A 52,420-nucleotide genomic window follows, 5' to 3' on the forward strand; every position below is an offset into this window, starting at 1 on the left:
AAAGTTTTGGTCTCAATGAATTTCTGCTGTCATGCTCTGCATGAAAACTCTTTCATTGATAAAATCGTTTTGTCGACTTCATCAACCTGCGAGTATCCACACAGATTGCTTGATAAATTTTTAAAGAGCGTGACCGACTTTCATCTGGTCAGGGCTGCGTATTCTACAGAAGCCCTTTTCGGCGTCAAGCCCTTTTTTGAAGAACATTTTCAACTGTCGTTTTAATGTTCGGTGCTCTTGCCCTGACCTGGTGTGCTTGTTACAGCCAGGCTGCTTTCGCTGCCGTTTCACCCTGTCAGTGGAGGCGCATTATAGGGAGTCAGAAATTTCCCGCAAGGGCTTTTTTCATCTTTTTTCGATCTTTTTTGGCTTTATTTATCTGCCCACAAGTCACCCAAAGATTACCCCCAGAGTTATCCACAATCGCGCCATAATCGCTGTTTTTTCGAGCATGGATTAGCCTTGTTGCCGAACGCCTCAGGAAGCTCATGTCGGTTTCAGCCCGATTTGGATTGGCTGACAGATTACATCTATATAGTAAGGAAAAAGAGAACAACCACTGAGAAAGCAAAAAGGCAGCCAATGGCTGCCTTTCTTTGAGCTAATAAGCTTGTGACGCTTATCGACTATATCAGGTCAACTTGCCGTGACACTGTTTGTACTTTTTACCTGAGCCGCATGGACACAGATCGTTGCGACCGACCTTTTCGCCGTCGCGTACGATTGGGGTATGCGCCACCATCTCGGCAAGTTCGCTGTTATCGGTCGCCATGCTTTCAGCTTCAGCATGTTGATACTCTCGCTGGATGCGGGCTTCTTCTTCGCGGCGACGCTCTTCCATCTCTTCAACGTCAGACTGTGCCTGCACCTGAACCTTGGACAGAATTGCAATCACGTCATGCTTGAGGGTTTCGAGCATCTGCTGGAACAGCTCAAACGACTCGCGCTTGTATTCCTGCTTGGGGTTCTTCTGGGCGTAACCGCGCAGATGGATACCCTGACGCAGATGATCCATAGCCGCCAGGTGCTCTTTCCACAGACCGTCGAGGGTTTGCAGCATCACAGCTTTTTCGAACTGACGCAGCACAGGCTCACCCACCATTTGCTCTTTGGCGGTGTAAGCGGTACGCCAGGCGTCCACTACGCGCTCGCGCAGGGTTTCTTCGTGCAGGTCATCTTCTTTATCGAGCCACTGCTGCAGCGGCAGCTGCAGACCAAACTCTTTGGCAAGACGTTGCTCAAGACCCGGTACGTCCCACAGCTCTTCCACCGACTGAGGCGGAATGTACTGGCTGATAAGGCCATCAATCACGTCGGCCTGAATGTTCTGGATGGTGTCGGCAATGCTTTCGGCATCCATCAGCTCGTTACGCTGGGCGTAAACGACCTGGCGCTGGTCGTTGGCGACATCGTCAAACTCGAGCAGCTGTTTACGGATATCGAAGTTGCGGGCTTCTACCTTACGCTGGGCATTTTCGATGGCGCGGGTCACCCATGGGTGCTCAATCGCTTCGCCTTCTTCCATACCAAGCTTTTTCATCATGTTGGTGACACGGTCTGAAGCGAAGATACGCATCAGGTTGTCTTCCATCGACAGATAGAAGCGTGATGAACCCGGGTCGCCCTGACGACCGGCGCGGCCACGCAGCTGGTTGTCGATACGGCGTGACTCGTGACGCTCGGTGCCGAGGATATGCAAACCACCGGCTTCAACCACTGTGTCGTGACGCTGCTGCCAATCGGCGCGGACGGCGGCGATTTGCTCTGGCGTTGGATTCTCGAGTGCAGCGACTTCTGATTTCCAGTTACCACCGAGCACGATGTCGGTACCACGACCGGCCATGTTGGTGGCAACAGTCACAGCACCCGGACGACCGGCCTGGGCCACGATGTCGGCTTCTTTTTCATGGAACTTGGCGTTCAGTACCTGGTGAGGAATTTTTTCCTGATTCAGCAGGCGTGACAGCAGCTCAGACTGTTCGATGGACACGGTACCCACGAGCACTGGCTGACCGCGCTCACGGCAATCTTTGATGTCGGCAATAATGGCCTGATACTTCTCACGGGCAGTGAGATACACCAGATCCGCCATGTCTTTACGCACCATGGGGCGGTTGGTTGGCACAACCACAGTATCCAGACCATAAATGTGCTGGAATTCGAACGCTTCGGTATCGGCAGTACCTGTCATACCGGCCAGCTTTTGATACTGACGGAAGTAATTCTGGAACGTAATAGAAGCAAGCGTCTGGTTTTCGTTCTGAATCCGCACACCTTCTTTGGCTTCAACAGCCTGGTGCAAGCCTTCAGACCAGCGGCGACCCGGCATGGTACGGCCGGTGTGCTCGTCCACAATCACCACTTCACCATTTTGCACTACGTAGTCCACATCCTTTTCGAACAGGGTGTGGGCACGCAGCGCGGCGTTAACGTGATGCAGGCGGGAAATGTTGGCCGCAGAATAGAGAGAGTCGCCTTCGGCGAGCAGGCCGGCTTCAACCAGCAACTGCTCGACTTTTTCCTGACCGCGTTCGGTCATGTGTACCTGACGTGACTTCTCGTCGATGGAGTAGTCACCCTCACCCACGAATTCCTCACTGTCTTCTTTGTCCTGACGAATGAGATGCGGGATAAGCTTGTTAACTCGTATATACATCTCGGAGCTGTCTTCAGCAGCGCCTGAAATAATCAGCGGGGTACGGGCTTCATCGATAAGGATGGAGTCCACTTCGTCGATGAGCGCGTAGTGCAATGGACGCTGCACGCGATCATTTGGCGAAAACGCCATGTTGTCGCGCAGGTAGTCAAAGCCGAATTCGTTGTTGGTACCGTAGGTGATGTCGGCGTTGTAGGCCGCCTTTTTAACGGCATGGCTTAAACCCGCCACGTTAACACCCACAGACAGACCGAGGAACTCAAACAGTGGACGGTTGTTTTCGGCGTCGCGGCGTGCCAGATAGTCGTTCACGGTGATCACGTGTACGCCTTTGCCTGTCAGCGCATTGAGATATGCCGGCAAGGTTGCCGTCAGGGTTTTACCTTCACCGGTGCGCATTTCAGCGATGCGGTTACTGTCGAGCACCATACCGCCCATCAGCTGCACATCGAAGTGACGCATCTCGAACACGCGCTTGGACGCTTCACGCACAGTGGCAAAGGCTTCGGCCATGATGTCATTGAGTGATTCGCCGCCTTCGAGGCGACGCTGGAACTCGGCGGTCTTCGCTTTGAGCTCTTCATCGGACAGCTTTTCGTATTCAGCTTCCAATGCATTGATTTTTTGAACGACCTTGCCCAGTTGCTTTAAGGTGCGGTCGTTACGGCTACCAAAAATTTTTGTCAGTAATTTACCAAACATCTGAATACTTATCTCAATGAAGGCCAAGTCCCTGGTCGAGTACAACAGCCAAAGTTGTTAACCTGCCCTGCGGTAGACATATTTCTGTGGGTCAACATGCTGACCCGCCCGCAACACTTCATAGTGAACATGAACACCGGTCGAGCGACCGGAATTGCCCATGGTGGCAATTTTTTCACCCTTGGCAACCACATCACCTACAGCTACTGACACCGTTTTATTGTGGCCATAGCGGGTGCGCAAACCATTTCCATGGTCTATCTCCACCAACTGGCCATAACCGAACATGTCTCCGGCCCATGTCACCACCCCTGCGGCAGTGGCGACAACACCGGTACCCTCTTTGCCGGCGAAGTCGATGCCTTTATGCATGGTTCTTCTACCGGTGAAAGGGTCATTGCGTATACCGTAGGGCGACGAGAGATAGCCTTTGCTGACAGGGCGCCCTGATACAAAACGTTCTTGATCCATATGGAGGTTGGCTGCCACAGTTTCAAGTAGCGCCAGCTGAACGTCGTTGTTATCAATTCTGGAAGCCAGCTTATTCATGTCGTCGATAAGCTGGTTTAATTCGATGGCAGAACCAAGATCGCTCGGACCACCCACACCGGCTTCGGCGGAGAAATCAAACTGATCTTCGAGCTGATAATTCTGGGCAACCTGCTGACCGAGCGCCTCAAGGCGGGTCACTTTGGCCTGCATACGGGCAACGTATGTCGTCAGGGTTGCGAGTTGGGTTTCAGTGGTTTCCTTGAGTTTCATGACCTCAAGTTTTTGGTTTTCCCGCGCCTGGCGTTCGTTATCGACGCTGGCCTGCTGGTTTTCAAACCTTGCACTGTTGTATTGATAGAGTCCGGTGCCCGATACGAGCAACAAAACCGGCAGCAGCAACCATTGTTTACCGAGTTGCCAGCGGGTCACACCGCTGCGACCTTGAATAAAAACTGTTACACTCATAGCTTCTGTCAGCCATCTTCTTATTGAATGAAAAAGTTACCTCAGGACCTTGCTGCCCTCGTACACAATGCCGGAACGCTGCCGGACATCGCCGAAAAGGCAGAGCTGCTGAACAATCTGGATCAGATGTTGAAACAGATGGTTTCAGGTCCAGTCGCGGAGCAACTCAAGGTAGCCAACCTCCGCCACGGTACTCTCGTTATAGAAACGACAACGGCCTCGTGGGCCGCGCGGATCAATTTTCAAAAGCCAATGCTTCTAAAGCAACTTCAGGCCGAAACGCTCCCAATGCTCACCGCTATTGAGGTTAAAGTCAACCCAGCGCTGGCACAGTATCGACCAAAAACCCAGGTAAACACCAATCAACTGAGTGAAACCGCCGCCGCGCACATCGAGGCGCTGGCCGAGCACACCCCGGGTTCCCTGGGCCAGAAACTGAAACGGCTGGCAGCATTGGCCAGCCGTCACAGGCAATCTTAAAACTGAATTTAACGTCCGGCTTTACACTGCCGAACGTTAACAATCAGGCAAATACAACGTTGCCCGGCATGGCGAAGCTGACCGGGGCATCGGCTTCTTTATCAAAGCTCACCAATTCCCAGGCATCTTCGGCGGCCAGAACAGCCCTGACCAATTGATTGTTCAGGGCATGGCCGGTCTTGTAGGCACAGAACTCACCGATAATGGCGTGACCGGCAACGTACAGGTCGCCGAACGCATCCAGGATCTTGTGCTTAACAAATTCGTCCTCATAACGCAGGCCATCGGGGTTGAGGACGCGGTATTCATCAAGCACAACGGCATTTTCCATGCTACCGCCCAGTGCCAGGTTGTTGGCACGCAGATACTCGATATCGCGCATAAACCCGAAGGTACGGGCACGGCTGATATCTTTCACAAAGGCAGAAGAGGAAAAGTCCATCACCATATGCTGTTGGCTGCGGGCAATTTCAGGGTGGTTAAAGTCAATGGCAAAGTTGACTCTGAATCCCTGGAACGGACGGAGTTCCGCCCACTTGTCGCCGTCTTCCACACGTACGGTGCGCTTGATACGCAGATATTTTTTCGCGGCGCCTTGCTCTTGAATACCGGCACTTTGCAACAGGAAAACGAAGGGGCTGGCGCTGCCGTCCATAATCGGGATTTCAGGCGCGTCCACTTCGATAATGGCATTGTCGATGCCAAGACCTGCAAGTGCAGCAAACAAGTGCTCGATAGTTGAAATGCGAACTGCCGCATCGTTTACCAGAGCAGTACACATGGTCGTTTCCCGAACCATATCGGCCTTGGCTGGAATGGCCACGGCTGGGTTCAGGTCGGTACGCATCAGTACTATCCCTGTATTGATGGGCGCGGGTTTAATGGTCAAAGTCACCTTGTTACCGGAGTGAAGTCCGACACCGGTGGTCTTTACCATCTGTTTAACTGTTCTTTGAAATATCATGCAGTTACCCGTTTTACATTCAACAATTCACTGTTATTCAGGCAGTCGTAATCGACAGCCTAAACACCGGCTGGTCAGACATGCTACCACAGTTCTGGCATTTCACCAAAAGTCGGCTACTTTGCCAGCGCTCTGTCTGTACCGCTTAATTTACTCAGTCTGCCTGCTTACGCAGGAAGGCTGGGATATCCAGGTAATCAAGCTCGTTCTTTGGCGCCGGCGCAGGTTGTGGGGCTACCGCTGATGGAACAGCGTTACCCTTGTGCACTGGCTGGGCATGGTAGGCCACTTCTTCGGCGTACACATCATGCTTTGGCTCAACCACGACAGGCTCTGGGCGCGGCTGCGCTTTTGGCACCAGCTGGATATCTGGCTTCTTGTCAGCGCCGATACCGGTAGCAACCACGGTTACGCGCAGTTCATCGCTCATTTCAGGGTCGATAACGGCACCTACCACCACAGTGGCGTTGTCAGAGGCATAGGCCTTAACGTGGTTACCTACAGTCTCGAACTCTTCGATGGTCATGTCCATACCGGCGGTGATGTTCACCAGTACGCCGCGGGCGCCGGCAAGATCAATGTCTTCAAGCAGCGGGCTGGCAACAGCAGCTTCAGCAGCTTCTTCAGCACGGTCTTCACCACGGGCCACACCGGTGCCCATCATGGCATTACCCATTTCGGACATAACGGTTTTCACGTCGGCGAAGTCGACGTTAATCAGACCGGGACGGGTAATCAGCTCGGCAATACCCTGCACTGCGCCAAGCAGTACGTTGTTGGCGGCAGCGAAGGCATCCAGCAAGGATGTGCCACGGCCCAGCACCTTGAGCAGCTTTTCGTTAGGGATGGTGATGAGCGAGTCCACATTCTTGGCAAGCTCGGCAATACCCTGCTCGGCATAAGCCATACGCTTTTTGCCTTCGAACGGGAATGGTTTGGTCACCACGGCTACGGTCAGAATGCCTTCTTCTTTGGCAACCTGAGCCACAACCGGTGCGGCACCCGTACCCGTACCACCGCCCATACCGGCAGCGATGAAAATCATATCCGAGCCTTTGATAGCGGCGCGGATGGCTTCTTTGTCTTCTTCAGCAGAAGCGCGGCCCACCTCAGGGTTGGCGCCAGCGCCCAGGCCCTTGGTCACGTCGCGGCCAATCTGGATGGTCTGGCCGGCGGCTGACTTGCGCAGCGCCTGTGCGTCGGTGTTGGTTGCGATAAACTCAACACCTTCGATATTGTGCTTAACCATATGTTCGACGGCATTGCCACCGCCGCCACCGACGCCGATGACTTTGATCACCGCCTCGTCAGAATGAGTATCCATGATCTCAAACATGGTCTAAATCTCCGTTTGCCTGCGTTAGTTAAAATTCACCTTTAAACCAGCTCTGGACCCGATTCCAGACACTGGTAACCCCCTGACGCTGCGGACGCTCGAACTGACGTTCAATCACCCGGCGCGCGCCATAATGAAGCAGCCCCACCCCAGTGGAGTAGATGGGCTGATCCACATATTCGTATAACCCTTTGACCGGCAGTGGCGACGCCACCCGTACCGGCATGCCAAACACGGCTTCGGCCACATCGACCGCGCCTTCAATCGAGGCGGTGCCGCCGGTCAGTACAATCCCTGCCGCCACCTGATCTTCCAGGCGGTTGGCACGAAGCTCTTTAAGCACCAGCTCAAACAGCTCCTGATATCTTGGCTCCACCACTTCGGCCAGAGTGTGGCGCGACATGGTGCGCGATGGGCGACCGCCCACAGATGGCACTTCAATACTGTCTTCACGGCTGACCATGGCACTTCTGGCGCTGGCGTACTGCACCTTGATTTGCTCGGCATGGGACAGCGGTGTTCTGAAAATCTTGGCGATATCGCTGGTCACCTGATTGCCCGCCACCGGCACCACGGCGCAGTGACGCAGGGCGCCGTTGGAATACACAGCGATATCTGTCGTGCCGCCGCCCACATCGACCAGGCACACGCCCAGGTCTTTTTCATCGTTGGTCAGCACGGCTTCGGCGGAGGCAATGCCGGAAAACACCAGGTCGTCGACCTTAAGGCCGCAGCGCTCCACACTCTTGGTAATGTTTTTCGCCATGTCGTTGGCGCAGGTGACTATGTGCGCCTTGGCTTCCATGCGCATACCCGACATGCCGATTGGGCTTCTGATCCCTTCCTGCACATCAATGGCGTATTCCTGTGGCAGCACGTGCAGAATGCGACGCTCTGTCGGGATCTTCACCGAGCGGGCAGTGTGGATGACGTTGTCCACGTCTTCCTGGGTCACTTCTTCATCGTTGATAGACACCATGCCGCGCTCGTTCTGGCAGGCGATGTGCTTGCCCGAAATCGACAGATACACAGACGATACCTGACAGTCGGCCATCAGTTCGGCCTGATCCAGCGCGCGCTGCACACTGCGCACGATAGAGTCAAGGTCGTTCACACCGCCCTTGTCCATGCCACGGGAAGGGTGATTACCAAGACCCACAATGCTGATCTCTCCGTCAGGCATGACTTCACCGATGATCGCAGCGACCTTGGCGGTTCCTATGTCCAATCCGACTATCAGATTTCTATCCTGGTTCTTGGTCATCAGTTAACGACTCTCTTGTGTTGTCTCATTCCAGCCTACGGCCAATCCTGTGTCGTAACGCAAATCGACCCGAGCCACTGCCTTGGCCTGTTGGGTCAGGGTCGGGTATACATTGATAAATCGCTGTATACGCGCCATTTTGTCTTCTCGGCCCAGCTCGAGCGTGATGCCATTTTCAAGCACGGCAATCCACGCGTGTCGTGGGCTCAGGCTCAGGCTTTCAAGCCCGAAACCGTTAATTCTCAGTAACTCTTCTATCTGCCGGTATGCCTTAAGCACCTCGGCCGACATATTTTCCGGCCCCGACAGCTTGGGCAACCCTTCAAGCTCCGGCCTTGATGGCGCGCTGAAGGCTTCACCGCTCTCATTGAGCCAGTCCATGCCGTTCCAGCGGGCCGCGACTTTCTGCTCCTGCAGATGCACCTTAATCCGCGCCGGCCACACCCGTCGCACCGAGACCTCATGCACCCAGGGCAAAGCCTTGATGGTCTTTTGGATCTCACCCACATCGGCACTGAAAAAGCTGCGCAGCATCAGGCTTTCCATCGCCTTACGGATATCATCATCCGTGGTGTAGTGCCGGTCGCCGTTGATCATCACCGCCTCAATCGGCACCGCCTCGGCATCATTGAGCAGTTCGTACAAACGCGCACCGCTGTAGGCAAACATCCCCACCACCAACAGAAAGAAACTGAAGCCGGTGATGAAATACCAGTTAAGCGCCTTTACCTTGGGCCAAATCGGCTCACGGGGCGGTTTCTTCTGGCGCTGCCTGTCACGGCTGCGGACATCCCGACTGCGCATGTCGCGGCTTGGCTCTGCCCGGCCGGCTCTGCGTCTGGTGTCCTGTCTGTCTGTCACTCTTGCCAAGGCCAAATCCCTCAGAGGCCCGCCAACGGGAAACCGACCATTATATAGACCCGCGATCTCAGGTCAAAGGCCAAGGGGAACAACAAGTTAACTGGTGAAAATTTCAGCAGCATTCAATTGTTGTCCGCCTGGTCAAATCCAAGCTGGGTCTTGGCCAACTGCTTGGAGAGCGCACCGATATTGCCCGCGCCCTGACACAGCAGCAAATCACCATCACCCAGTACATCCGGCAACACCCCGGCAAGCAATTCAGGGCTTGCCACAAAAATCGGCTCCAGCTGACCGCGCTGACGGATAGAGCGGCACAGCGCCCGGCCATCGGCACCCGGAATAGGCGTTTCACCGGCGGCATACACCTCGAGCAGAATCAGCTTGTCGACCTGCGACAATACATCCACGAAATCTTCATACAGATCGCGGGTGCGGGTATATCTGTGGGGCTGATACGCCATCACCAAACGCTTGTCCGGCCAACCGGCGCGGGCGGCCTTGATGGTGGCCAGAACCTCACTTGGGTGGTGGCCGTAATCGTCAACCAGCATCACCTCGCCCTTTGGCGTGGCAAACTTACCCAGATGCTGGAAGCGGCGGCCTATGCCCTGGAACTCGGCCAGCGCCTTGACGATGGCGTCATCTTCAATGTCATCCTCGGTGGCCACGGCAATGGCGGCAAGGGAGTTAAGCACGTTGTGCTGGCCGGGCAGATTCACGGTCAGCGCCAAATCGGCTTTGCCCTTGCGACGCACGGTAAAGCTGCAGCTGTGGCCCTGCTGAACAAAGTCCAGTGCGCGCACGTCGGCATCTTCGCTGAAGCCATAGGTCACCACATGGCGGCCGATACGTGGGATAAGCTCGCGCACCACTGGGTCATCCACGCACACCACGGCCACACCATAGAACGGCAGGTTGTGCATAAAATCCACAAAGGTGGACTTGAGCTTTTCGAAGTCACCGCCATAGGTATCCATATGATCGGCTTCGATATTGGTCACCACAGTCACCATGGGCTGCAGGTGCAGGAAGCTCGCATCACTCTCATCGGCTTCGGCAATCAGATAACGGCTGGAGCCCAAACGCGCGTTGGTACCGGCACTGTTAAGCAAACCACCAATCACGAAGGTCGGATCACGGTCGGCCTGGCCGTACACGCTGGCAATCAGACTGGTGGTGGTGGTTTTGCCGTGGGTACCGGCAACCGCTACGCCATGGCGATAGCGCATCAGCTCCGCCAGCATCTCGGCGCGGCGCACCACAGGGATGCGCTGCTCTTTGGCGGCAACCAGCTCTGGGTTGTCCTGTTTGATGGCAGTGGAGACCACTACCACATCCACGTTTTCAATGTTTTCGGCGCCATGACCAATAAAGATCCGCGCGCCCAGACCACCCAGACGCTCAGTAACGGCATTCTCGGCAATATCCGAGCCGCTTACCTGATACCCTTCGTTCACCAGCACTTCGGCGATGCCGCCCATGCCGGCGCCGCCAATCCCCACAAAGTGAATGCGGCGCACCCGGCGCATTTCCGGGATCATGGTACGAAGCTGTCTGTACTTCTCTGTCTGTGTCATAACCAACCTTTATTCAGCAAGCTCGCGGCACACGCCGGCCACTTGCTCGGTAGCATCCAGCACGGCCGCAGCCCGTGCCCGCTTGCCCATCCGGGCCAATTCTTCTCTGTCGTTGCCAAGCAGGCGCAGTTTATCGGCCACAAGCTCGGCGGTCGCTATGGGTTGCGGCACCAAAAAGGCGGCGCCTGCATCAACCAGCACTTTGGCATTCATGGTCTGATGGTCGTCCACCGCCAGTGGATACGGCACCAGAATACTGGGAAGCCCTACCGCTGCCAGCTCAGAGACAGTCAGCGCACCTGAGCGGCACAGCACCACGTCGGCCCAGCGATAGGCCGCTTCCATATCGTCGATAAATTCAGCCACCTGCACGGCGCCGTCCTGACCAAGTTCCTGATAGGCCTGTTGCACCGCGTCAAGGTTGCCGCGACCGGTCTGATGCCACACCACCACAGGCTGCTCTTTGGCAAGCTGGCTGGTGACTTTGGGCATCAAATCGTTAAACACCTTGGCACCCAGACTGCCGCCAACCACCAATACTTTTAATGCTTCGGTGCGGGTTTCGCGCTCGGCGCCGCCAAGGGCAACCAGCTCTTCGCGAATGGGATTACCCACAGTCTCGCCAGCCGTGCCAAACGCCCCTTCAAAGGCGCACAGCACCCGCGAGGCAATGCGCGAAAGGATTTTATTGGTCATGCCGGCGATGGCGTTTTGCTCGTGCAGCACCAGTGGAATGCCGCACAGTCTGGCGGCAACCCCGCCCGGACCGCTGGCAAAACCGCCCATGCCGAGCACCACATCCGGTTTAAAGCTCTGAATAACACCACGGGCCTGCAGCACTGAGCGCAGAATTTTTACCGGCGCGGCCAGTTTTCTAAGCAAGCCATTACCGCGCACGCCCTGAATATCGATAAAGTCGATATCAAACCCATGCTGGGGAACCAGACGGGCTTCCATCCGGTCGGCGGTGCCGAGCCAGCGCACTTGCCAGCCTTCGGCGGCGAGCTTGCGAGCCACCGCCAGCGCAGGAAAGACGTGACCGCCGGTACCACCGGCCATCACCAACAACTTTTTCCCGTTCCGTGGACCCATTTAGAGTCTCCCCTGTACTGCCTGAACCTGGCTCAGGCGTTTTTCATAATCGATTCGAAGCAGTAAGCACGCGGCATTGGTCATAACCCACAGGCTCGAGCCGCCATAACTGATAAAGGGCAAGGTCAAACCTTTGGTGGGCAACATACCGATACTGGCGCCCACGTTTACCACGGTCTGGAAACAGATCCAGATGCCGATGGCGTAAGCAAGATAGCCTTCGAAGGCGCGGTCAAGACCGAGGCACTCGTTACCGAGGCGAATGGCCCGCAGCGCCACAAACAACAGCACCGTCAGTACCACCACGATGCCGATAAAGCCAAGCTCTTCACCAATCACCGCAAAAATAAAGTCGGTGTGGGCTTCGGGCAGGTATTCGAGCTTCTGAATGCTGTTACCGAGGCCTCGTCCAACCCAATCGCCGGCACCATACGCCATCAGCGACTGGGTAAGCTGATAACCCGTGCCGAACGGATCTTCCCAAGGGTCCATAAAGGAGGTCACCCGTCGCATCCGGTAAGGCTCGAGCACTACCAGCGCCACAAACGCCATCACCCCGGCAAAAATCAGCATAAAGAAGTCGAGCAGACGGGCACCGGCCAAAAACAGCAGCCCCACTGTGCCCACAAACAGCACCACCACGGTACCCAGGTCAGGCTGGGCCAGGATAAGCAGCGCATACAGCGCAAACACCGCAATCGGTTTATAAAAGCCCTTGGCGTTTTCGCGCACTTCCTGCAGCCGGCGCACCAGATACCCCGAGAGGTAAATGGCAAACACCAGCTTGGCCATCTCGGCCACCTGAATACGGATAGGGCCGACACTGAGCCAACGTTTGGCGCCGTTTACCGTGGTACCGACCACCAGCACCGCCAGCAGCAGCACAAACACCCCAAGCAACAACAAGGGGCTGTATTTCTGCCAGGTGGCCATCGGGGTGCGCAGCACCACGGCAGCAATCACCACGCAGCCCGCCAGATAAAAGGTGTGGCGGTAAACAAAATGGAACGGGTCGTCCTTGAGGCTCTGGGCTTCCGGCATCGAGGCCGACATCACCATCACAAAGCCAAAGGCAATCAATGACAGCACAGCCGCCAGCAGCGGCTGATCGTACAGCTGATTGGCAGACGACTGACTGCCCCCCAGCCATTTTGACCAGAGACCACTACCGCGCTCAAAGAGCTTCAGCTGTGAGCTGTCAGATGCCATAGACCCGTTCCACGTTGGCGCGGAAATCCGCTCCGCGCGCCATAAAGTTGCTGTACATATCAAGGCTTGCGCAGGCCGGAGACAAGAGCACTATGTCCCCCGGATTGGCAAGCGCCTTGGCCTTGTCCACCGCCTCGGCCATGGTTGAGACTTTGATGGCACCGTCCTTGAGCGCGGCAATCTTGTCACCGTCGCGGCCAAGGGTAATCAAATGGGTAACGGCATTCAGCGCCTCGCGCAGCGGCTCAAAATCGGCGCCTTTGCCATCGCCACCGGCGATAAGGATGATGTCACCGAGATGATCACGCAGGCCATTGAGCGCAGCCACGGTCGCGCCAACGTTGGTGGCCTTGGAGTCGTTGACCCAGGCGATATTGTCGTGATTGGCAACCAGCTCGCAGCGATGGCTAAGCCCGGTAAACTCACGGGCAACCCTGACCATGGCCTCGCGGGAAACACCCGCCGCTTCGCACAGCGCCATGGCCGCCAGCAGGTTGGCGTGGTTATGGGCCCCAATCAGCGCCACATCCAGCAAGGTCATGATTTCGCTGCTGCCGTGGTACACCTTGCCATCCATCAAGCCCCAGTCGTCGCCCTCGGGAATGCCGAGGCCAAAGGTGGTGCAATGGCACGGATCGTTTGGCTTGGTCGCGTCATCGTCGCGGTTGTAAACGCTGATTTTGCTCTGGGGATACAGGCGCATCTTGGCCTGACGATAGGCCTCGAGGTCGGCGTATCTGTCCATGTGATCTTCGCTGATGTTAAGACAGGTCGCGGCGATGCAATTCAGGCTGTGGGTGGTCTCAAGCTGGAAGGATGACAGCTCAAGCACATAAAGCTCTGCCGGCTCCAGCAACAAGTCCAGCGCCGGTACCCCAATGTTGCCGCCAACGGCTACGGCCTTGCCGTCAGCCTTGGCCATTTCGCCCACCAGGGTGGTCACGGTCGATTTACCGTTGGAGCCGGTGATGGCAAGCACGCAGGCCGGGCGGTCGGCAATCTCGCGGGCAAAAAGCTCCACATCGCCAATCACTTCGATACCCATGTCGAGCGCGGCGCGCACTTCCGGGGTATCCACGGCGATACCGGGGCTGATGATAATTTGCTGCGCCTGCACCAGACAGCGGCAATCAAAGCCGCCGGTCACCAGCGGCACATCGGGAAACTCTTTGGCCAGCACGTCCATGCCGGGCGGCTGGCGACGGCTGTCCATCACCAGCGGCACTATGCCTTTGCGGCTTAAAAAGCGCACCACAGAGAGCCCGGTTGCACCCAGGCCCAATACAACGTGTGAATGTGGCTTATTCAGCGCCAGTCCCATAATTACCTCAGCTTCAGCGTGGCAAGGCCAAGCAGCACCAGAAACAGTGAAATAATCCAAAAGCGCACGATAACCCGTGGCTCAGGCCAGCCTTTCAATTCGTAGTGGTGATGAATAGGCGCCATGCGGAAAATGCGCTGGCCGCGCAGCTTGTACGAGCCCACCTGCAGGATCACCGACAGGGTTTCCATCACAAACACGCCGCCCATGATCACCAGCAGGATTTCCTGACGCACCAGCACCGCAATGGTGCCAAGGGCTGCGCCCAGCGACAGTGAACCCACATCGCCCATAAATACCTGAGCGGGATAGGTGTTGAACCACAAAAAGCCCAGACCGGCACCGACAATGGCGGTACAGACAATCACCAGCTCCCCGGCACCCGGCAGATACGGGATATGCAGGTAGTTGGAAAACTGCACGTGGCCAGACAGGTAAGCGATAATCGCAAAAGCGGCCGCCACCATCACAGTGGGCATAATCGCCAGACCATCCAGACCGTCGGTGAGGTTTACCGCATTACTTGAACCCACAATGGTGAAGTAGCACAGCACGATAAACATCAGCCCAAGCTGCGGCAGTATGTCTTTAAAGAAAGGTACCACCAGCTGGGTTTCGCCCGGGTGTTTGGCAGAGTAAAACAAAAACACGGCAACCATCATGGCCGCCAGTGATTGGAAGATGTATTTCCAGCGCGCAATCAATCCCTTAGGGTCTTTACGCACCACCTTGCGGTAGTCGTCGATAAAACCAATCAGACCGAAAGACGCCAGCACAAACAGCATCACCCACACATAGCGACTGCTGAGATCTCCCCACAGCAGCACGCCCATAAAGATGCCGGCCAGGATCAGCAGGCCACCCATGGTCGGTGTGCCACGCTTGCTGAAATGCGACTCGGGGCCGTCGTTACGCACCACCTGACCAATCTGCAGCAGCTGCAGACGCTCAATCAGTTTTGGGCCCCACCAGAGGCTGAACATGAGCGCCGTGAGCAGCGCCAGAATCGCCCTGAAGGTCACATAAGAAAACACGTTAAACCCGGAATAAAACTGGGTCAGATATTCGGCCAGATAAACCAGCATTTACTTTAACTCCCCGCGCCCATGGGCGGCTGTTAGGGCCTCGACAACCCGCTCCATGGCGGCGCTGCGTGACCCTTTTACCAACAGGACGACATCCCCGTTAATCCCGTTGATATGACTGATTAATGTCTGAACCAGAGCGTCCAGTTGCTCAAAGTGTTCGCTGCCGAAAGCCTGGCTGGTGTGGCGACTCAATTGCCCAAGACAGAACAGACCATCCAAACCGGCCTGTTTTGCCCGCTCACCCAGGCCCGCGTGCAAAAGGGCAGCATTGTCGCCCAATTCGCCTAAATCGCCCAGTACCAAAATGCGATTTGCGTTAATTTCTTTCAGCCAGTCGATAGCCACCCCAACCGAGTTGGGATTGGCGTTGTAGGTGTCGTCCACCACAGTGATGCGACCAAGCGATACCGGCACCATTCTGCCTTTCACCGGCACCAGGGTTTTAAGGCCTGAGGCCACTTCATCAAGGCTTATTCCCAGCGCAATACAGATAGACGCGGTAGCCAGGGCGTTGTGCACCTGATGGCGACCGGCGAGCGGCAATTCCACCTGCACATGGCTGCCGTTGTGACACAGCAAAAAGCGGTGGCGACCAAAGGCATCGCTGCTGACTTCACGGGCGGTGACATCGGCGTTGTTGCCAAGGCCGAACTTGAGCACTTTTTTGCCCTTGAGCTTGGCGAGCATCACGTCGACGTACTTGTCATCGGCGTTAACAACGCCGGTACCTTCGGCGGCAAGGTGTAAGTAAATTTCAGATTTGGCCTCGGCCACACCGGCCTCGGAGCCAAAGCCTTCGAGGTGCGCGCTGCCGACGTTATTCACCAGCGACACCAGCGGCCGCACCAGCGACGAGGTGTAATCAATCTCGCCCTTGTGGTTGGCGCCGAGCTCAAACACGCCGTATTCGTGCTGTGCTTCGAGGCGCAGCAGCGTCAGCGGCACGCCGATTTCATTGTTGAAGTTACCGGCGGTATAGAGCACCTGATGGCGCTGAGTAAGCACAGCCGCCACCATTTCTTTCACGCTGGTTTTACCATTGGAGCCGGTCAGCGCAACGCTGATGGGGTTGACCCGGTCGCGTACCAGGGCACCAATGCGCCCCATCGCTTTCTGGGTGTTTTCCACTACGAGCTGCGGAATGGCAAATGGCAGCTCACGCTCAACCAGCAGCGCAGAAGCACCACCTTCAATGGCTTTTTCAGCAAAATCATGGCCGTCAAAACGCTCACCCCGCAGTGCCACAAACAGACTGCCGGGCGCCATTTTACGGCTGTCACTGTCCAGACGGGTCACGGTGACATCGGCACCGCACAGACGACCTGCGGTGGCAACAGCCAATTCGGACAGATTCAAAGGGATCACAGGCGTTCCTCACTCAGCGCTTTTGCCAGCGCGCGTTCATTGTAATCATGTTTAATTCCGGCCACTTCCTGATAGGTTTCATGGCCTTTACCGGCAAGCAGGATTAGGTCGCCAGGCTTGGCACTGGCCACCGCGAGCCTGATGGCCGCAATGCGGTCGGCTTCCACCAGCGCCTTATCAAGGTCGCGAATGCCGGCTTTCATATCGTCCAGAATGGCGTGGGGGTCTTCGCTGCGGGCATTATCTGAGGTCAGCACCAGGCGGTCGGCAAAGGCTTCTGCCGCAGCCGCCATCAGCGGGCGCTTGCCCTTGTCGCGATCGCCGCCGCAACCAAACACTATCCAAAGCTCGCCCTGACAGTGGTTGCGGGCTGCCTGCAATGCTTTTTCGATCGCATCCGGCGTGTGCGCATAGTCCACCACCAGCGACAAACCATCGGCGCTGGGGAAACACTCCATTCGGCCGGGCACAGGCTTAAGCTTGCCGGCTGCTGCAACCAACGCTGCCACATCAACACCAAGCTGCGCCAGCGCGCACAGGGCGGCCAGCAGGTTTGACAGGTTAAAGGCGCCGAGCAGGCCGCACTCAAGGTCAAATTCACCGGCAGGACAAATCAGCCGCGCTGAAAAGCCGGCATGGTGAAAACGCGCATCGTCAAAGCGCCACATGGCGCTCGAATGTTGCTGGCAGCTGAAACCAATGGCCTGCCCCATACCGGCAAACCACTGCTCGCCCACGGCGTCATCAAGATTAATCACTTTCGCCTTGAGGCTGCCAAAGGAAAACAGTCGACGCTTGGCGGCGGCATAGTTGTCCATGTCGCCGTGGTAGTCGAGATGATCGCGGCTTAAATTGGTAAACACCGCCACTTCAAAAGGTACGGCTTCAACGCGGCCCTGCACCAGGCCATGGCTCGATACTTCCATGGCGCAAACACCGGCGCCGGCGCGCTCAAAGTGCTGCAGATCGGCCATGATCCGCACCGGATCGGCGGTGGTATTGCCCACATCTTCAAGCTCGCCCCACAGGCCGTTGCCAAGGGTGCCCATGACGGCTGCGCGCTGACCGAGGATTTCAACCAACTGAGCAATCAGTTGGCTGACCGAGGTTTTGCCATTGGTACCGGTAATGCCCACAGTGTGCAGCTTGCCGGGGGTGAGCGGATAATACTGGCGCGCCAGTGCCGACACCTGACGGCTTAACTGAAAAAAGGCGATGACCAGCCCCTGCTCGCGGCTGACCTTGCCGTGCTCATTCGGATCGTCCGTGTGCACCAGCGCCGCCGCAGCGCCCTTGGCGAATGCTGCAGCGAGATAGTCGCGGCCATCGGACTTGTGGCCGGGCACGGCCACAAACAAACCACCGGCTTTGACCTGACGGCTGTCCAGCGTTGGCTCAAGCACAGATTCTGTGCCGGAGTAATGAAACCAGGGGGCGAGTAAATCTTTGAGTAACATTGTTATTCTGCTCCCAGTCGATTTGCGGCCATTTGCGTTTGCTCGTCTTTGCTGATGGGTTCAACGTTCAGCATCTGCAGGGCACCGGCCATGACTTTGCTGAATACCGGCGCCGACACATCGCCGCCGTAATATTTGTCGCCCTTGGGCTCGTTAATCACCACGGCAATCGCAAGCTTGGGGTTATTGATGGGCGCAACACCGGCAAAGCTCGCCATGTAGTCGTCGCCATAACCACCTGCAACCGCTTTACGGCTGGTACCGGTTTTGCCGGCCACCGGATAGCCCTCGATATGGGCTTTACGGGCAGTGCCGCCCACTTCGGTAACACCGGCCAGCATATTGAGCACATCGTTGGCAACGCGCTCGGAAATCACCCGCTGCCCTTCCGGCTTTTGCTTTAACTTAAGGATTGATGAGGGATAGAGCATGCCGCCGTTGCCGAGGGTCGCGTACATGCGCGCCAGCTGCAGCGTGGTGGAGGTCAGGCCGTAGCCGAAGGCCAGGGTCGAGCGCTCAAAGTCAGACCAGCGATGCTTTTCCTGGATAACGCCCGCGCTTTCACCCGGCAGGCCGATGCCTGAGTAGTTACCCAAACCCACCGAGTAATACATGCCAAGCAGCTGTTCAACCGGCATACCCAGCGACAACTTGGCCACGCCCATGTTGCTGGATTTCACCAGAATTTTGGCAAGCGACATATCGCCGTAGTTGCTGTGGTCACGCACTTGACGGCCGCCAATCCGCATCCAGCCGGGAGACGTGGGGATAATGGCATCGGGCTTCACGGTACCGGCTTCGAGCGCCGCCGCCACCACAAAGGGCTTCACAGTCGAGCCAGGCTCAAAGGTGTCGGTCACGGCGCGATTGCGCATCTTGAAGCTTTGCCAGTCATCACGGCTGTTGGGGTTAAACGATGGGGTGTTGGCCATCGCCAGCACTTCGCCGGAAGTAACGTCTATTACCACCACAGAGCCCGAGGTGGCCTGATGCATCTCGGTAGCGCGCTTAAGCTCGCGGTAGGCAAGCTGCTGAATGCGGTGATCGATACTGAGCACCACGTCGTTGGGGCTTTCACCCTCCTGAACTATATCAAGTTTTTCAACTACATGGCCGTCACGGGATTTACGCACTTTCTGTTTGGACGGAGTACCGGTCAGCCAGTTGTTGTAGGTGCTTTCAATACCTTCGATACCGAAGTCATCGATATTGGTCACGCCAACGAGCTGCGCTGTGATTTCACCGGCAGGGTAATAACGGCGCGACTCAGGCTTTAAATGCACGCCGGGGAGTTTGAGCTGGCGGATATATTCGGCAACCGCCGGAGTCACCTGGCGTTTAAGGTAGGTAAAGCGTTTGGATGGGCTGTCTTTCACCCGGGAAATCAGCTCGGACGGCTTTTCGTGCAGCACGTCGGCCAGCGCTTCCCAGCGACGCATGTCGTTGAAACCGCCCTTTTCACTCACTTCTTTCGGGTCGGCATACACGGCTTGAACCGGCACACTCACCGCCAGCATTTCGCCGTTTCGGTCGGTAATCAGGCCGCGCTGCACCGCATTGCTGCTGGTACGCAGGGTGCGCATGTCACTCTCGCGCTTAAGCTTGTCCGGCTCAATCAGCTGGATATAGGCTGCGCGCCCCACAAGGCTGGTAAACAGCAGACAGACGAACGCCACCACCACGTACAAACGCCATGGAATGGGCTGAGCCTTCAGGTTGCGTTTTGCCTGCTTACTCATGGCACTCTCACAACCACTTCTTCATTGGGAAGGGGTCTGACCATATTCAGTTCCTTTGTCGCTATCCTTGTTATCCGGCTGTGCTCGGCTAACGATTGCTCTTCGAGCAGCAAGTTACGCCACTCGATGTCCAGTCTGTCTCGCTCCTGCTGCAGCTGCGCCTCTTCAGAGGTGAGCTGGCGACAGGAATGACTTGTATATACAACTGCCATTCCGTTGAACATCACCACTACAGCCAATGAAAACAGCCATTTGTGATGCCAAAGGTCCATCAGGACAATGCGCGGCAGATCCAGCGGCTTGCTCATCCTTTAACCTCAGTCGCTCAGACGTTCTGCTACCCTGAGCACCGAGCTGCGGGCTCTGGCATTACGTTCAATTTCTTCATCCGACGGCATCATCGCCTTGCCGATGGGCATCAGCGTGCGCGATTTGTTCAGCTGTGCCTCGGTCACAGGCAAACCGTGGGGCACTTCCTCACCCTGGCTGTGACGGCGGATAAAGCGCTTCACAATCCTGTCTTCCAGTGAATGGAAGCTGATAACCGACAGGCGCCCGGCGGGAGCCAGTACCTTTACCGCGCCCTCAAGAGCCTGATCGATTTGCTCAAGTTCGCTGTTGATATAAATGCGAATGGCCTGAAACACCCGGGTGGCCGGATGCTTATTGCGCTCTTTGCTTTTGGCAACGCGGGCGATGAGGTCAGCCAGTTCTTTGGTGCGGGTAAACGGAGTTTGCTCGCGGTCGGCGGCAATACAGCGGGCGATATGGCGGGCATTACGCTCTTCACCATAGGTTTTGAACACCCAGGCCATGTCTTCCACTTCGGCGCGGGCCAGCCACTGGGCAGCAGTTTCGCCCTGGGAGTTATCCATCCGCATATCGAGCGGACCGTCGCGCAAAAAGCTGAAGCCACGGTCGGCATCGTCGAGCTGTGGCGATGACACACCAAGATCCAGCAGCACGCCGTCTATCTTACCCACCAACCCCAGCTCGGTGACGTAATCGGCCAGCTGACCAAAACCACCGTGGACGATTTGAAACCGGCTATCGGCCGCAAACTGCTCGGCAGCCTTAATGGCCTGAGGATCGCGATCGATGGCAATAAGGCGTCCATTGGGGCCAAGGCGGGACAAGACCTCGCGCGAGTGGCCGCCACGGCCGAAGGTGCCGTCGATATAAATGCCGTCCGCACGAATGTTGAGACCATCGACAGTCTCTTTCAGCAGCACGGACAAATGGGCGAATTCCTGGCTCATTGCTCTCTTCTTATTTCCCTGGGTTCACTCATCAGAGTGAAAAATCTGCAAGACGCTCGTTTGCCGCCAAATCCTCTGCGCGGATAATGTCCTGCGCATCCTGAATTTGAGCCTGCCAACGTTCTTCGTCCCACAGTTCAAATTTATTAAGTTGTCCCACCAGCATGGCCTTCTTATCCAAGTGGGCGTACTGGCGCAGTGGCGGCGGCAACAGCAATCGGCCGTTGGCATCCATATCCACTTCATGGGCATAACCGAGCAACATCCGCTTAAGCGCGCGCTCAGTGGGTTGGGTATCTGACAGTTTCAGCAGCTTAGCCTCAATCAGGCTCCACTCGGCCGCCGGGTAGATCAGCAAACAGCAGGATTGAATATCGACCGTGATAACAAGACGACCGGCGTGCTCAGACAACAAAGCATCACGGTATCGCGTCGGAACAGCGATCCGTCCTTTGGTATCCAAATTGATTGCACTCGCGCCTCGAAACACTGTTTGATGGCCCCCATCGAAGTTGTTTGATCCACAAAGATCCACAATTTCCCACGATTGCTAAGTGTAGGGACAGTGCGCAACCTCTGTCAAGGGTGCAAAACAGCGATAAATCCAGACAGGAAGCGGCCTCGCGCCATGTTCCAAGAATGTTGTTCAAGTGGGAAAAAGTGGCTGCTTTTTGCTAAACGGTGGAAAAAACACACATTAAATAGCAGTCAAAAAACCAGTATCCGGCTGCGCCGGTGGGGCTTGGGCCCAATTTCCAGCCAAAAGGTGGATTTTGACCCTTGAATTGGTCGTTACAAATCTGTGAAGATGCGTGACACCTTCGACTGATCCAAGCAGAAATATGACTTCGATCACCCAAGTACGACGCCTGCACCGGCTACTCGCCCCCATTATCGGGTTGCAACTCCTGCTCTGGAGTCTGAGCGGCGCCTATATGGTACTGACAAATATCAGCGATATTCATGGGGATTTTCTTATCAGCGAGCCACAGCTTGCGATTGAGATAGAGAAGGTAAGCTACTCATTTGCCGCCGTCGGCGCACAATTTCCGGACGCCACGCAAATCCGCCTCAAACAGACATCATCCGGCCCCGTGTATCTTTTGCGAAGCCAGGGTCGCCCCCTTGCCATATCGGCACGTACAGGTGAACCCTTACCCATACCGGACGAAGCTCAAATCCGTAGTTACGCAAAACTTGTATATACAAGTGACGATTCCATTATCTCGGTGACAAAGTTCGAGGACACAGCCCCCGCTGAAATCAATCCAAGGCTGCTGCCGCTGTGGCGGGTCGATTTTGATGCGCCGCTCGTGCCGAGCCTGTATTTTTCAGCCACCACGGGAGAGCTTGTCGGTAAGCGCCATCATGGCTGGCGCCTCTTTGACATCATGTGGATGTTGCACATCATGGATTACGATACGCGGGAAAACATTCACAACAACCTGCTGCGCATAGCCTCAGCGCTGGCCTTACTGCTCGCTCTCAGCGGCTCAGTGCTTGCCTGGCGCAGTATCAGGGCACCGCAGCCGCCAGGAAACGAGCGAGAGGAAGACGAACAGCAGGGAGTCAAGCAACAAAGAGCCGAGCAACAGGGAGACAGGAAACCGAGAGACAGGAAACCGAGAGACAGGCAACAGGGAGCCGAGCAATGAGCGCGCTGAAACTGCACCGCATTGTTGCCGCCGTGTGTGCGCTGCAGATGTTGCTCTGGTTAGGCTCTGGGCTCGCATTAAGCCTTATCAGCGAAGATTATCTGGATTCTGGCGCTTTTCGAACCGAGCGCACAGCCCCGAACTCTGATGCGGCAAAGCCAATTCCGCCCGGCGCGCTGCCGGGTGATGTGCTTGAAATCAAAATGGATTACCTGCTCGAGCGCCCCGTATATCGCCTTAAGCTGGCATCAGGTAACAGCAGCCTATGGGCCGACACCTTATCGCCACTGGTGCTAAGCGACGATGCGCTTAAGCAAATTGCCGCCGCCAGCATCAGCGCGCCGCTTACTGACACTATAGACTATGTTGCCGGTGACAGCATCGGCTTTCCTGACATAGCGCGGGTCGCCCTGTTCAAGGCGCAAACCGCGCGGGACACCCGGGTGCTGCTCGATGCGGACAGTGGCGCAGTGCTTGCCCACAAAGACCAAGGCTCAGATCTGAAAGAGCTGCTGCTGATGCTGCACTTTATGGATTACGCCCCCGGCAACGGTATCGGGTTCAATGCCTGGCCAATCCGACTCTTTGCACTACTGACCTTGATGATGGTGCTGTCGGGCCTTGTCTCCCTCTACCAGAAATGGCAAGCGGGCTATTTTCGACTTTCGAGCGGCAAATCAGCCACCACCGACCTGATAGTTGAAGATTGCCAGGGCCGCGAGCTTGGACGCTTTGCGCCAAGGGCCTCATTACTCGACACCATCAATGCCGATGGCGACAAACTGCCGACCCACTGCGGCGGCGGTGGCAGCTGCGGTATGTGTGCGCTGATGTTTATCGAGAATCCCCCCACGCCTACGGCTGCCGATATCGACAAATTGGGGCAAAGGGTCGAGGCAGGAATGCGTCTTGCCTGCCAGCACGGTCACTGCGGCGGCAGGGTCAGGCTGATCAGCAAGGGGCAAGAACGTTTTTGGCAAAAACATGCACCAAGCGAACCCGCCTTTGATAAAAATGTCTAAATAATAGACACCTTATGCCGATATAAGAGATAGAAGGGTTAATCGGCAAGCAAAGGAGGCAGGTAATAATGAGTGGACTCGACGCCATCTACGCCATGTTGGCGCAACCGGTAAAGGTAACGCTGGAGCGTCGCCGCCGGGTAAAACAGCTCGACAATGACACGGCTATCGACAAAGACAGCCACGAGCCGCCGCAGTCGCAGCTTCCGCCCGATGCCAACCCTGCCCAGGCCAATACCGCACCAGCGGATGACAACCAGCGCCCACGTGAAAGCGTGAATAAACCCTTAGTTGAACGCCGCTCCCGCCGCACCGGCAGAAACATCGACATTGAAGTGTAAAGCGGCCGCCTGACCTTAAGGCGGCCCACAGGGTTGATGGCAGGATGATTATTGCCATACGAAGTTTTGTTGGCTCAAGCTTGTATATACAAGTGTCACACTAAAGGCTTCAAAGCGGCCTTATCTTCCGCCTTTTGCATTGCCAGCCTTGCTTGCCTGCAAGGCGCGGCAAGCAAGGCTGCACAAGCAAAGCAGAAAAGGGCCGGCTAAGCCTCAGTCTGCGCTCAGACAACGCCTCACCGCCCGCTGCCAGCCGCCATAAAGCACAGCGCGCTCGCTATCATCCATCAGCGGCACAAAACGCCTGTCTATGACACTCTTGTGGCGGATTTCATCGACACAGCTCCAAAAGCCGGTGGCGAGGCCAGCAAGAAAGGCCGCTCCCAGCGCTGTCGTTTCAGTCAGTGCCGGGCGCAGCACCTCAACGCCTGAGATATCGGCCTGAAACTGCATCAAAAAGTCATTTGCTACCGCACCGCCATCCACCTTCAACTGCTTAAGGGCGACGCCGCTGTCTTTACTCATGGCATCAAGCAGGTCACGGCTTTGGTAAGCGATAGCCTCAAGCGCAGCGCGGATGATGTGATTGCGGTTAGCGCCGCGGGTGAGTCCAACGAGAGTGCCACGGGCATCCGGATCCCAATAGGGCGCGCCCAGGCCCACAAAGGCCGGCACCAGATACACGCCGTTGGTGTCGTCCACCTTGGAGGCAAAATACTCGGTGTCGCTGGCATCGCGGATTAGACCAAGCTCGTCCCTAAGCCATTGAATAGTGGCGCCGCCCATAAATACCGCGCCTTCCAGCGCGTAGCTTATCCCGCCATCGGCCCCAACAGCGATGGTGGTTAAGAGACCATGCTCTGACTTAACCGCCTGCTCGCCTGTGTTCATCAGCAAAAAGCAGCCGGTGCCATAGGTGTTTTTGGCCATTCCGGGCTCGACGCACAGCTGACCAAACAGCGCCGCCTGCTGATCGCCCGCCATACCGGCAACCGGGATTTGTGTGCCTTCACCGGCAATTCGGGTGGTGCCATACACAGCCTGGGACGATTTAACCCCGGGCAGCAGGCTGCGGGGGATGGTAAGCGCCTCAAGCAGCTCATCATCCCATTCACCGCTGTGGATGTTGTACATCAGGGTACGGGAGGCATTGGTGGGGTCGGTCACATGCACCTTGCCTTCAGTGAGCTTCCACACCAACCAGGTATCGACTGTGCCAAACAGCAGCTCGCCTGCGTCGGCCCGCTCACGCACGCCGGGAATATTATCGAGGATCCATTTGATTTTTGTGCCGGAAAAATAAGGGTCGAGCAGAAGGCCGGTTTTTTCGCGAAACAGCCCTTCTAGTCCCGCCGCTTTAAGGGATTCACAAATGGCCGCACTGCGACGACATTGCCACACAATGGCGTTATAAACCGGCTTGCCGGTTTCTTTATCCCAGATGATGGTGGTTTCGCGCTGATTGGTGATACCGATGGCGGCGACCTGCTCGGCATGAATACCGGCGCGGGCAAGTACCTCAATCAAGGTCGAGCTTTGTGAGGCCCAGATCTCCATCGGATCGTGCTCGACCCAACCGCCCTGGGGATAAATCTGACTGAACTCGCGCTGCGACACAGCCACCAGATTGGCGTCGCGATCAAACACTATGGCACGGGAACTGGTGGTACCCTGATCGAGTGCCACCACAAAGGCTTTAGGCTCAGCAGCAGGCTGACTCATGGCAAAATCCTTTTAAAAACAGATATGCAGCGCTCAGGCATTGCCCGAGCAACTTTCCCTATTGGGCCTGCGGCGCGCCGGGCTGTTCCAATTGATTATCACGGGGCTCACAGCCATGGGCCGGGTAATACCAAATAGAAGAGATTTTTTTGTCGACCAGCTCATATACGCCGATGGAGCATTGGCTGCTCACTTCACCCTCGACCTGCCAGCTGACTTGCTCAAGGATACTGACATAATTACCCGACACGGTCAGTGACAGGATATCGGCCTGCGCACCGGGCAGGGATTCAAAGTAATCCTGCAGCGCGGCGCCGAATTCGGCCTGGGTTTCGGCCTTAGTATCGACTTTCTGGCCCTTGATATGGTTCCAGTACACGTCCGGGTTGGTTTGAGACAGCATCTGGGCAATGTTTTTCTGATTGAATGCCGCCAGAAATTCCCGCACAACCGCCTCAGGGGCGTTGGCTTTGGCAACGCTGGCCTCGGGAGCGACCACGGGGGCGGAGGAAGAGATTTCAACCGGCGAGACCTGCGCAAAGGACGATGCGGCCAACAAGGCAGAAAGCAACAACAGGGGTTTCATTTTGCACCTCTTATATTGTTCGGGCAGCCGGGCGCCATTAAAGGCGGCGAGGCAACCTGTGTTCATACATTGGTTGAACACTATACAAGAAACTGGCGATAGCAAAAGCCCCGCAATTGCGGGGCTTGGCGAATTTACGCTTGGGTGCGGCTTACATCTTGTAGCTTAACTGCACACCAGCCAGCCACACGCTGCCACCGGCTTCACCGTTAAAGCTCACATGGGCAAGACCGGCAAGGTTTTGCTCTTCATCAATCGGCGCGTAACCATGGGCGCGGATGTAGGTCAGGCCAAAGTCCACCAGCAGATTTTCACTGGCGCGGTAACCGGCACCAACGCTGAACCACAAACGATCTGAGTCAGGAATGGTGGTGGTGCGGAACTCATCTTCCACCGCAGTGCGGTCAACAGCAAAGCCGCTGCGCACAGTCCAGTCCTGATTCACATTCCAGGTTGAACCAATGGCAAAGCGCCAGTTGTCTTTAAAGTTCTCTTCTTTCACCAGATCCGACTCGATACCGCCCACAGGCTTTGTGTCGCCTGGGAAGTAAGCCACCAGCTGGTCAAACACGCTCCACTGGGTCCAGTTGATACTGGCGTGCAGCGCCACATCGCTGCTCAGCTGATGGAAAGACGACAGCTCAGCAAAGGCTGGCAGCTCCAGCGGCATGTAGCCTTCGATATCCAGGTTCTGGCCACCGTTGTACAGCAGGCCAGAGGCCTTGCCAGACAGCTCCAGCTCTACGCCGCTGTGATAGGCCAGACCAAATCGATGGTTTTCAGTGGCCTGCCAGCTGCCGCCAACTTGCCAGCCGTAGCCAACATCATCGCCTTCCATGGTCTTGAGCACAGTGCCGGGAGCAGGCAGACGGGCAGAAATCTGCGGAGGCAGATTTGGATTGGCCTTGATGGCACCAACCCAGGCTGGGGTTGACGCGCCGATGCTGCCTTCACCGTACACCACGCGGGCACCGGCGCCCAGTGTCACGGCGTCGTTCAGGCGATAGGCGATATTGGGGTTGAACTCAACGGTGGTCACTGCGGTTTCACTGCCAAACAAAGAGGCAGCGTGGGTTGCAGGCAATTCGGTTGCCAGACCATAGTTGGAGTTGACCGCCAGACCCCAAGTCCAGTTGTCGTTGATTTGGCTTGAGTAATAGAAGTTAGGGATAAGCGCACTGTCGGCAACATCATAGGCGTCGGCGTTCAGCGTCACGCCCTGCGGACCAAGCACAGGTGAAGCAATGTGCACATCGCCGGTTACGTCCACTTCGGTGGCCACGTAGATCCCCCCGCCGGAAACCTGGCGGCCTTCAAGGTAGGAGAGCATCGCCGGGTTACGCGCTTGGGCGGAGGCGTTGTCAGCCATGGCCGCTTCACCGGCAAAGGCACGGCCAAGACCGGTGGCAGAATATTCGGCCAGCTGGAAGCCGGCGGCATTTACCTGAGTCGTGATCCCCAGAAGCGCCGCAGATACGGCAAAAGTCAGTGCTGTCTTTTTCATTGTGAGTCTCTGTTATCTGTACTGGTTTGCTGTTCAGGGAATGCCAAACCTAGAGCATTCACTCAAAACAAATGCATGGCAGTGTATCCATGCAGAAGATCTTTGCAACCACAGCCACAAAAACAGCAGATTTCACTGGCACATTACTATTCACACAGTCAGCAAATGACCAAGATCACAGCTTTAAACACCAAGAAGAAACAGATTGATGCCATAAGGTTCGCCAGCTGACTGTCAAAACAGACAACAAAACCAACCAACTCAATGTTTTTATTGCTTAATATTCATATAAAACAGAAAAACAACTGTTCACCAAAATCAGCAATCTGATTCAGAATAATTCACTACTCCACATGGTAAAACCACTTCCTGACAGAGAGCGAGATATAAAATACCATTTAGAATCAGCAGGCTAATAAAATCAAACAACAAAGAAAAACGGCCACCCGCCCCCAATCAAGGTGCCGAATGACCGTTTTTACGCGGCGCTGCTACAGGTGTACGCCGAAATTGGCTCGCAGGTTTTCAGCGACGCCAGGCAGGTATACGTGACTCGTAGTCGCTGATGGCCGCTTCGTGTGCCAGGGTCAGACCGATGGCGTCCAACCCCTTGAGCAGGTTCTGACGGGCAGACTCGGCCAGGGTAAAGCTAAACTCGGCACCCGATGGCGACACCACCTTGAGGTTTTCCAGATCCACAGTCACCTCGGCGCCTTCGCATGCTTCCACTTCGTCCATCAGCTGACGTACAGCGGCTTCCGGCAAACGCACCGGCAGCAGGCCGTTGTTGATTGAGTTACCGTAAAAGATGTCGGCAAAGGTGGGCGCAATGATGGCGCGCAGGCCAAAGTCCGCCAACGCCCAGGGGGCGTGCTCACGGCTGGAGCCGCAGCCAAAGTTCTCCTGGGCCAGCAGAATAGTGGCGCCCTTGTACCTTGGTTTATTGAGGTTGAACTCGGGGTTTGGCACATCACCAGCGTCATCCAGATAGCGCCAGTCGTGGAACAGGTGAATACCAAAGCCGTCCTTGGTCACCTTGGACAGGAACTGCTTGGGGATTATCTGATCCGTGTCGATGTTGGCCGAATCTATGGCCACCGCCAGCCCCTTGTGGGTAGTAAAAGCCTGCATTGATTAATCCTCCAGGGGTCTGTGAACGCGAATATCGACAAAGTGACCGGAAACCGCAGCAGCTGCGGCCATGGCAGGGCTCACCAGATGGGTGCGGCTGCCGCGCCCCTGGCGTCCTTCAAAGTTGCGGTTACTGGTTGAAGCACAGCGATCGCCCGCTTCAAGCCTGTCGTCGTTCATCGCAAGACACATGGAGCAGCCGGGCAAACGCCACTCAAAACCCGCCTCAAGGAAGATTTTATCCAAGCCCTCAGCCTCGGCCTGCAGTTTTACCTGTCCTGAACCCGGTACCACGATGGCGGTCACGCCAGTGGCGACCTTGCGGCCCTTGGCCTGAGCGGCAGCAGCGCGCAAATCTTCAATGCGGGAGTTGGTGCAGGAGCCGATAAACACCTTGTTGATCGCGATGTCGGTCATGGGCGTGCCCGGGGTCAGATCCACATAGGCGAGCGCCTTCTCCATGCTGGTACGCACCACGGGATTGGTTTCATCGGCGGGGTTTGGTACCACGCCGTCGATAGCCACCACCTGGCCTGGGTTAGTGCCCCAGGTCAGCTGCGGCGCAATGGCGGCGGCTTCCAAAACCACTTCGGCATCAAACACGGCATCGGCATCTGTGTGCAGCTCACGCCAGTCGGCCAGAGCCTGCTGCCAGGCATCGCCCTTGGGGGCAAACTCGCGGCCCTCAAGATAAGCAAAGGTGGTTTCATCGGGGGCGACCATACCGGCCTTGGCCCCCATTTCGATGGCCATGTTGCACACAGTCATGCGGCCTTCCATGGAGAGGTCGCGAATGGCCTCACCACAGAACTCCACCACATAGCCGGTGCCGCCATCCATGCCGATTTTGCCAATAATGGCCAGCACTATGTCTTTGGCGGTGATGCCGTCGGCCACCTTGCCGCGCACCTCGATTTTCATGGTCTTGGCCTTGAGCTGGCGCAGGGTCTGGGTAGCCAGTACATGCTCCACTTCCGAGGTACCAATACCGAAGGCGAGCGCACCGAAGGCGCCGTGGGTGGCTGTGTGGGAGTCGCCGCACACAATCACAGTGCCAGGCAGGGTTACGCCAAGCTCGGGGCCCATCACATGCACAATACCCTGATTGGGATGGTGAATATCGTACAGGCGCACATTAAAGTCGCGGCAGTTGTCAGCCAGGGTTTCAACCTGAGTGCGGGCCATGGGGCTTAATGCCGTCAGACTCGCGCTCTTGGTAGAGGTGTTGTGATCCATGGTGGCGAAGGTCTTTTCCACCGCCCGCAGCTTGCGGCCAGCCATCTTCAGACCGCTGAAGGCCTGAGGCGAGGTCACCTCGTGCACCAGATGGCGGTCTACATAGATGATGGGCGCTTCACCGGCAGGCTCGGCCACCAGGTGGGCGTCCCACACTTTTTCATACAGGGTCTTTCCCATCACACACCTTCCCGGATTGCGTTGGCGATAAAGTCGCCCATTTCTTTGGTTGATTTGGCCAGATGACGCTCGTTGGCATTGAGAAGCTCTCCGGTGAGGAAACCGGCTTCCAATGCTGCACTAACAGCGCGCTCGATACAGGCAGCGGCCTCTTCCTGCTTAAGGCTGTGGCGCAGCATCAGCGCGGCAGACAGAATTTGCGCAATCGGGTTGGCAATGCCTTTACCGGCGATATCCGGCGCGCTGCCACCTGCGGGTTCATACAGACCAAAGCCTGAGCCATTCATGGACGCAGAAGACAACAGCCCCATGGAGCCGGTGAGCATGGCGATTTCATCGGACAGAATGTCGCCAAACAGGTTTGAGCAGAGCATCACGTCGAAATCGAACGGACGACGCAGCAGCTGCATGGTGGCGTTATCGATATAGATGTGCTCAAGGGTCACATCGGGGAAGTCTTTGGCAACTTCCTCCACCACCTGACGCCACAGCACAGAGCACGCCAGCACGTTGGCCTTGTCCACAGAAGTCACCTTGCCGCGACGACCACGGGCAGCCTCGAAGGCGATTTTGGCGATGCGGCGGATTTCGCGGCGGCTGTAACGCATGGTGTCGAAAGCCTCCTCTTCTTCACCTTCGCCCTGACGGCCTTTTGGCTTGCCAAAATAGATGCCGCCGGTCAGCTCACGCACGCACAGCACATCGAAGCCCTGAGAGGAGATATCGGCGCGCAGCGGCGACATGTGCTCAAGACCTGTGTGCAGCTTGGCCGGACGCAGGTTACAGAAAAGCTCGAAGTGACCACGCAGTGGCAGCAAGGCGCCACGCTCAGGTTGCTCGTTGGGTGGCAGATGCTCCCACTTGGGGCCACCCACCGAGCCAAACAGGATGGCATCGGCTGCTTCACAGCCCTTGAGGGTCGCATCCGGCAGCGGGCAGCCGTGGTTGTCGATGGCAATACCGCCCACATCGTATTCGCTGTACTCGATATCGAGGTTAAAGCGTGTCTCGATGGCACTCAGCACCTTACGCGCCTCTGCCATCACCTCGGGACCAATGCCGTCTCCCGCCAATACCGCAATCTGGTAACTCATGCTTTGCTCTGCTCCTGCGACTCTATTCTTTATGTTTTAAATTTTTGACCGGACGACTTACACGCCGCCCAGCTCACGACTCTTTTGAATTTGCTGCTTGCAATGGGCCACCTTGTCGGCGCGCCAGGTCAGGTTCATCACATGCACCAGCGCGCGGGCCGAAGCCTCGACTACGTCGGTGGCAAGCCCCACACCGTGGAAGTTGCGCTCGCCGTAGCGGGCGGTGATGTCCACCTGCCCCAATGCATTCTGACCTTCGCCTTTGGCGCCAAGCTTGTAGCTGCTGATATTGATGTTGCAGCCGCTGGCGCGGGCGATGGCGTTATAGGCAGCATCCACAGGACCATTGCCGGTGGCGGCCTCGGTGACGACTTCTTCCCCGATGCGGATCCGCACTGTGGCGGTGGCCTGGCCTTCGGTGGAGTCAGACTGCACGACGAGCTGCTCCATCACATAATGGTCATCGTCTTCGGCCTGGGCTTCCATAAAAGCCAGCGCTTCCAGGTCGTAATCGAACACCTGTCCCTTGCGGTCGGCCAGTTTCAAAAACTCGGCGTACAACACATCCATATCGTAATCATCCGGGCCATAACCCATTTCTTCCATGCGGTGCTTAATCACATGGCGGCCGGAGCGCGAGGTCATGTTCAGGTTGTTACGGTTCAGGCCTATGCTCTCGGGGGTCATGATTTCATAGGTGTTTTGCGCCTTTAACATGCCGTCCTGGTGGATACCGGAGGAGTGGGTAAAGGCGTTGGAGCCCACAATGGCCTTGTTGGGCTGAATAGGCATGTTGCACAGCTGGCTGACCAGCGACGAGGTGCGGTGAATTTCGCGGGCGTTGATGTTGGTCGACAGCCCCAGCAAATCTTTGCGGGTGGCCAAAATCATGGCGATTTCTTCCAATGAACAGTTACCAGCGCGCTCACCGATACCGTTGACGGTACATTCAATCTGGCGCGCGCCCATTTGCACCGCGGCGATGGAGTTGGCCACCGACAAACCCAAATCGTCATGGCAGTGCACCGAAATCACGGCCTGATCTATGTTCGGCACCCGGTTAAACAGGGTCTGGATAATACCGCCAAACTCGCTCGGCACTGTATAACCCACGGTATCCGGAATATTAATAGTGCGGGCACCGGCGTTAATTGCGGCCTCAACCATGCGGCACAGGTTATCAATCGGGGTGCGGCCGGCGTCTTCACAGGAGAATTCCACGTCATCGGTAAAGCGGCGGGCGTATTTCACCGCGCCCACGGCCATCTCCAGCACCTGTTCGAAAGAGCGTTTGAGCTTGCTCTCCACGTGGATGCTGGAAGTTGAAATGAAGGTGTGAATACGGAACTGTTCGGCCACCGACAGCGCCTGCGCGGCGGCATCAATGTCCTTTTCGAGCGCCCGGGACAAGGCGCATACCCGGCTGTTTTTAATATTGCGGGCAATGGTTTGCACCGACTCAAAGTCACCGGGAGACGATACCGGAAAGCCCACTTCCATCACATCTACCCCAAGGCGCTCGAGGGCGAAGGCGATTTGCAGCTTCTCTTTAACCGACAGGCTCGCGGCCAGCGCCTGTTCGCCGTCCCTTAAGGTAGTATCAAAAATGATGACGCTGTTTGACATTCCGCTTCTCCATGGAACCCGCCTGAGGTTCGCTGTTTCACTGCTTTAATGACTGTTGTTAAAACGAAAAACCCCGCGACTTCGGCGCGGGGTTTTGTGTGGTTTGCTTATTCAGCGAGCGTGCAACACTAACTCCTCCGCGCAGGGTTTGCGAGAGAAAGAAGAAGGAGAAGCTCAAAACGCACACTGATTCTATTCATAAAAACCAAATAATTATGCTGGACAAAAACCAGACTGGTGACCCTATATGTAACGTGCGGCTTTGGGAGTGTCAACCCCAAAATTTTCACATTGCACAGTTCAGACCAGCACCAATGACCAGTTTTAGCTCGGGTTCAACACAAAAGCGGTGTTTTTTCAGGCAAGGGCGCACAAGCAACCTGATGATTCGCTTAAGGCAGCAGATTACAATCCAGCCAAAAGCGCTTTTTCGATTTATGCACATAGCATTCGAAAATTGGTATACTGCCCGCCGCAAACTGATATGTCGATACACCCGGAGTCACAATGGAATTTCATCAAAGGATTTGTTGCGCGCTGCTATGGCTGCTGCCATGGTTTGCCTGTGCGTCAGACCCGCTGGATGATCTCAACACTCTGGTATATCAGTACCCGGCCGAAGCCAATAAAAAGCTGCTCAAACTTGAAGAAGAGTTCAGAAGCCATAAGCCTGAGCCCTTCAAGGAGCTGCGTTTAAAGATACTGCGCTGCGAAGCCCTGTTACAAATGGGCGAAAACGAAGCCGCCATCAACATGGCTCAAACCGGCGAGGCCATCGCCAAGCAGCTGCGGGCCGAGCATGTCAGGCCCTATTTTATGTCATGCCTGGCCGACGCCTACAGCAGCTACGACAATCTGCAAATCGCGCTGCCGCAACTGGACTCCGCCATCACGCTGGCCAAACGTTATCAGCAACCCCAGGCCTTGGTGACAGCACTCAGGCTGCGCGGCCAGATAGATACCGAAAACGACAACTTTACTTCGGCTATTGAAGATTTGCGTCTGGCACTCGATGTCTACGACAGCATAAACATTCAGGAAGAAAATTGGGCATGGCCCCCCAAGGCCTACGTTCAGGCCGCCATGGGCAACCTGCTTTACGCAACCGGCGATACTCAGCAAGCCATGTACTATATGGAGCAGGGACTGAAAAGCCCGGAGGCAAAGGGGAAAATTCGTCAGGTGCTTCTGCTCAATGCCGCCAAAATTGCATTCCATCAGGGGAACACAGAAGCCTCTGACAGGTACCTTAAAGAAGCCCGCACCTTACTGCCTGAGCTTAGCTCTGCGCTGGAATTGGCTATCAGCTACTCCATCATTGCATCCATCGAAATAGAAAGAGGCCGCGCAGAAAAAGCGAGGGAATTGCTTGAAGTTGCACTGAACACCTTTGAGCAACAGCAAAAACAGGTCCACTCAATGCGCACCCGCAAATTGCTTGCCGACGTTGCCTTTGCCAGTGGTGATGATAAAACGGCGCTGGCGCTGATGGAAAAGGCCATCCGCACCGCACAGCAAATGCAGGTCTATTCCGATTTGGCCAATTACCAGCTGGCATTGGCAAAGTACTATGCCGACCAAAACGAGTACAAGCGCGCCTATCAGTATCTTGACCAGAGCTATCAAGCCGCCAATAAGGCCAACGCCAATACCAATCACACCCGGGTGCTGCAATTCAAGGCGCGCCTCAGCCAGCGCACCAGTGATGCAACTCTGGAAAAAGTGCTCAGCGACAATCTGCAGGACAGACGCAATATCAATTGGATGTATCTGTTTTTACTGACCATGGTGGTGCTACTGCTCAGCATAGTGATTTGGCAATTGATGCGGCATATGGCGCTGAGAAAGGCAATGCAGGTTGAGCCAGCCCCGCAAACGCCGCAGCAGCATCTTGAAAGCGCCATGCAGCACGCCAAGCGTGGCAATCACTCGCTGTCTATTTTGCTGCTCAATGTCCGCGAAGTGGACCCTGTGGAGTTGCCGGAGCTAAAGCTTGCGCTGGAAAAGCGGCTGCGTGAGACCGATATGATTTTCCGCCACTCAGGCGATGAGCTGTTGATTTTACTGCCCTATACCAGCAATCAGGGCGCTGAGCTGGTGATGGAGCAATTAACCCCTGAGCTTGCAAAATTCAGCGATGGGAAAAACAACCTGGGCCATGCCTGCATGCATCAGTTTGATACCGCCGAGACCCTGATTAAACGCGCGACCACCCGGGGCATGAGCCGGGCTCAGCTCGACGGAAACTCGCCGGCAAGATAAGCCTCGATTTCATCAAGAAACGCGGCGCCAAACTTGGCAAGCTTACGCTCGCCCACGCCGTTGACCGCCAGCAGCTCACCTTCTGACTTAGGCATCATCCAAGCCATTTCCGCCAGGGTGGCATCGTTGAACACCAGATACGGCGGCAGATCGTGCTCCTCAGCAATAGTGCGGCGCAGCGACTTGAGCCTGGCAAACAAGCGGCGGTCGTAATTAATCGGCGCCTTGCTGTTAGTCCGTTTACGGGGCGCCTCGGCAAGACTCAGCCTTGGCTCCGCCAGCATCAGCGCAACGTCGCCTTTGAGTACAGGTCTCGCCGACGGATTAAGCCGCACAGAGGAGCCGCGGGTAATGTCCTGACTGGCAAGCCCCAGATGAATGAGCTGGCGCACCACACTGAGCCAATGCTCATGGCTCTTATCCTTGCCTATGCCCCAGGTCGTCAGCTTATCGTGACCGCGCTCGACCACAGACGCCGCCTTGGAGCCCCGCAGCACTTCAATCAGATGGTTGACACCAAAGCGCTGCTCAAGCCTGTATATACAAGATAAAACCTTCTGCGCATCTTCGGTGCCATTGTATCTTTTGGGTGGGTCGAGGCAGATATCGCAGTTACCACAAGGCTCATTGGCCGACTCGCCAAAATAGTGCAGCAGCACCTGACGGCGGCAGGTTTGCGCCTCGGCAAAGGCCGCCATTGATGACAGTTTATGAAACTCTACCTGCTGCTGCGGCCCGGGGGGCTGCTGCTCAATCAAGTGCCGTACCCGGCCAATGTCCGCAGGATCAAACAGCAGCAGCGCCTCGGCATCCAAACCATCGCGCCCGCCGCGGCCGGTTTCCTGGTAGTAAGACTCGATGCTTTTCGGGATGTCATAGTGCACCACAAAGCGCACGTTGGACTTGTTGATCCCCATGCCAAAGGCAACTGTAGCAACAACCACATCTATCTGATCTTTAAGAAAACGCTCCTGCACACTGGCCCGCTCATCCACTGTCATACCGGCATGATAAGCCTCGGCGTAAAAGCCTTGCTGGCGTAAACGCTGAGCCACTTCATCCACCCGGCGACGACTGCCACAATACACTATGCCGCTGGCGCCTTTCTGAGACTGAATAAATTGGCGCAGCTGATTGGCTGCATTGAGCTTTTCAGCCACTGTGTAGCGAATATTGGGCCGGTCAAAACTGGACAGGTGCTGATACGGTGCAATCGCAAGTCGCTGACAAATGCTGACCCGGGTCGCGGCATCTGCGGTGGCCGTCAACGCCATCACAGGCACATGGGGGAATCGCTGTTTGAGTTGACCGAGCTCGGCATACTCAGGACGGAAGTCATGACCCCATTCACTGATGCAATGCGCCTCATCGATGGCAAACAAACTCAGCTGCACATCGTCAAGCCGACTTAAAAAGTCGCCCTGCAGCAAACGCTCCGGTGATACATAGAGCAGCTTCAGCTCGCCCTGACGCAATTGCCGCAGTACTTCTATCGCCTGCTCACGCCCCTGGGACGAATTCAGGTAAGCCGCAGCGACACCGGATTGCAGCAGGCTGTCGACCTGATCCTTCATCAGTGAAATCAGCGGCGACACCACCAAAGTCACGCCGGGCAACACCAGCGCAGGCACCTGATAACAAAGGCTTTTACCGCCACCGGTAGGCATGATCACCAGACAATCTTCACCGGCACATACCCGCTGCATTACCTCCCGCTGCCCGGGACGAAAATCCCGGTAGCCAAATACCTGAGACAGGCATTGACCCAGTGCGTCGGATTGGGAAATGGGTGCGAGTTGTTCCATGAAACTGCCATTGGATGAAATCAGGCCGACATTCTAACCAAGCTGGCGCCCTGTGTCTTGCGCCTTCCACCCACAAGGCCGACTGTTGCGGGAAATATCCGGCAACCGGCATGCAGAGTTGCCAATCAGCATGGTGAACGATTAACTGTAAAGCTTGAGCGTATAATAGTACGGCGCTTACAATGCGCGCCCCGCGGCGACTCATGCGCCCGACTTCAGAGATCCCAAGATGCACACAGAACACGAATTTCGAAAAGGCATGCTGCTGGCTATCGCCGCCTACACCATGTGGGGATTTGCGCCGCTGTATTTCAAACTACTGGCAGAGGTCCCGGCGACCGACATTTTGCTGCATCGGGTGCTGTGGTCATTTGTGTTCACCGCCATGCTGATGACTCTGATTGGTGGGTTTGACAAACTGAAGCAACTGCTGCGAAACCCCAGGCAATTGGGGGTGCTGCTGATAACCTCGGTGCTTATTGCCGGCAACTGGCTACTGTTTATCTGGGCGGTAAACAACGACCACATGCTGGATGCAAGCCTGGGTTATTACATCAACCCTTTATTTAACGTATTGCTTGGCATGATTTTTTTGGGTGAGCGACTGAGGCGCCTGCAGTGGCTGGCGGTAGCGCTTGCGGCGGCGGGTGTTGCGGTGCAGCTGATATCCTTTGGCTCTATTCCTGTGGTGTCGCTGGCACTGGCGGGCTCATTTGGCATTTATGGACTGCTTCGCAAGAAGGTCAAGGTAGACGCCAAAACCGGCTTGTTGGTGGAAACCGCGATTTTGATGCCGGTGGCGCTCGGTTACCTGATGATGACATTAGGCTCTGCCAGCCACAGCATGCTGGTAAATGACTGGCAGCTTAACCTGCTGCTGATGGCGGCCGGTATAGTCACCACGGCGCCGCTGCTGTGCTTTGCCGGCGCAGCCGTTCGTATCCCATTGTCCTTGCTTGGCTTTATTCAGTATATCGGCCCAAGCATCATGTTCATTCTCGCCGTAACCCTGTACAAGGAACCGTTCGATATCGAAAAGGCCATCACCTTTGGCTTTATCTGGACCGCGCTCGCCATCTTCTCCCTGGACATGCTGAGACGACGCGGCTAATCAGCCCTGTTGGGAATACTGGCCGCACTGAGCTGGCAGAGACGTACCACCAGCCCTTCCAATCGCTCGGCTAGCGAGCGGCGCCGGTCGCAACGGCCTGACGCAATGCGGCCAGCAGCTTGTCGCCGTCCGGGGTGCTGAGGACTAAGATGTAATTATCACTGGTCGGGATAACAAGCAGCGGCGCATCACCGGTCACCGACACCAACGCTCTGGTATCTGAATCTTTCAAGCGAAACCAACCCAGATTGTAACCCGGCATCCCCACACCATTGGTTCGAAACCCCAGCTTTGGCGCATCCGAAGCCTTTGCATCGATGACACGCGCGGCATCAAGCTGCAACGATGCTATCGGCACTTCGCGGCTGTATGCGGGCAAATCAAGCACAAGTTTGGTGGGCTCAAGCTGCACCTTAGCCGACAGAGCGCCTATAAAAATCCAGCCAAGCAGCAGGGTAACGGCGAGTATTATCCCGGTCGCCACCGAGCGCGCGGTCACCGTCATGGGCTTACGCCTGGCAAAGAAACCTATCAGCACAACCCCTGCCAGTAAGCCAACCGCGCCCCACAGCGCATTACCAGCGAGTGGTGCAAGTAAAAATGTGTGTGTTGTCATGACTAAGCCTTTGAATGATTAGTTCTCTTCGCTATCGAGCTCAAGCCATGGCGCCCTAAGTCTGAGCCATAGCGTCCTGAGTCATAGTGTCCTGAGTATGAGCCATAGTGCCCGGAGTCATAGCGTGCTGAGTCTTAGCCCCAGCGAAATTGCTCCTGAAACGAAGCCTCTGAAACATTGCCCCTGAAACTTAGCGCCGTGGGTGGTCAAGCCCAGTGAATGCTCAAGCCCGAATCGTAGCGGTCAACCTTTTCGCACCCGAGCGCTGGCACGCGGAATAACCGCGCTTCGAAGCCAGCCCCCTCATAGGGTTACGCTACATGCTAAGATTGCGCCAAAGACATAATATGTCAAACGCTTTTTGACATAACCTGTCACGACAGGCACAAGCGCCAGCCTAAGATGCCAAGCCCCCTAAAACGCCAAATGTCCTGCAAGCAACCAAGCTGATTCGGCAGTCAGCATAAACAAACAACCAGCCCGAAGGCTGGTTGTTTAGTTTTGATGCAAAAATCGGATAAATCAGAGATCCAAGGCCAGGATCTTGGAGCGGCGCTGATAGTTATACAGCTGCTTCTTCTTGGCGGGCAGTGCATCCACTTCCACCAAGTCGAAACCATGCTCCTGAAACCAGTGGATACTGCGGGTCGTCAGTGCAAACAGCCGCGAATAACCACGTACTTTTGCCTGACCTATGATGTTTTTAAGCAGTAAACTGCCGCGGTCGGCATCGCGGTAATCGGGATGCACCACCAAACAGGCAAATTCGCCAGCGTTATCTTCTTCAAAGGGATACAGCGCGGCGCAGCCAATCACCAGGCCGTCACGCTCAATCACCATAAACTGCTCAATCTCAATCTCCAGCTGCTCGCGGGAGCGGCGCACCAGAATGCCCTGCTCTTCCATGGGCCGAATGAGGTTAAGAATGCCGCCAATGTCGCCAATGGAGGCGCGGCGCAGGCGCTCGGCGCTCTCAGTAACGATTTGAGTACCGATACCGTCGCGGGAAAACAGCTCCTGCAGAAGCGCACCATCGTCGAGGTAGCTCACCAGGTGGCAGCGCGACACACCGCTGCGACAGGCATCGATACTGGCCTTAAGAAACGCCAGCGTGCCGACACAGGCTTGCCCCGCTTCCTGCATACGGGTCAGAATTTTCTGCGCGTCGTTGGGCATCAGCTCAGCAATCACATCACCGTTACGATCCATGATGCCGTTATGCGCACTGAAGCCAATCATCTTGTCGGCTTTAAGCTTGACCGCCACCTGGGTGGCAATCTCCTCGGCGGTGAGGTTAAAGCTTTCGCCAGTTACAGACGCAGCAATCGGCCCCATCAGCACTATGCCGTGGCTGTCGAGCTGATGTTTCAGGCCCTGCACATCAATGCGGCGCACACGGCCGGAGAGGCAATAATCCACGCCATCGTCCACCCCAAGCGGCTGCGCAATCACAAAGTTGCCGCTGACCACGTTGAGCTGCGCGCCCTGCATCGGCGTATTGGACAGGCTCATGGACAAACGGGCGGTGATATCAAACTGCAGCGACCCGGCCACCTGCTTAATCACCTTCAAGGTGTCTTCGTCGGTGATGCGCACACCATTGTGGTATGCCGGCGCTATGCCGTGCAGTTCGAGCGCGGCATCGATTTGGGGTCTGGCACCGTAAACCAGCACAATGCGGATCCCCAAACTGTGCAGCAGCGCCACATCGTTGATGATGGCTCGAAACTGGGGCTGCACCATGGCCTCGCCGCCGAGCATGACCACAAAGGTCTTTCCGCGGTGAGCATTGACATAAGGGGCTGAATGACGGAATCCGTCAACCAATTCGGTTGTACGCACAGGCTGTTTAGTCCTCACAGGCACCGGCGCAGTGCTGCTGCGCCAAAGATGAATTCATGCGCAATTTTATTGAATTTAAATTCACTTTGAAAGCATTTATTTTAACCTGCAACAGGTTTAAGTTTCATGAATATCTCATAAATGCCAAGCAACAAGCCGAACGTTCACCATATCGCACGAATGAATAAAAAATCACACACAAGGACGTTGATTTACCGAATTACAGGCAATAAAAAACCCCGGCGAGCCGGGGTTTTCAAAAAAGCCATCAAGTAATTACTTGATCTTGGCTTCTTTGTAGATAACGTGCTGACGGATCACAGGATCAAACTTCTTGATCTCCATCTTTTCAGGCATGTTACGCTTGTTCTTGTCGGTGGTGTAGAAGTGACCAGTCTTGGCAGTAGATACCAGCTTGATCTTCTCACGTGCGCCTTTAGCTTTAGCCATTTTCTATTACACCTTCTCGCCGCGGGCACGAAGTTCAGCAACAACTACTTCGATACCTTTCTTGTCGATGATACGCATACCCTTGGTGGAAACACGCAGCTGTACAAAGCGCTTTTCAGTTTCCAACCAGAAACGGTGGTTCTGCAGGTTAGGTAAAAAACGACGACGGGTCGCGTTTTTTGCGTGCGAACGGTTGTTACCAACCATTGGTCGCTTGCCAGTAACTTGGCATACTCTTGACATGTCAATCTTCTCCAAACAGTTTTTAACGCTCGAGCATTAATGTACCTCGTATGGCCGTCGCCCGAGGCACAAAGAGGGCGCATTTTATACACGAAAGGCCATGGGAGATCAAGTAAAGATCAACCAATCCACCCTCGCTCGGCAAAGGAGACTATCTCCCGGTCCCCTACAACCAGATGATCCAGAAGGGGAACATCGATAGTTGCAAGGGCATTTTTCAATCTATCAGTGATCCGTCTGTCGGCCTGACTTGGCTCAGCCACGCCGGACGGATGGTTGTGGCAGACAATAACCGCTGCCGCTCGCTTCTCCAGTACCAGGGCCACAAGTTCCCTTGGATATACTGAGGCGGCGTCTATGGTACCACGAAACAGCTCAACAAACTGAATGACCCTGTGCTGGCTGTCCAGCAGCAACACCGCAAATACCTCGTAGGCCCGGTCGGCGAGCTGCTGCGAGAGATAATGGCGGGTCAATTCAGGGCTTGTCAGCACAGCGCCACGCTGCAGCGACTCGCCGGCAATACGCCTGCCAAGTTCGACACAGGCCTGAAGCTCGGCGTATTTTACCGGACCCAGCCCCTGGAGTCGACACACCTGCTGCTTAGATGCGCTGAATAATGGCCTTAAACCACCAAATTCAATCAGCAGGGTACGCGCCACATCCACCGCACTCCTGCCCGGCAGGCCATTTCTGAGTAGAACCGCCAAAAGCTCAGCATCGGTCAATGTTGCGGCCCCGCGCTGAAGTAACTTTTCCCGCGGCCCTTCGCCGTCCGGCCAATCCCTTATCGCCATCCACAAGCTCCTTTTGTATCGCTCTTGCATCCCTGCATCAGCCGCCGCAAGCGGCAGATTTTAGTCGTGCATCTCACCCAATGGCGGACGATTGTGGTATGGTGAGTGCCAGTTAATTTTAGTCCGGATCTGCTTGTGAGCCTGAATAATCGCAAAATTCTGCTGGGGATTGGCGGCGGTATTGCCGCCTACAAAAGTGCTGATTTGGTGCGTCGCCTCAAAGAGCAAGGCGCCGATGTGCGCGTTGTGATGAGTGACAGCGCCCGCGAATTCATCACCCCACTGACACTGCAGGCGCTAAGCGGCCATCCAGTGAGCACAGGCCTGCTCGACCCGGCGGCAGAAGCCGCCATGGGCCATATTGAGCTTGCCCGCTGGGCCGATTTGCTGATTGTGGCGCCAGCCACCGCTAACCTGATGGCAAGGCTTGCCGCCGGCATGGCCGATGAGCTGATTACCACCACCTGCCTTGCCACCTCTGCGCCCATTGCCCTTTGTCCGGCGATGAATCAGCAGATGTATGCCAATCCCGCCACCCAGGATAATCTCGCCACCCTCAAACGCCGTGGCATCAGGATTTGGGGCCCTGCCAGTGGCAGCCAGGCCTGCGGCGAAGTGGGCGCAGGCAGGATGCTGGAGCCGCTGGATATCCGCGCCATGGCTGAGCAGTTTTTCAGCGAGCAGGATAAGCAACTTAGCCATGCCAATGCACTCAAGGGCGTGAAGCTGATGCTGACCGCAGGCCCCACCCGTGAAGCCATTGATCCGGTGCGTTATATCTCCAATCACAGCTCAGGCAAGATGGGTTTTGCCCTGGCGAGAGCCGCTGCCGCCATGGGCGCCGAGGTCACTCTCATCACAGGGCCGGTGACGCTGCAAACCCCACCGGGCGTGCAGCGAGTCAATGTGGAATCGGCGCAGCAAATGCTCGATGCCGTGATGGATAAGATTGATAATCAGGACATTTTTATCGGCTGCGCTGCCGTTGCCGACTACCGGGTTGCCGAAGTTGCCAGCGGTAAAATCAAAAAAAGCAGCGAAACCATGCAGCTTGCACTGGTGCGCAATCCTGATATCTTAGCCACGGTCGCCGCCCACGAGGTGCGACCCTTTGTGGTGGGATTTGCCGCCGAAACCCATGATGTTGAAACCTATGCGCGGGACAAGCTTAATCGCAAAAATCTCGACATGATCGCGGCCAACGATGTATCAGTGCCGGGTCAGGGTTTTAACGCTGATACCAACGCCCTGCGGGTATTCTGGAGAGATGGACACCAGGATTTACCGGCAACCGACAAGCTGTCGCTGGCGTTTCAATTGCTTTCGCTGATATCAACAAAAATAACCAAAAAATGAAAACTCCGATCGAACTGAAAATTCTCGACTCCCGCATCGGCTCAGAATTTCCCCTGCCAGCGTATGCCACTCCCGGCAGTGCGGGCATGGATCTGCGCGCCATGTTGGATACCGCCACCACCATAGCACCCGGCGAAACCATTCTGGTGCCTACCGGCATTGCAGTGCACGTGGCCGACCCCGGCCTTGCGGCGGTTATCCTGCCCCGCTCCGGCCTTGGCCATAAACACGGCATAGTGCTGGGTAATCTGGTGGGGTTGATTGACTCTGACTACCAGGGCCCACTGATGGTGTCCTGCTGGAACCGTGGCAGCGAGCCCTATACCCTGCAGATTGGTGACCGTCTGGCGCAGCTGGTGTTTGTACCTGTGGTGCAGGCGGCGTTTAAACTGGTGGACGAGTTCGACACCTCATTGCGCGGCGAAGGTGGTTTTGGCCATTCCGGCACCCGCTAATCCCGCAGTCAGAGTGAAGGACGTTTAATGGCCACCAAAGAAAAACTGAGCCGCCGCGATCATATTCTCCAGTGCCTGGCACAGATGCTGGAAAGCAATACCGGACAACGCATTACCACGGCCAAACTCGCCGCCGAAGTGGGTGTATCCGAAGCGGCGCTGTATCGCCACTTCCCCAGCAAAGCGCGGATGTTTGAGGGCTTGATTGAGTTTATTGAAGACTCACTGCTGTCGCGCATCAATCTCATCATGGATGAAGAAAAAGACACTATGCGCCGCTGTCAGCTGGTGTTGCAGTTACTGCTGCTGTTTGCCGAGCGCAATCCCGGCATCTCCCGGGTGCTGACCGGCGATGCACTGCTGGGTGAAAACGAGCGTCTTCGCAGCCGCATCAGCGCGCTGTTTGCCAAAATCGAAACCCAGCTTAAGCAAATTCTGCGGGAAAAGACCCTGCGTGAAGGCAAGGGCTTTGAGCTGGATGAAGCCATGCTGGCCAATCTGCTGCTGGCACTCGCCGAAGGCCGGATTGCCCAGTACATTCGCAGCGAATTCAAGCAAAAGCCGACAGATCATTTCGATGAGCAGTGGGCATTCATCCAGAAGCAGCTGCTGCAAAGCTAAAACCACCTCCCGTTCAGCTTCATCAGAACATGCTGAAATTAAAGAACAAAGTGCGGAATATTCCGCACTTTTTTATTGTATTCCGACCTATTCCACTTTAACCTGCCACCAACCTTTACCCAAAAAACCAACAACAAGGATGTGACATGACTCTGCGTCGTCTTTTCGCCGCGGTGGCGCTGTGCGCGCTTACCCAGGCCCATGCCGCAAGCCCCGAGCAGGTATTTGCCCGTGGCAGCCAATTCAGCCAGGTAAAACTCTCCCCGGGCGGCGAGTACCTGAGCGCCATCACCAAGCATGAAGGCAAAAACAAGCTGCTTATTCTCGATACCGAAACTCTCAAGATGAAGCATGCGGTGTTTTTCCCACGAAATGCTCAGGTTGGCACCTATGCCTGGGTGAACGACGAGCGCATCGTGCTGGCCAAGGAATACCTTAAGGGCTGGAGCGATCATCCGATTTATTACGGCGAGCTTTATGCAGTAAACGCCGATGGCAGCCGCTCGACTTATCTCTTTGGCTATAACAGCGGCGAGCAGCAAACCGGCTCCAACCTCAAGAAAAACACCGCCATTCAAGCCACGGCCTACATTCTCGACCCGCTCCATGACGACGAAAAATTCATGTTGGTCGAGGCACTGCCCTGGAGCGGCGCCAACTGGCAGGAAGGCGGCGCCGATGTGTACAAGGTAGACGTGTACCGCGGCACCCGCAAAAAAGTCACCCGAGCCCCAATCAGCTACGCCCGCTTCCTGACCGACAGCAAGGGCGAGGTGCGGGTGGTATCGGGTGAAGACAAAAATAACGACACTCAGGTGTATTTCCGTAACGACGGCGACTGGATCTCCAGCGATAAACTGAACATAGGCCTGGATAACTTCGTGCCGCTGTCCTTTGCCGGCGATGAGCAAAGCTTCTACGCCGCAGGTACCGAGCAGGGACAAACCCAGGGTGTGTACAAAATCAATCTGCAAAGCGGCGAGAAAACCAAGGTTATTCAGGACGACCGGGTAGACCCGGCCAACTTCTGGATTAACGAGCAAACCAATCAGCTGTATGCGGTGGAATTTGCCGATGGCTACCCGACTTACGCCTTCGTGGACTCAAAAGACGAGCGCAGCCAGCTGCTCAAGAGCCTGCTCGCCACCCTGCCCGGTCATCAGGTACAAATCGTCAGCGAAGACCGAACCGGCAACCTGTTGGTGGTGTTTGCCGCCAACGACCGAAACCCCGGCGATTACTACCTGTTCGATCGCAAAAACAACAAGATGCGTTACCTCGTTTCAGTAAACGATGCGCTCGATCTGGATAAAATGGCCGAGGTGAAGCCCTTTGACTTTACCGCCCGCGATGGCACCAAAATTCAGGCCTACCTGACCCTGCCACAGGGCGTAGATGCCAAGAACCTGCCTTTGGTGGTTAACCCCCACGGCGGCCCGCATTTTGTGCGTGACTCCTGGAGCTTCGATGCCCAAAACCAACTGCTGGCAAGCCAGGGCATAGCCGTGCTGCAGGTCAACTTCCGAGGCAGTGGTGGTTATGGCCGCGCCTTTGAAGAAGCCGGCTACGGTAAATGGGGCAGCGACATTCAACACGACATCATAGACGCCACCAGGCAGGTGATTGCCGATGGCACAGTCGATAAAGACCGTATCTGTATCGTGGGCGGCAGTTTTGGCGGCTACAGCGCCCTGCAAAGCTCCGCACTGGCGCCGGATCTGTTCAAATGCGCCATCGGCTTTGCCGGGGTGTATGATCTTGAGCTGATGTTCAAAGAAGGCGATGTGCAAACCCGCGATGCAGGTATGGCGTACCTGAAAAAAGTGCTGACTCAGGACAAAACCCTGCTGAAATCCATGTCGCCTACCCACAATGTCGACAAGCTTAAAGCCTCAATCCTGCTGGTTCACGGCGGCAACGATGAGCGCGCGCCGATTGAACAGTACGAAGCCATGGCAGACGCCCTGAAAAAGGCCAATTACCCGTTCAAGTCGCTGGTGATGGACGACGAAGGCCACGGCTTCTACAACGAGGCGCACCGCGCCAAGTACTACGCCGAGATGATGGACTTCCTCAAGCCACACCTGAAGCTGTAATTCGCCGCCGCCAATCTGCAGCAACCATTGGGTGCTGCAATCCGGTGCTGCAATTGATACCGAACATGGCAAAAATCACGCCGGGCTCTGGCCCGGCTTTTTCATGGCCGCTGTACAATTTCGGTATGAATTTACGCCAAATAGCGGTATCCTCCCGCACTCGCGCAATACCCAAGTAAATTGCCCCGATATTGCGCCCGGTGAACTTGCCGGTGAGGTTGGAGATGAAAAAATGGCACTGAGTGAAGCAGCACAAAAGGTACAGGCCGCGCTGGTTGAGCGTGGGCTGGAAACGCCCATGGTTCCCTGCGGATTGACCCGCGATGAACGCAAGGCAAAAATCGAAGAGCACATGCGGGCCATTCTCGGTCTGATGTCACTCGATCTGACCGACGACAGCCTCGCCGACACCCCACGCCGCATCGCCAAAATGTACGTGGATGAAATTTTTTCAGGCCTCGATTACGAAAACTTCCCGAAAATCACTGTCATAGACAATAAGATGGGTGTGGATGAAATGGTGCGTGTGCAGGACATCAGCCTCACCAGCACCTGTGAACACCATCTGGTGACCATAGATGGCACCGCGACAGTGGCCTATCTGCCGCGCAAAAAAATCATCGGCCTGTCGAAAATCAATCGTATTGTGCGCTTTTTCTCCCAGCGCCCGCAGGTGCAGGAGCGTCTGACCCAGCAGATTCTGGTGGCGCTGCAGGCGCTGCTTGAAACCAAAGACGTGGCGGTAAAAATCGATGCGGTGCACTACTGCGTGAAGTCACGCGGTGTAATGGATGCCACCAGCTCCACCACCACCACGGCGCTTGGCGGCATTTTCAAATCCAACCCGGCCACCCGGGCGGAATTTTTGCACCAGCCGCGCTAAACCTTTTGTATTCCCAATAAAAAACGCCGCAGATTGCGGCGTTTTTTTATGCTTAAGCCAACGCCCAAACTGGCAGACGCTGGTCTTTTATGGCTTGGGGCTTAGATGCCATACTGCTCGCGGTAGGCGCGCACCGATTCAAGCACTTCTTCCATACCCGGTTTTTCGGCGAGGAAGGCAATCAAATCGGCCAGTTTGATAATGGCCACAATACCGCAGCCAAAGTCACGCTCTACTTCCTGAATGGCCGACAGTTCACCCTTACCCTTTTCCTGACGGTCCAGTGCAATCAACACCCCGGCAAGGCTGGCGCCATTGGCCTGAATGATTTCCATGGATTCACGAATCGCGGTACCGGCGGTGATCACATCGTCCACCAGCATTACCTTACCTTTAAGCTCGCTGCCCACCAGGCTGCCGCCCTCACCGTGATCTTTCTTCTCTTTACGGTTAAAGCAGTAAGGCACATCGAGATTGTGATGCTCGGCCAGCGCCACGGCGGTGGTGGTGGCAATAGGAATACCCTTGTAAGCCGGGCCAAACAGCAAATCGTAATCGATACCGGCATCCACCAGGGCTGCGGCATAAAAACGGCCGAGACGGGCCAGATCGCGGCCGGTATTAAACAGGCCAGCGTTGAAGAAATAGGGGCTCTTACGGCCGGACTTGAGGGTAAACTCACCGAATCTCAGTACATTACGTTCGAGAGCAAACTCAATAAATTCGCGCTGATAGGCTTTCACAATCTTTCCTCTAACAGGGTATCTGGCCGCCGAAGCCGCCATTTTTCATGGGTGCAGGGTGGTAAAAAGGCCCCCACAGGAGCCTTGATAAATCAGTTACTTAATCAGTTCAGTGCCGCTTTCTGAATATCGATGATTTCACGGATACCGTGCTTGGCAAGCTCCAGCATGGTCAGCAGCTCTTCGTGGCTGAAAGGCTCGCCTTCGGCGGTGCCCTGAACTTCAATGATTTTGCCGGTTTCGGTCATCACGACGTTCATGTCTGTCTCGGCGGCGCTGTCTTCAACGTACTCGAGGTCACAGATGGCCTCACCGTTGTGAATACCCACGCTCACGGCAGCGATCAGGAACTTGAGCGGATTGGCTTTCACTATGCCTTTGCCACGGGCCCAATTGAGGGCATCCACCAGCGCCACACAGGCACCGGTAATCGCAGCGGTACGGGTGCCGCCATCGGCCTGAATAACATCACAGTCAATCACTATGGTGTTTTCGCCCAGCAGCTTTAAGTCCACGGCAGCGCGCAGGGCGCGGCCAATCAAGCGCTGGATTTCCTGGGTACGGCCGGACTGTTTGCCCTTGGCCGACTCACGCTCCATCCGGCTGTGGGTCGAACGTGGCAGCATGCCATACTCGGCAGTCAGCCAACCCTGACCACTGCCCTTGAGGAAGCGCGGCACGCCTTCGGTAAAGCTCGCGGTACAAAGCACCTTGGTCTCGCCAAACTCCACCAGCACTGAGCCTTCGGCGTGGGCGGTAAAGTTACGGGTGATGGTGATGGGGCGTGTTTGAGCCGGCGTACGATTACCTGGGCGCATGGCGATTCCTGTGACTTAATGCTGCATAACGAATTGGCTGGATATTATAGGGCGAGCCAGCGCGAGATGCCATGACCCATTTGTGCCGCACCGTTTTAAACAGCGCGATAGGACGTAAACAGCGGCGCAAATGCGGCTTAGCCACCATGACGCCCGCTTATCCTTATGGTTATAATGACCAATCTACTCAGATGACAACCAGCCGGAATCCCTATGATCCACAGTATGACCGCCTATGCCCGCATCGAGCATAAAGCCACCTGGGGCTCAGCCTCCTTTGAAATCCGCTCCGTCAACCAGCGCTACCTCGAAACCTACCTGCGCCTGCCAGAGCAGCTAAGAAGCCTGGAACCCGCGCTGCGTGAGCGTCTGAGACAACGCCTGAGCCGCGGCAAGGTAGAAGTAAACCTGCGTTACGATCTCGCCAGCGATACCAGTGCCGAGCTGAATATCAATCAGGAACTGGCCCGCCAGCTCCTTGGCGCCGCCAACTGGCTTAAAGCTGAAGCCGGACAGGGCGACATTGCCCTTACCGACATCCTGCGCTGGCCCGGCGTTATCGCCACCGCCGAACAGGACATGGACGCAATCAGCGCCGAGCTTCTGGGTGCCTTCGATAAGGCGCTGGAGCAATTTATCGAAAGCCGTGCCCGCGAAGGTTCCGCCATCAAAGACATGCTGCAAACCCGCCTCGACGCCGTGCTTGAGCAAATCGCCATCGTGCGCGAGCACATGCCACGGGTCATCGAGTGGCAGCGCGAAAAACTCACCGGCCGCCTCGCCGAAATCAAGGGCGAACTCGACAGCGCCCGCATCGAACAGGAAATGGTACTGCTGGCACAAAAGCTTGATGTCGCAGAAGAAATGGATCGTCTCGAAGCCCACGTGGCCGAAGCCCGCCGCATCCTCAAGAAAGGCGGCAGCGAAGGCCGTCGCCTCGACTTTATGATGCAGGAGTTCAACCGCGAGTCCAACACCCTCGCCTCCAAGTCTATCAGCACCGAAGTCACCGCCGCCGCCGTCGAACTCAAAGTGCTTATCGAGCAGATGCGAGAGCAGATCCAGAACGTGGAATAACGTTCACCACCGTCATGAATGCAAAAAAAATACACACCAAAACAACTGATTGAGTAAATACACCGTCCATTAACGTCCATTTACACCCACCACTTCCAGCGCCAACTGGTGGGTAAAGTGGTGGGTAAATAGTTCTTCACAGGAAAGTGATGTGGTGGGTAAAATGACAACTTGTCAACTTTACCCACCACAGCCGATATGGCACAAAGGGAGGTCGCTAGAATGGGCTTACTGACGGTAAAAGGAATTGAGGCAAAGCTTAGGCAATCGGCCATCGGTCGTTATGCTTGCGGTAATGGTCTTTACCTAGTGATCCCAAAGTCAGGAGCGCCATACTGGATGCTGCGGTACAGCTATGCGGGTAAGCGCAAAGAAATGACGCTCGCCAAGTATAGCGACCTCAAACTTGCAGATGCGCGATTGCGGGCTGCCGAACAGATGAAGCAGGTAAGGCTTGGCTGCGACCCTATACTGGAAAGGCAGAAATCAGCTAGCACCCAAATCGTTACCGTACAAAACCTGTTTGATGATTGGTATCCAGGGCTAGTGAGACGCCTAAAACACCCCGAGATCCCACTCAGGATATTCTCCAAGGATATAGCGCCTGCAATCGGACAACGCCCACTTGCCGACGTCACTCCCATGGATATCCGGGATATTCTGAGAAAGATCGCCGATAGTGGTCGCCCAACCATTGCCAACGATGCGCTGATGCACTGCAAAAAGCTTTTTAACCACGCCTTCAAACTTGGCTTAACTGCTTCCAATCCGGCCAGCGTCTTTTCGGTTACCGATGCCGGTGGTATTGAAAAAGCCAAAGACAGAGCCCTAACCCTAGAAGAGTTGAGGCAATTTTTCGAGGTGGCGGCAAAAAACCCGGCCTATTTTGGCCGGGATAACTATCTTGCATGCGCGCTCTTGGTCACTCTGGGAGTACGTAAGTCCGAGCTGACAGAAGCTACTTGGTCTGAATTTGACCTAACTAAGAGCGAATGGAATCTACCTGCCTCACGCAGTAAATCCGGCGTAGGTCTCACCATCCCCCTCCCCCCCATTGTGATGGAGTGGCTTAAAGAACTGGAAGTGAGAGCATGCGGTTCAGATTACGTCTTTCCCAATCGTCGCCAGGGCAACAAACAGCACATGGGTAAAGACACTCTTAATCGGGCCATTTCCAAACTGTTTGGAAGAGATCCAGGTAAAGCCAAGAAACCCAATAACCTGATGGGCGGTATGCCTCATTTTACGGTGCATGACCTCAGACGAACCTGCCGCAGCTTACTAGCGAGGCAAGGCACTCCAGGTGAAGTGGCCGAACGCTGCCTCAACCACAAGCTTAAAGGAGTTGAAGGGATCTACAATCGTCACGATTATCTGGAAGAGAGGCGTTTAGCACTGGAGAAACTGTCAAAGACAATTTCTGAATTGTCGGTGTCTTCCTCAACAATGTAATACTTTAGGAGTCCAAATAATGACCAAAGATTACTACCCCTTCATTAGCCATGAAGAAGAATACAAAGGTTATGTGATTTATGTGGAAAACAACCCAGACTCGTACCGTGGAGGCTACGAGTATTCAGTATCCGATGGAGAAGCGATCATAGAAGATGGATTAGTATTTGACGTTGAGGATGCGCTTCAAAGCGCTCGCTCATTTATTGACTCATTGGGTTGATGAAGGAGCTTTGCTAACCTGTAATAGCTCAGACCTGATCTGACAGTTACCCGATTTTGGGGTGCCGTTGTCAGATTAGATTTGGGCTAAATTCTTTTCAGCCCAAACCCGTTTTCCATCAATTAATGTAGCCATCGGTGTGCGAC

47 protein-coding genes are annotated in these 52,420 nt (G+C 55.7%); 15 read left to right on the forward strand and 32 right to left on the reverse strand.

Annotation, left to right across the window (positions count from 1 at the left end):
- Nucleotides 1-225: hypothetical protein (locus KJI95_RS18535; RefSeq protein ID WP_214508696.1), on the forward strand; the 225-nt coding region annotated here is incomplete at its 5' end.
- Between the two features lie 406 nt (nt 226-631).
- Here KJI95_RS18535 and secA read toward each other — a convergent pair.
- Together secA and KJI95_RS18545 are read right to left on the reverse strand one after the other, a co-directional pair.
- Nucleotides 632-3,358, reverse strand: coding sequence for a preprotein translocase subunit SecA (gene secA, locus KJI95_RS18540; RefSeq protein WP_214508697.1), 2,727 nt, complete (start codon nt 3,356-3,358; stop codon nt 632-634).
- A gap of 57 nt (nt 3,359-3,415) precedes the next feature.
- Nucleotides 3,416-4,315: a M23 family metallopeptidase gene (locus KJI95_RS18545; RefSeq protein WP_214508698.1), complete on the reverse strand. Its 900-nt coding sequence runs from the start codon at nt 4,313-4,315 to the stop codon at nt 3,416-3,418.
- Between the two features lie 27 nt (nt 4,316-4,342).
- On the opposite strand from KJI95_RS18545, the gene KJI95_RS18550 reads away from it, so the two are divergent.
- A complete protein-coding gene (locus KJI95_RS18550) occupies nt 4,343-4,795 on the forward strand; it encodes a DUF721 domain-containing protein (RefSeq protein WP_214508699.1) in 453 nt (150 codons plus the stop codon).
- A 43-nt stretch (nt 4,796-4,838) separates the two neighbouring features.
- Here KJI95_RS18550 and lpxC read toward each other — a convergent pair whose 3' ends face one another.
- The 15 genes from lpxC to mraZ all read right to left on the reverse strand — a co-directional run bounded on the left by lpxC (nt 4,839) and on the right by mraZ (nt 21,817).
- Nucleotides 4,839-5,759: a UDP-3-O-acyl-N-acetylglucosamine deacetylase gene (gene lpxC / locus KJI95_RS18555; protein WP_214508700.1), complete on the reverse strand. Its 921-nt coding sequence runs from the start codon at nt 5,757-5,759 to the stop codon at nt 4,839-4,841.
- Nucleotides 5,760-5,913: 154 nt separating this feature from the next.
- Entirely contained in the window at nt 5,914-7,095 is a 1,182-nt protein-coding gene (gene ftsZ / locus KJI95_RS18560) for a cell division protein FtsZ (protein WP_214508701.1), read from the reverse strand.
- A gap of 28 nt (nt 7,096-7,123) precedes the next feature.
- Complete coding sequence (ftsA, locus tag KJI95_RS18565) at nt 7,124-8,359, reverse strand: cell division protein FtsA (protein ID WP_214508702.1); 1,236 nt, start codon at nt 8,357-8,359, stop codon at nt 7,124-7,126.
- Between the two features lie 3 nt (nt 8,360-8,362).
- Nucleotides 8,363-9,220, reverse strand: coding sequence for a cell division protein FtsQ/DivIB (locus KJI95_RS18570; protein WP_349356759.1), 858 nt, complete (start codon nt 9,218-9,220; stop codon nt 8,363-8,365).
- Between the two features lie 122 nt (nt 9,221-9,342).
- On the reverse strand, nt 9,343-10,797 hold the full coding sequence (murC, locus tag KJI95_RS18575) for a UDP-N-acetylmuramate--L-alanine ligase (RefSeq protein ID WP_214508703.1): 1,455 nt from the start codon (nt 10,795-10,797) through the stop codon (nt 9,343-9,345).
- 9 nt (nt 10,798-10,806) lie between these two features.
- The gene (gene murG / locus KJI95_RS18580) at nt 10,807-11,889 is read right to left on the reverse strand and encodes an undecaprenyldiphospho-muramoylpentapeptide beta-N-acetylglucosaminyltransferase (RefSeq protein ID WP_214508704.1); all 1,083 of its coding nucleotides are present in this window, start codon (nt 11,887-11,889) and stop codon (nt 10,807-10,809) included.
- Nucleotides 11,890-13,098 carry a cell division protein FtsW gene (gene ftsW / locus KJI95_RS18585; RefSeq protein ID WP_214508705.1) on the reverse strand — a complete coding sequence of 403 codons (1,209 nt, stop codon included), beginning with the start codon at nt 13,096-13,098 and terminating at the stop codon, nt 11,890-11,892.
- Nucleotides 13,088-14,407: a UDP-N-acetylmuramoyl-L-alanine--D-glutamate ligase gene (murD, locus tag KJI95_RS18590; RefSeq protein WP_214508741.1), complete on the reverse strand. Its 1,320-nt coding sequence runs from the start codon at nt 14,405-14,407 to the stop codon at nt 13,088-13,090. Before murD ends, ftsW begins: the two co-directional genes overlap by 11 nt.
- Before the next feature lie 14 nt (nt 14,408-14,421).
- The gene (gene mraY, locus KJI95_RS18595) at nt 14,422-15,504 is read right to left on the reverse strand and encodes a phospho-N-acetylmuramoyl-pentapeptide-transferase (protein WP_214508706.1); all 1,083 of its coding nucleotides are present in this window, start codon (nt 15,502-15,504) and stop codon (nt 14,422-14,424) included.
- Nucleotides 15,505-16,872, reverse strand: coding sequence for a UDP-N-acetylmuramoyl-tripeptide--D-alanyl-D-alanine ligase (locus KJI95_RS18600; RefSeq protein WP_214508707.1), 1,368 nt, complete (start codon nt 16,870-16,872; stop codon nt 15,505-15,507).
- Nucleotides 16,869-18,329 carry a UDP-N-acetylmuramoyl-L-alanyl-D-glutamate--2,6-diaminopimelate ligase gene (gene murE / locus KJI95_RS18605; protein ID WP_214508708.1) on the reverse strand — a complete coding sequence of 487 codons (1,461 nt, stop codon included), beginning with the start codon at nt 18,327-18,329 and terminating at the stop codon, nt 16,869-16,871. Before murE ends, KJI95_RS18600 begins: the two co-directional genes overlap by 4 nt.
- 2 nt (nt 18,330-18,331) lie before the next feature.
- On the reverse strand, nt 18,332-20,068 hold the full coding sequence (locus tag KJI95_RS18610) for a peptidoglycan D,D-transpeptidase FtsI family protein (protein WP_214508709.1): 1,737 nt from the start codon (nt 20,066-20,068) through the stop codon (nt 18,332-18,334).
- Nucleotides 20,065-20,376 (reverse strand): cell division protein FtsL, encoded by a 312-nt coding sequence (gene ftsL, locus KJI95_RS18615; protein WP_214508710.1) that lies wholly within the window; start codon nt 20,374-20,376, stop codon nt 20,065-20,067. Before ftsL ends, KJI95_RS18610 begins: the two co-directional genes overlap by 4 nt.
- Before the next feature lie 9 nt (nt 20,377-20,385).
- Nucleotides 20,386-21,327: a 16S rRNA (cytosine(1402)-N(4))-methyltransferase RsmH gene (gene rsmH, locus KJI95_RS18620; RefSeq protein ID WP_214508711.1), complete on the reverse strand. Its 942-nt coding sequence runs from the start codon at nt 21,325-21,327 to the stop codon at nt 20,386-20,388.
- A 31-nt stretch (nt 21,328-21,358) separates the two neighbouring features.
- A complete protein-coding gene (gene mraZ / locus KJI95_RS18625; RefSeq protein WP_214508712.1) occupies nt 21,359-21,817 on the reverse strand; it encodes a division/cell wall cluster transcriptional repressor MraZ in 459 nt (152 codons plus the stop codon).
- A 352-nt stretch (nt 21,818-22,169) separates the two neighbouring features.
- Between mraZ and KJI95_RS18630 the strand changes: the two genes are divergently transcribed.
- The 3 genes from KJI95_RS18630 to KJI95_RS18640 all read left to right on the forward strand — a co-directional run bounded on the left by KJI95_RS18630 (nt 22,170) and on the right by KJI95_RS18640 (nt 24,345).
- On the forward strand, nt 22,170-22,982 hold the full coding sequence (locus tag KJI95_RS18630) for a hypothetical protein (RefSeq protein ID WP_214508713.1): 813 nt from the start codon (nt 22,170-22,172) through the stop codon (nt 22,980-22,982).
- Entirely contained in the window at nt 22,979-24,004 is a 1,026-nt protein-coding gene (locus KJI95_RS18635) for a PepSY domain-containing protein (RefSeq protein WP_214508714.1), read from the forward strand. The genes KJI95_RS18630 and KJI95_RS18635 overlap by 4 nt, the downstream gene beginning before the upstream one ends.
- A gap of 68 nt (nt 24,005-24,072) precedes the next feature.
- Nucleotides 24,073-24,345: a hypothetical protein gene (locus KJI95_RS18640; RefSeq protein WP_214508715.1), complete on the forward strand. Its 273-nt coding sequence runs from the start codon at nt 24,073-24,075 to the stop codon at nt 24,343-24,345.
- A gap of 213 nt (nt 24,346-24,558) precedes the next feature.
- On the opposite strand, the gene glpK is transcribed toward KJI95_RS18640, so the two are convergent.
- The 7 genes from glpK to leuA form a co-directional block, all read right to left on the reverse strand.
- Nucleotides 24,559-26,067, reverse strand: a complete 1,509-nt coding sequence (gene glpK / locus KJI95_RS18645) for a glycerol kinase GlpK (protein WP_214508716.1) — start codon at nt 26,065-26,067, stop codon at nt 24,559-24,561.
- A 58-nt stretch (nt 26,068-26,125) separates the two neighbouring features.
- On the reverse strand, nt 26,126-26,653 hold the full coding sequence (locus tag KJI95_RS18650; RefSeq protein WP_214508717.1) for a nuclear transport factor 2 family protein: 528 nt from the start codon (nt 26,651-26,653) through the stop codon (nt 26,126-26,128).
- A gap of 151 nt (nt 26,654-26,804) precedes the next feature.
- Nucleotides 26,805-28,157 carry an outer membrane protein transport protein gene (locus tag KJI95_RS18655; RefSeq protein ID WP_214508718.1) on the reverse strand — a complete coding sequence of 451 codons (1,353 nt, stop codon included), beginning with the start codon at nt 28,155-28,157 and terminating at the stop codon, nt 26,805-26,807.
- 525 nt (nt 28,158-28,682) lie between these two features.
- Complete coding sequence (gene leuD, locus KJI95_RS18660) at nt 28,683-29,288, reverse strand: 3-isopropylmalate dehydratase small subunit (protein WP_214508719.1); 606 nt, start codon at nt 29,286-29,288, stop codon at nt 28,683-28,685.
- Between the two features lie 3 nt (nt 29,289-29,291).
- Nucleotides 29,292-30,704, reverse strand: coding sequence for a 3-isopropylmalate dehydratase large subunit (gene leuC / locus KJI95_RS18665; RefSeq protein ID WP_214508720.1), 1,413 nt, complete (start codon nt 30,702-30,704; stop codon nt 29,292-29,294).
- Nucleotides 30,704-31,798 carry a 3-isopropylmalate dehydrogenase gene (leuB, locus tag KJI95_RS18670; protein ID WP_214508721.1) on the reverse strand — a complete coding sequence of 365 codons (1,095 nt, stop codon included), beginning with the start codon at nt 31,796-31,798 and terminating at the stop codon, nt 30,704-30,706. The genes leuC and leuB overlap by 1 nt, the downstream gene beginning before the upstream one ends.
- Nucleotides 31,799-31,855: 57 nt before the next feature.
- Complete coding sequence (gene leuA, locus KJI95_RS18675) at nt 31,856-33,424, reverse strand: 2-isopropylmalate synthase (protein WP_214508722.1); 1,569 nt, start codon at nt 33,422-33,424, stop codon at nt 31,856-31,858.
- A gap of 507 nt (nt 33,425-33,931) precedes the next feature.
- Here leuA and KJI95_RS18680 point away from each other — a divergent pair.
- Nucleotides 33,932-35,686 carry a diguanylate cyclase domain-containing protein gene (locus KJI95_RS18680; RefSeq protein WP_214508723.1) on the forward strand — a complete coding sequence of 585 codons (1,755 nt, stop codon included), beginning with the start codon at nt 33,932-33,934 and terminating at the stop codon, nt 35,684-35,686.
- Here the strand turns inward: KJI95_RS18680 and recQ are convergent.
- The gene (gene recQ, locus KJI95_RS18685; RefSeq protein ID WP_214508724.1) at nt 35,656-37,491 is read right to left on the reverse strand and encodes a DNA helicase RecQ; all 1,836 of its coding nucleotides are present in this window, start codon (nt 37,489-37,491) and stop codon (nt 35,656-35,658) included. The genes KJI95_RS18680 and recQ overlap by 31 nt on opposite strands.
- Nucleotides 37,492-37,720: 229 nt before the next feature.
- On the opposite strand from recQ, the gene rarD reads away from it, so the two are divergent.
- Nucleotides 37,721-38,602 carry an EamA family transporter RarD gene (gene rarD, locus KJI95_RS18690; RefSeq protein WP_214508725.1) on the forward strand — a complete coding sequence of 294 codons (882 nt, stop codon included), beginning with the start codon at nt 37,721-37,723 and terminating at the stop codon, nt 38,600-38,602.
- A gap of 70 nt (nt 38,603-38,672) precedes the next feature.
- Here rarD and KJI95_RS18695 read toward each other — a convergent pair whose 3' ends face one another.
- The 5 genes from KJI95_RS18695 to radC form a co-directional block, all read right to left on the reverse strand.
- On the reverse strand, nt 38,673-39,218 hold the full coding sequence (locus tag KJI95_RS18695) for a PH domain-containing protein (RefSeq protein ID WP_214508726.1): 546 nt from the start codon (nt 39,216-39,218) through the stop codon (nt 38,673-38,675).
- A 522-nt stretch (nt 39,219-39,740) separates the two neighbouring features.
- Complete coding sequence (gene argA, locus KJI95_RS18700; protein WP_214508727.1) at nt 39,741-41,060, reverse strand: amino-acid N-acetyltransferase; 1,320 nt, start codon at nt 41,058-41,060, stop codon at nt 39,741-39,743.
- 276 nt (nt 41,061-41,336) lie between these two features.
- Nucleotides 41,337-41,510, reverse strand: a complete 174-nt coding sequence (rpmG, locus tag KJI95_RS18705; protein WP_214508728.1) for a 50S ribosomal protein L33 — start codon at nt 41,508-41,510, stop codon at nt 41,337-41,339.
- A 6-nt stretch (nt 41,511-41,516) separates the two neighbouring features.
- Entirely contained in the window at nt 41,517-41,753 is a 237-nt protein-coding gene (gene rpmB, locus KJI95_RS18710; protein WP_011758449.1) for a 50S ribosomal protein L28, read from the reverse strand.
- 119 nt (nt 41,754-41,872) lie between these two features.
- Nucleotides 41,873-42,550, reverse strand: coding sequence for a RadC family protein (radC, locus tag KJI95_RS18715; RefSeq protein ID WP_214508729.1), 678 nt, complete (start codon nt 42,548-42,550; stop codon nt 41,873-41,875).
- A 135-nt stretch (nt 42,551-42,685) separates the two neighbouring features.
- Here radC and coaBC point away from each other — a divergent pair, with 135 nt between their 5' ends.
- From coaBC to folE, 5 genes are all read left to right on the forward strand, one after another.
- The gene (gene coaBC / locus KJI95_RS18720; protein ID WP_214508730.1) at nt 42,686-43,906 is read left to right on the forward strand and encodes a bifunctional phosphopantothenoylcysteine decarboxylase/phosphopantothenate--cysteine ligase CoaBC; all 1,221 of its coding nucleotides are present in this window, start codon (nt 42,686-42,688) and stop codon (nt 43,904-43,906) included.
- Nucleotides 43,903-44,361, forward strand: a complete 459-nt coding sequence (gene dut / locus KJI95_RS18725) for a dUTP diphosphatase (protein WP_214508731.1) — start codon at nt 43,903-43,905, stop codon at nt 44,359-44,361. The genes coaBC and dut overlap by 4 nt, the downstream gene beginning before the upstream one ends.
- 27 nt (nt 44,362-44,388) lie before the next feature.
- A complete protein-coding gene (slmA, locus tag KJI95_RS18730; protein ID WP_214508732.1) occupies nt 44,389-44,982 on the forward strand; it encodes a nucleoid occlusion factor SlmA in 594 nt (197 codons plus the stop codon).
- Nucleotides 44,983-45,128: 146 nt separating this feature from the next.
- Nucleotides 45,129-47,078 carry an alpha/beta hydrolase family protein gene (locus tag KJI95_RS18735; protein ID WP_214508733.1) on the forward strand — a complete coding sequence of 650 codons (1,950 nt, stop codon included), beginning with the start codon at nt 45,129-45,131 and terminating at the stop codon, nt 47,076-47,078.
- A gap of 232 nt (nt 47,079-47,310) precedes the next feature.
- Nucleotides 47,311-47,961, forward strand: coding sequence for a GTP cyclohydrolase I FolE (folE, locus tag KJI95_RS18740; protein WP_214508734.1), 651 nt, complete (start codon nt 47,311-47,313; stop codon nt 47,959-47,961).
- A 101-nt stretch (nt 47,962-48,062) separates the two neighbouring features.
- On the opposite strand, the gene pyrE is transcribed toward folE, so the two are convergent.
- Together pyrE and rph are read right to left on the reverse strand one after the other, a co-directional pair.
- On the reverse strand, nt 48,063-48,704 hold the full coding sequence (gene pyrE / locus KJI95_RS18745) for an orotate phosphoribosyltransferase (protein WP_214508735.1): 642 nt from the start codon (nt 48,702-48,704) through the stop codon (nt 48,063-48,065).
- Nucleotides 48,705-48,808: 104 nt separating this feature from the next.
- On the reverse strand, nt 48,809-49,522 hold the full coding sequence (gene rph, locus KJI95_RS18750) for a ribonuclease PH (RefSeq protein WP_214508736.1): 714 nt from the start codon (nt 49,520-49,522) through the stop codon (nt 48,809-48,811).
- A 213-nt stretch (nt 49,523-49,735) separates the two neighbouring features.
- Between rph and KJI95_RS18755 the strand changes: the two genes are divergently transcribed.
- From KJI95_RS18755 to KJI95_RS18765, 3 genes are all read left to right on the forward strand, one after another.
- Nucleotides 49,736-50,599, forward strand: a complete 864-nt coding sequence (locus KJI95_RS18755; protein WP_214508737.1) for a YicC/YloC family endoribonuclease — start codon at nt 49,736-49,738, stop codon at nt 50,597-50,599.
- A 222-nt stretch (nt 50,600-50,821) separates the two neighbouring features.
- Nucleotides 50,822-52,051 (forward strand): tyrosine-type recombinase/integrase, encoded by a 1,230-nt coding sequence (locus KJI95_RS18760; RefSeq protein WP_214508738.1) that lies wholly within the window; start codon nt 50,822-50,824, stop codon nt 52,049-52,051.
- Between the two features lie 19 nt (nt 52,052-52,070).
- Complete coding sequence (locus KJI95_RS18765) at nt 52,071-52,274, forward strand: hypothetical protein (protein ID WP_214508739.1); 204 nt, start codon at nt 52,071-52,073, stop codon at nt 52,272-52,274.
- Nucleotides 52,275-52,420: the final 146 nt, after the last annotated feature.

It is taken from the genome of Shewanella jiangmenensis (genome assembly GCF_018596335.1).
Classification (GTDB): domain Bacteria; phylum Pseudomonadota; class Gammaproteobacteria; order Enterobacterales; family Shewanellaceae; genus Shewanella; species Shewanella jiangmenensis.

Bases quoted from the DNA above. Each gene is read 5' to 3' on its own strand.
- KJI95_RS18630 (WP_214508713.1), top strand. From the start codon at position 22,170: ATGACTTCGATCACCCAAGTACGACGCCTGCACCGGCTACTCGCCCCC.
- mraY (WP_214508706.1), bottom strand. From the start codon at position 15,504: ATGCTGGTTTATCTGGCCGAATATCTGACCCAGTTTTATTCCGGGTTT.
- slmA (WP_214508732.1), top strand. From the start codon at position 44,389: ATGGCCACCAAAGAAAAACTGAGCCGCCGCGATCATATTCTCCAGTGC.
- secA (WP_214508697.1), bottom strand. From the start codon at position 3,358: ATGTTTGGTAAATTACTGACAAAAATTTTTGGTAGCCGTAACGACCGC.
- KJI95_RS18695 (WP_214508726.1), bottom strand. From the start codon at position 39,218: ATGACAACACACACATTTTTACTTGCACCACTCGCTGGTAATGCGCTG.
- ftsA (WP_214508702.1), bottom strand. From the start codon at position 8,359: ATGACCAAGAACCAGGATAGAAATCTGATAGTCGGATTGGACATAGGA.
- KJI95_RS18755 (WP_214508737.1), top strand. From the start codon at position 49,736: ATGATCCACAGTATGACCGCCTATGCCCGCATCGAGCATAAAGCCACC.
- KJI95_RS18640 (WP_214508715.1), top strand. From the start codon at position 24,073: ATGAGTGGACTCGACGCCATCTACGCCATGTTGGCGCAACCGGTAAAG.
- folE (WP_214508734.1), top strand. From the start codon at position 47,311: ATGGCACTGAGTGAAGCAGCACAAAAGGTACAGGCCGCGCTGGTTGAG.
- rsmH (WP_214508711.1), bottom strand. From the start codon at position 21,327: ATGAGCCAGGAATTCGCCCATTTGTCCGTGCTGCTGAAAGAGACTGTC.
- murE (WP_214508708.1), bottom strand. From the start codon at position 18,329: ATGTTACTCAAAGATTTACTCGCCCCCTGGTTTCATTACTCCGGCACA.
- ftsZ (WP_214508701.1), bottom strand. From the start codon at position 7,095: ATGTTTGAGATCATGGATACTCATTCTGACGAGGCGGTGATCAAAGTC.
- KJI95_RS18680 (WP_214508723.1), top strand. From the start codon at position 33,932: ATGGAATTTCATCAAAGGATTTGTTGCGCGCTGCTATGGCTGCTGCCA.
- leuB (WP_214508721.1), bottom strand. From the start codon at position 31,798: ATGAGTTACCAGATTGCGGTATTGGCGGGAGACGGCATTGGTCCCGAG.
- rarD (WP_214508725.1), top strand. From the start codon at position 37,721: ATGCACACAGAACACGAATTTCGAAAAGGCATGCTGCTGGCTATCGCC.
- lpxC (WP_214508700.1), bottom strand. From the start codon at position 5,759: ATGATATTTCAAAGAACAGTTAAACAGATGGTAAAGACCACCGGTGTC.
- leuD (WP_214508719.1), bottom strand. From the start codon at position 29,288: ATGCAGGCTTTTACTACCCACAAGGGGCTGGCGGTGGCCATAGATTCG.
- recQ (WP_214508724.1), bottom strand. From the start codon at position 37,491: ATGGAACAACTCGCACCCATTTCCCAATCCGACGCACTGGGTCAATGC.
- KJI95_RS18650 (WP_214508717.1), bottom strand. From the start codon at position 26,653: ATGAAACCCCTGTTGTTGCTTTCTGCCTTGTTGGCCGCATCGTCCTTT.
- glpK (WP_214508716.1), bottom strand. From the start codon at position 26,067: ATGAGTCAGCCTGCTGCTGAGCCTAAAGCCTTTGTGGTGGCACTCGAT.
- KJI95_RS18550 (WP_214508699.1), top strand. From the start codon at position 4,343: ATGAAAAAGTTACCTCAGGACCTTGCTGCCCTCGTACACAATGCCGGA.
- rpmG (WP_214508728.1), bottom strand. From the start codon at position 41,510: ATGGCTAAAGCTAAAGGCGCACGTGAGAAGATCAAGCTGGTATCTACT.
- leuC (WP_214508720.1), bottom strand. From the start codon at position 30,704: ATGGGAAAGACCCTGTATGAAAAAGTGTGGGACGCCCACCTGGTGGCC.
- murG (WP_214508704.1), bottom strand. From the start codon at position 11,889: ATGGGTCCACGGAACGGGAAAAAGTTGTTGGTGATGGCCGGTGGTACC.
- rpmB (WP_011758449.1), bottom strand. From the start codon at position 41,753: ATGTCAAGAGTATGCCAAGTTACTGGCAAGCGACCAATGGTTGGTAAC.
- radC (WP_214508729.1), bottom strand. From the start codon at position 42,550: ATGGCGATAAGGGATTGGCCGGACGGCGAAGGGCCGCGGGAAAAGTTA.
- KJI95_RS18655 (WP_214508718.1), bottom strand. From the start codon at position 28,157: ATGAAAAAGACAGCACTGACTTTTGCCGTATCTGCGGCGCTTCTGGGG.
- ftsW (WP_214508705.1), bottom strand. From the start codon at position 13,098: ATGGCATCTGACAGCTCACAGCTGAAGCTCTTTGAGCGCGGTAGTGGT.
- murC (WP_214508703.1), bottom strand. From the start codon at position 10,797: ATGACACAGACAGAGAAGTACAGACAGCTTCGTACCATGATCCCGGAA.
- dut (WP_214508731.1), top strand. From the start codon at position 43,903: ATGAAAACTCCGATCGAACTGAAAATTCTCGACTCCCGCATCGGCTCA.
- KJI95_RS18735 (WP_214508733.1), top strand. From the start codon at position 45,129: ATGACTCTGCGTCGTCTTTTCGCCGCGGTGGCGCTGTGCGCGCTTACC.
- rph (WP_214508736.1), bottom strand. From the start codon at position 49,522: ATGCGCCCAGGTAATCGTACGCCGGCTCAAACACGCCCCATCACCATC.
- leuA (WP_214508722.1), bottom strand. From the start codon at position 33,424: ATGTCAAACAGCGTCATCATTTTTGATACTACCTTAAGGGACGGCGAA.
- KJI95_RS18760 (WP_214508738.1), top strand. From the start codon at position 50,822: ATGGGCTTACTGACGGTAAAAGGAATTGAGGCAAAGCTTAGGCAATCG.
- KJI95_RS18765 (WP_214508739.1), top strand. From the start codon at position 52,071: ATGACCAAAGATTACTACCCCTTCATTAGCCATGAAGAAGAATACAAA.
- KJI95_RS18610 (WP_214508709.1), bottom strand. From the start codon at position 20,068: ATGAGTAAGCAGGCAAAACGCAACCTGAAGGCTCAGCCCATTCCATGG.
- KJI95_RS18545 (WP_214508698.1), bottom strand. From the start codon at position 4,315: ATGAGTGTAACAGTTTTTATTCAAGGTCGCAGCGGTGTGACCCGCTGG.
- ftsL (WP_214508710.1), bottom strand. From the start codon at position 20,376: ATGAGCAAGCCGCTGGATCTGCCGCGCATTGTCCTGATGGACCTTTGG.
- KJI95_RS18635 (WP_214508714.1), top strand. From the start codon at position 22,979: ATGAGCGCGCTGAAACTGCACCGCATTGTTGCCGCCGTGTGTGCGCTG.